Source organism: Brevundimonas sp. LF-1 (assembly GCF_037055305.1).
Taxonomy (GTDB): domain Bacteria; phylum Pseudomonadota; class Alphaproteobacteria; order Caulobacterales; family Caulobacteraceae; genus Brevundimonas; species Brevundimonas sanguinis.
The window spans coordinates 2900533-2955337 of the sequence record NZ_CP146349.1 but is presented as its reverse complement, the minus strand read 5'-3'; the positions used below and the strand labels follow the sequence as shown (position 1 = coordinate 2955337).

55 protein-coding genes, 1 tRNA gene and 7 pseudogenes (2 of these 63 running past the window's edge) are annotated in these 54805 nt (G+C 67.9%); 39 read left to right on the top strand and 24 right to left on the bottom strand.

From position 1 onward, the window contains the following. From V8F63_RS16330 to V8F63_RS16310, 5 genes and pseudogenes are all read left to right on the top strand, one after another. Nucleotides 1-965, top strand: a pseudogene (locus V8F63_RS16330) (AMP-binding protein); its annotated part reaches 247 nt to the left of the window's first position; the annotation flags it as partial. A 110-nt stretch (nt 966-1075) separates the two neighbouring features. Further along, nucleotides 1076-2320: an amino acid adenylation domain-containing protein gene (locus V8F63_RS16325; RefSeq protein WP_392355119.1), complete on the top strand. Its 1245-nt coding sequence runs from the start codon at nt 1076-1078 to the stop codon at nt 2318-2320. Beyond that, complete coding sequence (locus tag V8F63_RS16320) at nt 2320-2601, top strand: hypothetical protein (RefSeq protein ID WP_392354107.1); 282 nt, start codon at nt 2320-2322, stop codon at nt 2599-2601. The genes V8F63_RS16325 and V8F63_RS16320 overlap by 1 nt, the downstream gene beginning before the upstream one ends. Next, the gene (locus V8F63_RS16315) at nt 2564-3154 is read left to right on the top strand and encodes a thioesterase domain-containing protein (protein WP_392354106.1); all 591 of its coding nucleotides are present in this window, start codon (nt 2564-2566) and stop codon (nt 3152-3154) included. Before V8F63_RS16320 ends, V8F63_RS16315 begins: the two co-directional genes overlap by 38 nt. 73 nt (nt 3155-3227) lie before the next feature. Continuing rightward, nucleotides 3228-3998: a 2,3-dihydro-2,3-dihydroxybenzoate dehydrogenase gene (locus tag V8F63_RS16310; RefSeq protein WP_392354105.1), complete on the top strand. Its 771-nt coding sequence runs from the start codon at nt 3228-3230 to the stop codon at nt 3996-3998. A gap of 17 nt (nt 3999-4015) precedes the next feature. Here V8F63_RS16310 and V8F63_RS16305 read toward each other — a convergent pair whose 3' ends face one another. Beyond that, complete coding sequence (locus tag V8F63_RS16305) at nt 4016-4912, bottom strand: pirin family protein (protein ID WP_392354104.1); 897 nt, start codon at nt 4910-4912, stop codon at nt 4016-4018. A 59-nt stretch (nt 4913-4971) separates the two neighbouring features. Next, nucleotides 4972-5844 (bottom strand): pirin family protein, encoded by an 873-nt coding sequence (locus V8F63_RS16300; protein WP_392354103.1) that lies wholly within the window; start codon nt 5842-5844, stop codon nt 4972-4974. Between the two features lie 126 nt (nt 5845-5970). Here V8F63_RS16300 and V8F63_RS16295 point away from each other — a divergent pair, with 126 nt between their 5' ends. From V8F63_RS16295 to V8F63_RS16285, 3 genes and pseudogenes are all read left to right on the top strand, one after another. Then, nucleotides 5971-6927, top strand: a complete 957-nt coding sequence (locus tag V8F63_RS16295; RefSeq protein WP_392354102.1) for a LysR substrate-binding domain-containing protein — start codon at nt 5971-5973, stop codon at nt 6925-6927. 1 nt (nt 6928) lies between these two features. Next, nucleotides 6929-7318 (top strand): annotated as a pseudogene (locus V8F63_RS16290) (NADPH-dependent FMN reductase); the annotation flags it as partial. Nucleotides 7319-7481: 163 nt separating this feature from the next. Beyond that, the gene (locus tag V8F63_RS16285; RefSeq protein ID WP_392354101.1) at nt 7482-7967 is read left to right on the top strand and encodes a GNAT family N-acetyltransferase; all 486 of its coding nucleotides are present in this window, start codon (nt 7482-7484) and stop codon (nt 7965-7967) included. Between the two features lie 117 nt (nt 7968-8084). Here the strand turns inward: V8F63_RS16285 and V8F63_RS16280 are convergent, their stop codons facing one another. The 3 genes and pseudogenes from V8F63_RS16280 to V8F63_RS16270 all read right to left on the bottom strand — a co-directional run bounded on the left by V8F63_RS16280 (nt 8085) and on the right by V8F63_RS16270 (nt 9854). Then, nucleotides 8085-8267 carry a hypothetical protein gene (locus V8F63_RS16280; protein ID WP_392354100.1) on the bottom strand — a complete coding sequence of 61 codons (183 nt, stop codon included), beginning with the start codon at nt 8265-8267 and terminating at the stop codon, nt 8085-8087. Beyond that, complete coding sequence (locus V8F63_RS16275; protein WP_392354099.1) at nt 8231-8947, bottom strand: hypothetical protein; 717 nt, start codon at nt 8945-8947, stop codon at nt 8231-8233. The genes V8F63_RS16280 and V8F63_RS16275 overlap by 37 nt, the downstream gene beginning before the upstream one ends. Continuing rightward, nucleotides 8944-9854 (bottom strand): annotated as a pseudogene (locus tag V8F63_RS16270) (ABC transporter ATP-binding protein). Before V8F63_RS16270 ends, V8F63_RS16275 begins: the two are co-directional and overlap by 4 nt. A 104-nt stretch (nt 9855-9958) precedes the next feature. Here V8F63_RS16270 and V8F63_RS16265 point away from each other — a divergent pair. Further along, a complete protein-coding gene (locus V8F63_RS16265) occupies nt 9959-11194 on the top strand; it encodes an ectonucleotide pyrophosphatase/phosphodiesterase (RefSeq protein ID WP_392354098.1) in 1236 nt (411 codons plus the stop codon). A 148-nt stretch (nt 11195-11342) separates the two neighbouring features. Continuing rightward, on the top strand, nt 11343-12731 hold the full coding sequence (locus tag V8F63_RS16260) for a Do family serine endopeptidase (protein ID WP_392354097.1): 1389 nt from the start codon (nt 11343-11345) through the stop codon (nt 12729-12731). A gap of 200 nt (nt 12732-12931) precedes the next feature. Here V8F63_RS16260 and V8F63_RS16255 read toward each other — a convergent pair whose 3' ends face one another. Beyond that, nucleotides 12932-13351 carry a glyoxalase/bleomycin resistance/extradiol dioxygenase family protein gene (locus V8F63_RS16255; protein WP_024353942.1) on the bottom strand — a complete coding sequence of 140 codons (420 nt, stop codon included), beginning with the start codon at nt 13349-13351 and terminating at the stop codon, nt 12932-12934. 67 nt (nt 13352-13418) lie between these two features. Between V8F63_RS16255 and V8F63_RS16250 the strand changes: the two are divergent. From V8F63_RS16250 to V8F63_RS16200, 11 genes and pseudogenes are all read left to right on the top strand, one after another. After that, nucleotides 13419-14728 (top strand): annotated as a pseudogene (locus tag V8F63_RS16250) (replication-associated recombination protein A). A 132-nt stretch (nt 14729-14860) separates the two neighbouring features. After that, the gene (locus tag V8F63_RS16245) at nt 14861-15301 is read left to right on the top strand and encodes a hypothetical protein (RefSeq protein WP_392354096.1); all 441 of its coding nucleotides are present in this window, start codon (nt 14861-14863) and stop codon (nt 15299-15301) included. Between the two features lie 43 nt (nt 15302-15344). After that, the gene (locus V8F63_RS16240; RefSeq protein WP_392354095.1) at nt 15345-16070 is read left to right on the top strand and encodes an RluA family pseudouridine synthase; all 726 of its coding nucleotides are present in this window, start codon (nt 15345-15347) and stop codon (nt 16068-16070) included. A gap of 157 nt (nt 16071-16227) precedes the next feature. Continuing rightward, nucleotides 16228-16722 (top strand): CC0125/CC1285 family lipoprotein, encoded by a 495-nt coding sequence (locus tag V8F63_RS16235; protein ID WP_278069368.1) that lies wholly within the window; start codon nt 16228-16230, stop codon nt 16720-16722. Nucleotides 16723-16802: 80 nt separating this feature from the next. Beyond that, nucleotides 16803-17201 carry a fluoride efflux transporter CrcB gene (gene crcB / locus V8F63_RS16230; protein WP_392354094.1) on the top strand — a complete coding sequence of 133 codons (399 nt, stop codon included), beginning with the start codon at nt 16803-16805 and terminating at the stop codon, nt 17199-17201. Continuing rightward, nucleotides 17198-18193: an RluA family pseudouridine synthase gene (locus V8F63_RS16225; RefSeq protein ID WP_025977619.1), complete on the top strand. Its 996-nt coding sequence runs from the start codon at nt 17198-17200 to the stop codon at nt 18191-18193. The genes crcB and V8F63_RS16225 overlap by 4 nt, the downstream gene beginning before the upstream one ends. Then, a complete protein-coding gene (locus tag V8F63_RS16220) occupies nt 18190-19695 on the top strand; it encodes a putative 2OG-Fe(II) oxygenase (protein WP_392354093.1) in 1506 nt (501 codons plus the stop codon). The genes V8F63_RS16225 and V8F63_RS16220 overlap by 4 nt, the downstream gene beginning before the upstream one ends. A gap of 1 nt (nt 19696) precedes the next feature. Next, a complete protein-coding gene (locus V8F63_RS16215) occupies nt 19697-20383 on the top strand; it encodes an HAD-IA family hydrolase (RefSeq protein ID WP_392354092.1) in 687 nt (228 codons plus the stop codon). Between the two features lie 9 nt (nt 20384-20392). After that, a complete protein-coding gene (locus V8F63_RS16210) occupies nt 20393-21154 on the top strand; it encodes an ATP12 family protein (RefSeq protein ID WP_392354091.1) in 762 nt (253 codons plus the stop codon). An 80-nt stretch (nt 21155-21234) separates the two neighbouring features. Next, nucleotides 21235-21684: a hypothetical protein gene (locus V8F63_RS16205; protein WP_025977615.1), complete on the top strand. Its 450-nt coding sequence runs from the start codon at nt 21235-21237 to the stop codon at nt 21682-21684. Continuing rightward, nucleotides 21681-21980, top strand: a complete 300-nt coding sequence (locus V8F63_RS16200) for a transcriptional regulator (protein ID WP_392354090.1) — start codon at nt 21681-21683, stop codon at nt 21978-21980. The genes V8F63_RS16205 and V8F63_RS16200 overlap by 4 nt, the downstream gene beginning before the upstream one ends. Here V8F63_RS16200 and V8F63_RS16195 read toward each other — a convergent pair. Continuing rightward, the gene (locus V8F63_RS16195) at nt 21970-22728 is read right to left on the bottom strand and encodes a pseudouridine synthase (RefSeq protein ID WP_392354089.1); all 759 of its coding nucleotides are present in this window, start codon (nt 22726-22728) and stop codon (nt 21970-21972) included. The genes V8F63_RS16200 and V8F63_RS16195 overlap by 11 nt on opposite strands. 307 nt (nt 22729-23035) lie before the next feature. Here V8F63_RS16195 and V8F63_RS16190 point away from each other — a divergent pair, with 307 nt between their 5' ends. Next, nucleotides 23036-23527 (top strand): hypothetical protein, encoded by a 492-nt coding sequence (locus V8F63_RS16190; RefSeq protein ID WP_244093376.1) that lies wholly within the window; start codon nt 23036-23038, stop codon nt 23525-23527. Here the strand turns inward: V8F63_RS16190 and V8F63_RS16185 are convergent. Continuing rightward, entirely contained in the window at nt 23524-24159 is a 636-nt protein-coding gene (locus tag V8F63_RS16185; protein ID WP_392354088.1) for a DUF938 domain-containing protein, read from the bottom strand. The two genes, V8F63_RS16190 and V8F63_RS16185, sit on opposite strands and share 4 nt — an antisense overlap. Before the next feature lie 209 nt (nt 24160-24368). On the opposite strand from V8F63_RS16185, the gene V8F63_RS16180 reads away from it, so the two are divergent. Both V8F63_RS16180 and V8F63_RS16175 read left to right on the top strand, forming a co-directional pair. Next, nucleotides 24369-26213 (top strand): phosphoenolpyruvate carboxykinase (GTP), encoded by a 1845-nt coding sequence (locus V8F63_RS16180; protein ID WP_392354087.1) that lies wholly within the window; start codon nt 24369-24371, stop codon nt 26211-26213. Nucleotides 26214-26303: 90 nt separating this feature from the next. Then, nucleotides 26304-27287, top strand: a complete 984-nt coding sequence (locus V8F63_RS16175; RefSeq protein WP_392354086.1) for an FAD-dependent oxidoreductase — start codon at nt 26304-26306, stop codon at nt 27285-27287. On the opposite strand, the gene V8F63_RS16170 is transcribed toward V8F63_RS16175, so the two are convergent. Continuing rightward, nucleotides 27284-27934, bottom strand: coding sequence for a TonB family protein (locus tag V8F63_RS16170; protein ID WP_392354085.1), 651 nt, complete (start codon nt 27932-27934; stop codon nt 27284-27286). The genes V8F63_RS16175 and V8F63_RS16170 overlap by 4 nt on opposite strands. Before the next feature lie 238 nt (nt 27935-28172). Between V8F63_RS16170 and V8F63_RS16165 the strand changes: the two are divergent. Both V8F63_RS16165 and V8F63_RS16160 read left to right on the top strand, forming a co-directional pair. Next, nucleotides 28173-28969: pseudogene (locus tag V8F63_RS16165) on the top strand (transglycosylase SLT domain-containing protein). 90 nt (nt 28970-29059) lie between these two features. Next, the gene (locus V8F63_RS16160) at nt 29060-30199 is read left to right on the top strand and encodes a DUF2336 domain-containing protein (RefSeq protein ID WP_392354084.1); all 1140 of its coding nucleotides are present in this window, start codon (nt 29060-29062) and stop codon (nt 30197-30199) included. A gap of 51 nt (nt 30200-30250) precedes the next feature. Here the strand turns inward: V8F63_RS16160 and V8F63_RS16155 are convergent, their stop codons facing one another. From V8F63_RS16155 to V8F63_RS16145, 3 genes are read right to left on the bottom strand one after another with little or no spacing between them, the layout of a single operon-like run. Further along, nucleotides 30251-30727: an Hpt domain-containing protein gene (locus V8F63_RS16155; protein WP_134581334.1), complete on the bottom strand. Its 477-nt coding sequence runs from the start codon at nt 30725-30727 to the stop codon at nt 30251-30253. A gap of 59 nt (nt 30728-30786) precedes the next feature. After that, complete coding sequence (locus V8F63_RS16150; RefSeq protein WP_025977604.1) at nt 30787-31566, bottom strand: NAD kinase; 780 nt, start codon at nt 31564-31566, stop codon at nt 30787-30789. Between the two features lie 31 nt (nt 31567-31597). After that, nucleotides 31598-32701, bottom strand: a complete 1104-nt coding sequence (locus V8F63_RS16145) for a DUF2336 domain-containing protein (protein WP_025977603.1) — start codon at nt 32699-32701, stop codon at nt 31598-31600. A gap of 160 nt (nt 32702-32861) precedes the next feature. On the opposite strand from V8F63_RS16145, the gene V8F63_RS16140 reads away from it, so the two are divergent. The 4 genes from V8F63_RS16140 to V8F63_RS16125 all read left to right on the top strand — a co-directional run bounded on the left by V8F63_RS16140 (nt 32862) and on the right by V8F63_RS16125 (nt 38908). Next, entirely contained in the window at nt 32862-33632 is a 771-nt protein-coding gene (locus V8F63_RS16140; protein WP_025977602.1) for a class II aldolase/adducin family protein, read from the top strand. Between the two features lie 259 nt (nt 33633-33891). Then, nucleotides 33892-34416, top strand: a complete 525-nt coding sequence (locus V8F63_RS16135; protein ID WP_392354083.1) for a hypothetical protein — start codon at nt 33892-33894, stop codon at nt 34414-34416. A gap of 110 nt (nt 34417-34526) precedes the next feature. Beyond that, nucleotides 34527-35672 carry an efflux RND transporter periplasmic adaptor subunit gene (locus V8F63_RS16130; protein WP_025977600.1) on the top strand — a complete coding sequence of 382 codons (1146 nt, stop codon included), beginning with the start codon at nt 34527-34529 and terminating at the stop codon, nt 35670-35672. After that, nucleotides 35672-38908, top strand: a complete 3237-nt coding sequence (locus V8F63_RS16125) for an efflux RND transporter permease subunit (RefSeq protein ID WP_392355118.1) — start codon at nt 35672-35674, stop codon at nt 38906-38908. The genes V8F63_RS16130 and V8F63_RS16125 overlap by 1 nt, the downstream gene beginning before the upstream one ends. 79 nt (nt 38909-38987) lie before the next feature. On the opposite strand, the gene V8F63_RS16120 is transcribed toward V8F63_RS16125, so the two are convergent. The 3 genes from V8F63_RS16120 to V8F63_RS16110 all read right to left on the bottom strand — a co-directional run bounded on the left by V8F63_RS16120 (nt 38988) and on the right by V8F63_RS16110 (nt 40316). Beyond that, complete coding sequence (locus tag V8F63_RS16120; RefSeq protein WP_313633150.1) at nt 38988-39515, bottom strand: cytochrome c family protein; 528 nt, start codon at nt 39513-39515, stop codon at nt 38988-38990. An 82-nt stretch (nt 39516-39597) separates the two neighbouring features. Further along, complete coding sequence (locus tag V8F63_RS16115; protein ID WP_392354082.1) at nt 39598-40089, bottom strand: TetR/AcrR family transcriptional regulator; 492 nt, start codon at nt 40087-40089, stop codon at nt 39598-39600. A 151-nt stretch (nt 40090-40240) separates the two neighbouring features. Continuing rightward, nucleotides 40241-40316 (bottom strand) — tRNA-Thr (locus tag V8F63_RS16110). Between the two features lie 51 nt (nt 40317-40367). Here V8F63_RS16110 and V8F63_RS16105 point away from each other — a divergent pair. Further along, a pseudogene (locus tag V8F63_RS16105) lies at nt 40368-40716 on the top strand (DMT family protein). A 7-nt stretch (nt 40717-40723) separates the two neighbouring features. On the opposite strand, the gene V8F63_RS16100 reads toward V8F63_RS16105, so the two are convergent. Continuing rightward, nucleotides 40724-41161 (bottom strand): HIT family protein, encoded by a 438-nt coding sequence (locus V8F63_RS16100; RefSeq protein ID WP_392354081.1) that lies wholly within the window; start codon nt 41159-41161, stop codon nt 40724-40726. 113 nt (nt 41162-41274) lie between these two features. Here V8F63_RS16100 and V8F63_RS16095 point away from each other — a divergent pair, with 113 nt between their 5' ends. Then, nucleotides 41275-41631, top strand: a complete 357-nt coding sequence (locus V8F63_RS16095) for a phage holin family protein (protein WP_025977594.1) — start codon at nt 41275-41277, stop codon at nt 41629-41631. Between the two features lie 72 nt (nt 41632-41703). Then, nucleotides 41704-42276: a DUF2239 family protein gene (locus tag V8F63_RS16090; RefSeq protein WP_392354080.1), complete on the top strand. Its 573-nt coding sequence runs from the start codon at nt 41704-41706 to the stop codon at nt 42274-42276. Nucleotides 42277-42287: 11 nt separating this feature from the next. On the opposite strand, the gene V8F63_RS16085 is transcribed toward V8F63_RS16090, so the two are convergent. Further along, a complete protein-coding gene (locus V8F63_RS16085) occupies nt 42288-43568 on the bottom strand; it encodes a D-alanyl-D-alanine carboxypeptidase (RefSeq protein ID WP_392354079.1) in 1281 nt (426 codons plus the stop codon). Nucleotides 43569-43960: 392 nt separating this feature from the next. Here V8F63_RS16085 and phaP point away from each other — a divergent pair, with 392 nt between their 5' ends. From phaP to clpA, 3 genes are all read left to right on the top strand, one after another. Further along, nucleotides 43961-44431 carry a TIGR01841 family phasin gene (gene phaP, locus V8F63_RS16080; protein ID WP_392354078.1) on the top strand — a complete coding sequence of 157 codons (471 nt, stop codon included), beginning with the start codon at nt 43961-43963 and terminating at the stop codon, nt 44429-44431. 170 nt (nt 44432-44601) lie between these two features. After that, nucleotides 44602-44931 carry an ATP-dependent Clp protease adapter ClpS gene (gene clpS / locus V8F63_RS16075; RefSeq protein WP_003164443.1) on the top strand — a complete coding sequence of 110 codons (330 nt, stop codon included), beginning with the start codon at nt 44602-44604 and terminating at the stop codon, nt 44929-44931. A gap of 12 nt (nt 44932-44943) precedes the next feature. Continuing rightward, nucleotides 44944-47247, top strand: coding sequence for an ATP-dependent Clp protease ATP-binding subunit ClpA (gene clpA, locus V8F63_RS16070; RefSeq protein WP_134581328.1), 2304 nt, complete (start codon nt 44944-44946; stop codon nt 47245-47247). 204 nt (nt 47248-47451) lie between these two features. Here the strand turns inward: clpA and V8F63_RS16065 are convergent, their stop codons facing one another. From V8F63_RS16065 to V8F63_RS16050, 4 genes and pseudogenes are all read right to left on the bottom strand, one after another. Next, entirely contained in the window at nt 47452-47757 is a 306-nt protein-coding gene (locus tag V8F63_RS16065; protein ID WP_025977590.1) for a CsbD family protein, read from the bottom strand. A gap of 87 nt (nt 47758-47844) precedes the next feature. Next, nucleotides 47845-48989: pseudogene (locus V8F63_RS16060) on the bottom strand (GNAT family N-acetyltransferase). Further along, a complete protein-coding gene (locus V8F63_RS16055) occupies nt 48986-49444 on the bottom strand; it encodes a RidA family protein (RefSeq protein ID WP_025977588.1) in 459 nt (152 codons plus the stop codon). Before V8F63_RS16055 ends, V8F63_RS16060 begins: the two are co-directional and overlap by 4 nt. 53 nt (nt 49445-49497) lie before the next feature. Continuing rightward, a complete protein-coding gene (locus V8F63_RS16050; RefSeq protein WP_392354077.1) occupies nt 49498-50772 on the bottom strand; it encodes a DNA polymerase IV in 1275 nt (424 codons plus the stop codon). A gap of 123 nt (nt 50773-50895) precedes the next feature. Between V8F63_RS16050 and V8F63_RS16045 the strand changes: the two genes are divergently transcribed. Then, nucleotides 50896-51258 carry a response regulator gene (locus V8F63_RS16045; protein WP_392354076.1) on the top strand — a complete coding sequence of 121 codons (363 nt, stop codon included), beginning with the start codon at nt 50896-50898 and terminating at the stop codon, nt 51256-51258. A 3-nt stretch (nt 51259-51261) separates the two neighbouring features. After that, the gene (locus V8F63_RS16040; RefSeq protein WP_025977586.1) at nt 51262-52623 is read left to right on the top strand and encodes a PleD family two-component system response regulator; all 1362 of its coding nucleotides are present in this window, start codon (nt 51262-51264) and stop codon (nt 52621-52623) included. A gap of 93 nt (nt 52624-52716) precedes the next feature. Here V8F63_RS16040 and rpmG read toward each other — a convergent pair whose 3' ends face one another. Next, a complete protein-coding gene (gene rpmG / locus V8F63_RS16035; protein ID WP_003164451.1) occupies nt 52717-52884 on the bottom strand; it encodes a 50S ribosomal protein L33 in 168 nt (55 codons plus the stop codon). Between the two features lie 127 nt (nt 52885-53011). Here rpmG and V8F63_RS16030 point away from each other — a divergent pair, with 127 nt between their 5' ends. Beyond that, on the top strand, nt 53012-53626 hold the full coding sequence (locus V8F63_RS16030) for a hypothetical protein (RefSeq protein ID WP_392354075.1): 615 nt from the start codon (nt 53012-53014) through the stop codon (nt 53624-53626). Between the two features lie 18 nt (nt 53627-53644). On the opposite strand, the gene V8F63_RS16025 is transcribed toward V8F63_RS16030, so the two are convergent. Both V8F63_RS16025 and rnr read right to left on the bottom strand, forming a co-directional pair. Next, nucleotides 53645-54352, bottom strand: coding sequence for an NUDIX hydrolase (locus V8F63_RS16025; RefSeq protein ID WP_025977584.1), 708 nt, complete (start codon nt 54350-54352; stop codon nt 53645-53647). 197 nt (nt 54353-54549) lie between these two features. Then, on the bottom strand, nt 54550-54805 hold the final stretch of the coding sequence (rnr, locus tag V8F63_RS16020; protein WP_392354074.1) for a ribonuclease R. It continues 1787 nt past the right edge of the window; 256 of the gene's 2043 nt are visible here — the last part of the coding sequence; its start codon lies beyond the right edge, outside the window; its stop codon occupies nt 54550-54552.

Here is a 54805-nt window from a genome sequence, read left to right as displayed (position 1 = left end):
CGACGACCGCCCACCGCTTCCACCGCATCGAACGCGCCCTGACGCCTGAGGTCACGGCCCGCCTGCGCGCCCGCGCCGACGCCGGGCGCCTGTCCTGGCCTGACGTTCTGACCGCCATCGGCGCCGCCTATGTCCGCCGCTTTTCGGGCGCTGAGGAGGCTGTGATCGGCGTGCCGTGGATGGGGCGCATGGGCAGCGCCTCGGCGCGCACGCCCGCCATGATCATGAACGTCCCGCCGCTGCGCCTGACGCTGGACGAGGACGCGCCGCTGGACGAGCAGCTGATCCTCGCCTCCAAGGCGCTGATCAAGACCCGCCGCCACGGCCGTTACCGCAGCGAGCAGCTGCGGCGCGACCTGGGGCTGATCGGCGGGGCGCGGCGCCTGTATGGGCCGCTGGTCAACGTCCTGCCCTTCGATCTGCCGCCGCGCTTTACGGGGTTGGACACGACGCTGAAGGTGCTGGGCACGGGCCCGGTGGACGACATCAGCTTCACCTTCCGCGGCGACGCCGCCCCGGCCCTGACGCTGGAGGTCGACGCCAATCCCGATCTCTACACGCTGGAGGAGGCCGCCGCCCACGCAGAGCGTCTGGCCGCCTTCCTGACCAACGCGCTGGACGCCGAGACGCTGGGCGAAGTCCCTATCGCCACGCCGAGCGAGGCCGTGCGCGAACTGGAAGCCTTCAACGCCACCGCCCATCCGGTCCCCGACACGACGCTGACCGCCCTGCTGCAGGCGGCCATGCAGGCGACGCCGGACGCCCCGGCGCTGACCTTCGGCGAGCAGACCCTGACCTACGCCGAGCTGGACCGCCGCACGGCGGCGCTGGCCTCGGCGCTGGCGGCGCGCGGCGTGGGGCGCGAGAGCCTCGTGGCTGTAGCCCTGCCGCGTTCGCTGGAGCTGGTGATCGCGCTGGTCGCGACGTTACGCGCAGGCGGCGCCTATCTGCCGCTGGACCTGGAGCATCCGGCCGAGCGCATCGCCGCCATCGTCCGCGCCGCCGGACCGAGCGTCGTCCTGGCCCATGAAGACATCGGCGGCGCGTTCGGCGAGGCTCTGCTGGCGCCCGCTGACTGGCCGCTGGACGGGATTGCGCCCGTCGTCGCGCAAGGGGCGAGGACGCCGCCTATGTCATCTACACCTCGGGGTCGACCGGCGATCCCAAGGGGGTGCTGGTCGAGCATCGCGCCATCGTCAATCGCCTGCTGTGGATGCAGGCCGAATACGGTGTCGGCGCCCAGACCCGCATCCTGCAGAAGACGCCCGCCACCTTCGACGTGTCGGTGTGGGAGTTCTTCCTGGCGCTGATTTCGGGCGGCGAACTGGTCGTGGCCCCGCCCGGCGCGCACCGCGATCCGGCGGCCATCGCCGGGCTGATCCGTCGCCATGCGATCACCGACCTGCACTTCGTCCCCTCCATGCTGTCGGCCTTTCTGGCCGATCCGGCGGCGAAGGGCATCGCGGTCGCCCACGTCTTCTGCAGCGGCGAGGAGCTTCCCGCCGAGCTGCGCGACCGTTTCCACCAGACGGTGACGGCGGAACTGCACAACCTCTACGGCCCGACCGAGGCGGCGGTGGACGTCAGCTATTGGGCCGCCGGGCCGGACGATACGTCCCGCCCCATGCCGATCGGCTGGCCGGTGTGGAACACGCGGCTGGTCATTCTGGACGAGCGGCTGCGCCCGGTAGCGCCCGGCATGGGCGGCCATCTGCATCTGGGCGGCGTGCAGCTGGCGCGCGGCTATCTGAACCGGCCCGACCTGACCGAGGACCGCTTCATCCCCGACACCCACCATCCGGGCCAGCGGTTGTATCGCACCGGCGACGTGGCGCGCAGGCGGGCAGACGGCGCGGTGGTCTATCTGGGCCGCAGCGACCATCAGGTGAAGATCCGCGGTCTGCGCATCGAACTGGGCGAGATCGAAGCCGCCGTCATCGCCAGCGGCCTGGCGCGCGAAACGGTGGTGCTGGCGCGCGAAGACCGTCCCGGCGAGCGCCGTCTGGTCGCCTATCTGGTCCCGGCCGAGGGCTATGACCCCGCCGCCCTGAAGGCGAAGCTGGCTGCGCGCCTGCCTGACTATATGGTGCCGGCCGCCATGGTGGCGCTGGACGCCCTGCCGACGACCTCCAACGGCAAGCTGGACCGCAAGGCGCTGCCCGCCCCGGTGTTCGAGGCCGCAGCGGGTCGGGCGGCCGAGACGCCGACCGAGAAAGTCATCGCCGAACTTTTCGCCGAGACGCTGGGCCGGGCCGAACCGGCGGGCGCCGACGACGACTTCTTCACCCTGGGCGGCGACTCCTGCTGGCCGTGCACCTGATGATGCTGATCCGCGAGCGGTTGGGGCGCGATCCGGGCCTGGGCGCCCTGTTCGACCGGCCGCGCGTGGCCGAACTGGCCGCCCTGATCGACGCCGAGGCGCTGGACTTCGACAACGGGCTGGGCGTGCTGATCCGTCTGGCCGAGGGCGATGCGGCCCTGGCGCCGCTGTTCCTGATCCACCCGGCGGGGGCTGTCGTGGGGCTATCGCACCCTGGCGCGCGCCCTGTCGCCGCGCCGCACGGTGTGGGGCGTGCAGTCGCCCGCGCTGGACCCCGATAACGCCTTGCCGGACGGGATCGACGCCCTGGCGTCGGTGTATGTCGATCATATTCTGGCCTTGGGCGCGCCCGGCCCGGTCCATATCGCCGGCTGGTCCGTGGGCGGCATCATCGCCCAGGCGGCGGCGGTCGAGCTGGAGCGGCGCGGGGTCAAGGTCGGCCTGATGGCCATGCTGGATTCCTATCCGGCCGAGTGCTGGCGCGCCGAGCCTGAGCCCGACCCGGTGGACGCCCTGCGCGCGCTTCTGGCCATCGCCGGCTACGACCCGACCCAGTATCCTGAACTGCGCAGCCGCGCGGCCATCCTCGCCTTTTTGAAGGCGGGCGACAGCGCCCTGGGCGGCCTGCCCGAGGCGGCTCTGGACGGGGTCATCCGCGTGGTGATGGACACCAATCGGCTGGTGCGCGAACACCATCACAAGCCTTTCGGAGGCCGCACCACCCACGTCCGCGCGGCTCTGGATCACACGGAGCGCGACCTGACGCCGGGCCTATGGCGCCCTACGCCGCCGATCTGGACGTGGTCGAGGTTCCCTTCCTGCACCCGCAACTGACCGGCCCGGCGGCGACGGCCCTGATCGCCCCGGCGTTGGACGCCCGCATGACCGCGGCAGAGGATACGACACGATGAGAGACAGCGGACTGTCCGGCCGTCTGGCCCTGGTCACGGGCGCGGGCGGCGGCATAGGCGCGGCCGTGGTGCGCCGGCTGGTCGAGGAGGGCGCGCGCGTGGTCGCCACCGACCTGCCGTCCACGGCGCTGTCGGGGCTGGCCTTCCTGAAGGGCGTCCGCATCGAGCCGCTGGACGTATCCGACGGCGCGGCGGTCGAGGCCCTGTTCGAGCGCATCGAGGCCGAGGACGGCCCCATCGACCTGGTGGCCAGCGTGGCGGGCGTCCTGTCCAATGTGACGGTGGATCAGACCTCGGACGCCGAATGGCGCCGAGTCTTCGCGGTCAATACGGATGGGCCTTTCCACCTGGGCCGTGAAGTTTCGCGCCGGATGGGCGAAAGAGGCAAGGGGGCCTTCGTCACCGTCAGCTCCAATGCTGCGGGCGTGCCGCGTCATGCGATGGCGGCCTATGCCGCGTCCAAGGCGGCGGCGACCATGTTCACCCGCTGTCTGGGGCTGGAGTTGGGGCCCAAGGGCGTCCGCTGCAACATCGTCGCTCCCGGCTCGACCCTGACGCCGATGCAGACGGGCATGTGGGCGGATGAAGACGGCGCCGCCCGCGTCATCGCCGGCTCGCCCGAGACGTTCAAGGCGGGCATCCCGCTGCAGAAGCTGGCGACGCCGGAAGACATCGCCGAGGCGGTGGTCTTCCTGCTGTCCGACCGCGCCGCCCACATCACCATGACGGACCTCTATGTCGACGGCGGGGCCACGCTGCGGGCCTGAACTGCAGCGGAGCCGTTTCAGGACATGGGCGGGGGAGGCGGCGTGCGGTCGGGCGGCAGGGGGATGAACTCCTGATCGTCCATGTCGGGCAGCTTCATGCGCCCGGCGCGCCAGTCGGCCTTGGCCTGTTCGATCCGGTCCTGGGACGAGGAAACGAAGTTCCACTCGATGAAACGCTCGCCCACCGGCTCGCCGCCCAGCACCATGACGGTGGTTGGCTGCAGGGCGTGGAGGACCGATGGCGATCCCTTGGACAGCACCGCCATCTGGCCGTGGCCTACGGGCCTGCCGTCGTCGATCTCGACCAGCCCCTGAACGACGTAGACGGCGCTTTCGGAATGGTCGGTCGGGGTCTGGAACCGGGCGCCGGGCTCAAGCTCCAGGTGCAAATAGTGCAGGGGCGAAAAGCTGCTGACGCCGGCCTTCATGCCCATGGTCTCGCCCGCGACCAGACGGCCTTTGACGCCGTTCTCGATCCAGGTCGGCAGGTCGCCGGGGACGACGTGCTGGAAGGACGGATCGATCTCTTCTTGACCGTTCGGCAGGGCGACCCAGGCCTGGATGCCTTCGAGACGCAGACCTTCCATCCGCGCCCGCTCGAAGCGTTCGGAGTGGGTGACGCCGCTGCCCGCCGTCATCCAGTTGACCTCGGCCGGGCGGATGTCCTGCTGGACGCCCAGACTGTCGCGGTGGGTGATCTCGCCGTCGAACAGATAGGTCAGGGTCGAGATGCCGATGTGCGGGTGCGGACGCACGTCGACGGTCTTGGGAATGCCTGCGGGCATGTCGACCGGACCCATGTGGTCGAAGAAGACAAACGGGCCGACCATGCGGCGTTTGGCGTAGGGCAGGACGCGGCCGACTTCAAAGCCGCCGAGGTCTTTGCGGCGCTGGTCGATGACGAGTTCGATCATGGGGCTTCCTCGAAAGGGCGGCGGCCCGGCGATGGCGGGGCCGCCTGTTGCTCAGTCTGTCACGCTGCGGCGGGGATGTCGCCGAAGCGGCCGCTGTTGAAGTCCGTGATGGCGGTGCGGATTTCGTCCTCGCTGTTCATCACGAAGGGGCCATAGCCGACGATGGGCTCGTCGATCGGCTCTCCGGTCAGGATGAGCAGGGTCGTGTCCGCATCGGCGCTCAGGGTCACGCTGTCGCCCTGACGGTCCAGCAGCAGGGCCTCTGCGGCTCCGGCCGGCTGGTCGCCGTTGACCGTGACATGGCCCGACAGAACCACCGCCATGGCCGTGTGGCCTTCGGGCAGATCCAGCGTCGTCTCGGCGTCCCGGTTCAACCGCACGTCCCACACATTGATGGGGGTGAAGGTCGTGGCCGGGCCTTTGGAGCCCTCCATCGCGCCGGCGATGATCCGCGTGGTCCCTGCATTGTCAGGCAGGGCGACGGACGGAATGTCGGCGTTTAGGATCGACTGGTAGCCGGGACGGGTCATCTTGTCCTTGGCGGGCAGGTTGACCCACAGCTGAACCATGCGGAACGGGCCGCCGGTGCGCGAGAAGGCCGGGGAGTGGAACTCCTCGTGCAGGATGCCGCCGCCCGCCGTCATCCACTGGACGTCGCCGGGGCCGATGATCCCGCCCTGGCCGGTCGAGTCGCGATGCTCGACCTCGCCGTCATAGACGATGGTCACGGTCTCGAAGCCGCGGTGCGGATGCTGGCCCACGCCCCGCCGCTCGGTCGTTGGCTCGAAGTTGTACGGACCGGCGTAGTCGAGCAGCAGGAAGGGGCTGATCTGTTTGCCTGCGGCGTTATAGGAAAACAGCGAACGGACGGGGAAGCCGTCGCCGACCCAGTGGCCGCGCTCGTTGCCGTAACGGCCCAGAACCTTCTTCATGGTCTAGTCTCCATTCGTTGAATCGGCCGCTGGGGCCAGGGCCGATCGCGTTGAAGACTTTATGGCGCTGGAACGCCGGACTGGACAGATTGCGAAATTGCCTCGCTGCGTCCTATCAATAGGACGATGAGAGACCTCAACGACCTCTATTATTTCGTACAGGTGGTGGATCACCTCGGCTTCGCCCCGGCGGCGCGGGCGCTGGGGATGCAGAAATCCAAGCTCAGCCGCCGCATCGCCGCGCTGGAAGACCAACTGGGCACGCGGCTGATCCAGCGCTCGTCGCGCAAGTTTTCCGTCACCGAGATCGGTCAGGCCTATTACCAGCACTGCCTCGCCATGCTGGTCGAGGCCGAGGCGGCGCAGGCCCTGATCGACGGCACCCGGTCCGAGCCGTGCGGCACGATCCGCGTGGCCTGCGCGCCCGGCCTGCTGACCTATCAGATGAGCGGGCTGATCGTGCGCTTCATGGCCCTGTATCCCGAGCTTGAGGTGCAGCTTCACAGCACCAGCCGCCGGGTGGATGTCATAGGCGACGGATTCGACCTAGCCATTCGCGTGCGCGAGCCGCCGCTGGAGCAGACAGACTTGGTCATGCGCAAGCTGGACGAGAGCGTGCATCGCCTCGTCGCCAGTCCCGACCTGATCGCCCGCATGGGAGCGCCGACCGGCCCGGCCGATCTGGCGGGCTGGCCCAGTGTGGATTTCGGTCCGGCGCATCGTGATCATGTGTGGGCGCTGAACCACAAGGACGGCATGACGGCGTCGGTGCGCCATGCGCCGCGTCTGGTCACCGACGACCTGCACATGCTGCACGAAGGCGCTCTGAACGGCTTGGGCGTGGGTCTGCTGCCCAGCGTGGCGGTGATGCGCGACCTTGAGACGGGGCGGCTGATCGACCTGCTGCCGGACTGGCGGCCCAAGAAGTGGATCGTCCACGCGGTCTTCCCGTCGCGGCGGGGGCTGCTGCCTTCGATGCGCATGCTGCTGGATTTTCTGGTCGAGGGTTGCGCCGAGCAGCAAATTCACGGCGAAAGGCTGTCGCCGCCTGATATGGCGGCGCTCGCGGAGACGAAGGACTGAAATGCGTCTGGTCGGATTGTCGGGCAGCCTGAGGGCGGCCTCCTACAACAGCGCCCTGTTGCGCGCGGCGCAGGAGACGGCGCCGCCGGACGTGGAGCTGATCGCCGCGACCATCTATGGCATCCCTCTTTATGACGGCGATCTGGAGGCCGAGCAGGGTCTGCCCGACGCCGTGGTCGCGCTGAAGGATCTGATCGCCGACAGCGACGGACTGATGCTGTTCACGCCCGAATACAACAACTCCATCCCCGGCCCGTTCAAGAACGCCATCGACTGGCTCAGCCGGCCCAGTTCAGACATCGCACGGGTGTTCGGCGGGCGGCCGGTGGCGGTGCTGGGCGCCTCGCCCGGACCGTTCGGGACGCTGATGAGCCAGGCGGCCTGGCTGCCGGTGCTGCGCACCCTGGGCGCGGCGCCCTGGTTCGGGGCAAGGGTGATGGTCACACGCGCGGGCGACGCCTTCGACGCCGAAGGCCGCCTGATCGACGCAGATACGCGTCGTCGCCTGACCGCCTTCGTCGCCGGTTTCGCGGATCACTGCCGGGGGCGCCGGCATGAGCGGGGAAGCCTTCGCCATCGTCGCCTATCGGCCGGAGCATCGCGACGCCTGGCTCACCCTGAACGAAGCCTGGCTGGCCGAGGGCGGCTTCGCCATCGAAGCCAAGGACCGCAAGGTGCTCAGCGACCCCGAGGGGCAGATCCTGACGCCGGGCGGCCGCATCTTCTTCGTCGAGCAGGCGGGTCAGGCCGTCGGCTGCTGCGCCCTGATGGCGATGGACGACGGCGGCTATGAGGTCGCCAAGATGACTATTGCGCCGTTCGCGCGCGGTCAGGGGCTGTCGCGCCGACTGCTGGACGCCTGCGAGGCGGCCGCCCGTGAGGCGGGCGCGCATCGCCTCTATCTGGAGACCAGTTCGACGCTCGGCCCCGCGCTGGCGCTTTATGACAGCTTCGGCTTTGTCCGCCTGCCGCCGCGCGACACGCCCTATGTTCGGGCCGACGTCTTCATGGAGAAGGCGCTGGGTTTCTCCTCCCCATGACATGGAGAGGTGGATCGGCGGCGTAGCCGTCAAGACGGAGGGGCCGCTTGGTTCCGCAGCATTAAGCCCCTCCACCGCTAAGCGGTCCCCCTCCCCACGCAGTGGGGAGGAAAGGCTCTACTCCTTCGACAGGTCCTGTCTCTGGAACCACGCCAGGGTCAGAAGGAAGGGGCCGAAGCTCCACAGAGCCAGTCCTGCGATGGCGCGCCAGGCGGCGCCTGAGGGGACAAGGGCGGCTTCCATGCCGCCGTTGACCAGGGCTTTCAGCACTTCATAGGCGTCGCCGGGCAACAGCAGCATCGTCGCCCAGTCGCCCATCTGCCAGCCGAACAGGGGCTCAGCTTGGCCAGGAAGAACTGGCCGACCCCGATGACCAGAGGCACGAACAGCGCCGCCAGCAGGGACCGCGTCACTGTCGCCGCCAGCAGGCCGAGCAGCAGGAACTGCACCACCCGCACATAGGATAGAAGCGCCAGCAGGCCGAAGGCCTGCGCCTGTTCGCCGCCGAAGCCGAAGGTGAAGCTGCGCCCGAAGATCACGCCCTTGGCGACATCGGCGCCGAGGCTGGCGAGCAGCAGCAGGAACAGCCCGGCCAGGGTCATCAGCTTGACCGCGCCGACCTTGCCCATGATCAGGTTCGGCCGGGTGTTGCGCGCCGTGATCAACCGCCAGGTCTCCCAGCGGTAGTCGCCGGCGAAGACGGTGGCCGCGCCGATCAACAGGAAGGCCAGCGCGCCCGGATTGGCCAGCCCGCCGGCCGCATCGACCAGCGACTGGCCCAGATCGACGGCGCTGGCGGTCAGTTTCAGTTCAACCGGCAGGGTCTGCATCGCCCCATCCATCTTGGACCGAATAAACAGGAAGCTTGCGGTCGCCAGAACCAGCGAGATCAGGGGCACGAAAACGACGCTCCAGAACATCGCCGTGCGGTTCTGCAGCAGGCGCCAGGTTTCGGCGCGGATGGCGTCGGCCAGCATCATGTGCGGCCTCCCTCGACGGAAGAGGTTTCGGTCATGAAGACGCTTTCCAGATCGGCGCCGACCCAGCGGGCCTCGTCGATGTCCACGCCCTGTTCGATCAGGGCGCGCAGCAGGGCAGGGGCCTCGGCGCGGGAAATGGCGGCCATGACGGCGTCGTCCTGAACGCTGCCCCGCTCGCCCAGCACGGCCATGACCTTGGCCAGCGGCGTGGCGGACAGGCGCAGGCGCTCGCCCGAGGCGGTCAGGTCGCTGACCTTGCCCTCGGCCGCCAGCTTGCCCCGGTTCAGAATGGCGACGCGGTCGCACACGCGCTGGACCTCCAGCAGCTGGTGGCTGGCCAGAACGACGGTGACGCCGTCGTCGTCGGCCAGGCTGCGGATCAAGGCGCGCATCTCCTGAATGCCGGGGGATCCATGCCGCTGGTCGGTTCATCCAGGATGACCAGATCGGGCCGGGTCATCAGGGCGGCGGCGACGCCGAGCCGTTGCATCATCCCGACCGAGAAGCCGCGCACCTTGCGGTCGGCCGCCTCGGCCAGGCCGACCCGATCCAGCCAGCGGTCGGTCTCAGCGTCAGCGCTCGCGCCACGTCCTTGGCCATGCGCCAGCGCCAGCCAGCGCAGGGCCTGACGCGCGGTCAGATAGGGCGGATAGCGCGGCGTCTCGATCATCGAGCCCATGCGACGGGTTACGGCCGGATCGCCGGCGTGCTGGCCCATCACCCCCACCTCGCCCGCCGTGGGCCGGATCAGGCCCAGCAGGATGCGGAACAGGGTCGACTTGCCCGCGCCGTTGGGCCCCAGCACCCCATAGACCCCGCCGCGCGGTATGCTGAGACTGAGGCCGTCAAGGGCGCGCACCGCGCCATAGGTCTTGGTCAGGCCGTTCGTTTCGATAACGCTGGTCATGAAGGGGAACGTGGCCCGCGGTTGAAAAACCGGCAAGCCGTCTTCTGTCTGTCGCGGATTAAGCTTAGGCAATGTTCGCGAAAGTCGGTTTGTCGGAGTTCCTCATGTTTGATCGTCTGTTCGGGCTGGCGCGCGCCGCCGTCCTGACGCTGGCCGTCGCCGCCTGCGCCGCCACGCCGCCCGTCGCGCCGGTCGAAACGGCTCAGGCGCCGAACGTCATCATGATCTCCATCGACGGCTTCCGTGCGGACTATCTGGAACGCGGGGCGACGCCGGTGCTGGCGCAACTGGCGGCCGACGGGGCGTCGGGGCCGATGAAGCCGTCCTTCCCCAGCGTGACCTTTCCCAATCACTATACGCTCGTCACCGGCCTGCATCCCGATCACCACGGCATCGTCGGCAACAATATGGTCGACGCTGAACTGGGCCGGTTCTCGCTTGGCAACAAGCAGGCGGTCACCGATCGCCGCTGGTGGGATCAGGGCGAGCCGATCTGGGTCTCGGCCGAGCGGCAGGGCGTGAAGACGGCCACCATGTTCTGGCCGGGCTCCGAGGCCGACATTCGCGGCGTGCGTCCCACCTATTGGACGCCTTTCGACCAGTCGATGCCGGGCGACGCCCGCGTTGATCAGGTGCTGGCCTGGATGGACCTTCCCGCCGCCCAGCGCCCGGCCCTGACGACCCTCTATTTCGACATCGTCGACACCATGGGCCACAACCACGGCCCCGACGCGCCGCAGACGTTGGAAGCGTTGCGTTCGGTCGACGCCTCCGTCGGGCGTCTGGTCGAGGGGCTGAAGGCTCGGGGCCTGTATGACAACACCATGGTGGTGGTGGTGTCGGACCACGGCATGGCGGCGACTTCGCCCGACCGCGTCACCGTGCTGGACGACATTATCGATCCCGAGGCGGTGCAGATCGTCTATTCGGGCGCGGTCGCCTTCCTGAACCCCGTCGCAGGCCGCGAGGCCGAGGTCGAGCAGGCCCTACTGGGCTCGCGCCCTCACCTGGACTGCTGGCGCAAGAGCGAGATTCCGGCGCGCTTCGTCCTTGGCTCCAACCCGCGCGTCTCGGCTATCGTCTGCGCGTCCGAGCCCGGCTGGCTGCTGGCGACCAAGGCGCGGCCGGTGACCAAGCCCGGCGGCGCCCACGGGTATGACAACGCTGCGCCCGAGATGCAGGCCGTCTTCATAGCCCACGGTCCCGGCGTGATCGCGGGGCGGCGGTTGCAGAACCTGGACAGCGTCGACGTCCAGCCCTTCCTGGCGCGCCTGCTGGGCGTGACCGCGCCGCGCGGCGACGGCGATCCGAACGACACCCTGCCAGTCACGGTGCGCTGATCGGCGATCTCTCGGCACGCGGCGGAACGGGACGGGGTCACGTCCGTTTGATCGCCGCCGCGCCTTTGAGCGAACGAGGGCCTTGATCCTGTCGAAAAGCCGAGGCGGAATGAACGAAACGCCCAAGCTTGATAAAAATCGGGACGAGATGAATACTTCCAGACTGGCCATCGCCGCCGCCCTGATCCTGTCCGCCTGCGGCCAGCCGCAGCCCACCAAGGCGCAGGAAGGCGTCTTCGCCGAACAGCCCCGCGTCGCCCCGCGCGACGCCGGGGCGCTGAAGACCAGCTTCGCCCCCGTGGTGCGAGAGGCCGCCCCCGCCGTGGTGAACATCTCGGCGCGCGGCATCCAGCAGGTGCGTGATCCCTTTTTCGAACTGTTCGGCGGCGGGCCGCAGTCGCGCGTCACCGGCTCCATCGGTTCGGGCGTGATTGTGCGCCCCGACGGGATCGTGGTGACCAACAACCACGTCATCCAAAACATGCAGCAGATCCGCGTCACTCTGAACGACCGGCGCGAATATCCGGCCAAGGTGCTGCTGGCGGACGAGCGGTCCGACATCGCCGTGCTGCAACTGGAGAATCTGGACGGCGACCTGCCGGTGCTGCGCATCGACGATCAGGAGCAGCAGCAGGTCGGTGACCTGGTCCTGGCCATCGGCAACCCGTTCGGCGTCGGCCAGACTGTGACCAACGGGATCATCTCGGCCCTGAATCGCACCGAGACGGGCATCAGCGATTCCGGCTCCTTCATCCAGACCGACGCGCCGATCAATCCGGGCAACTCGGGCGGCGCCCTGGTGGACATGGACGGCGAACTGATCGGCATCAATACGGCGATCTTCTCGCGCTCGGGTTCGTCCAGCGGCGTTGGCTTCGCCGTGCCTGCGGCTATGGTCAAGCGGGTGGTGGACTCGGCGGTCGGCGGGGCCAAGGCGGTCGAGCGCGCCTGGCTGGGCGTCAAGGGCGACACCGTCAGCGCCGACATCGCCCGCAGCCTGGGCCTTGAGCGGCCGCAGGGATTGATGGTCACCGACGTCTACCCCGGCGGCCCGGGCGCGCGCGCGGGCATCCAGCAGGGCGACGTGATCACCGCCATCGACGGCGCCGAGGTCAATGATCAGGGCGGCCTGAACTTCCGCGTCGGCACCAAGTCGCCGAACTCGACCGTCGCCGTCACCGTGCTGCGCGACGGTCGGACCCAGACGCTGAACGCCCGCGTCTCGACCCTGCCGGGCGATGCCGATCCGGGGCAGGGAACGGTCGTGGGGCAGGGGGCTCTGGCGGGTCTTCAGGGCGTGGCGCTCAACCCGGCGCTGGCCGACCGTCTGGGCGGCGATCCCTTCACCAGCGGCGTGGTGGTGACGGGCTTGCAGCGCAACAGCATCCCGGCCCGCATCGGCCTGCGTCCCAATGACCTGGTGGTGCAGATCGACGGCCGCGCCGTCACGACGGTCGCCGCCCTGGGCAGGGCGCAGCGGGGCTCGGAACTGGTGATCGTGCGCGGCGGCCGCCGTCTGACCGGGCGCCTGCCGTAGGAAAACAGGCCACGCGTTTCTCCCTCCCCGTCTCGGGGAGGGTGGTCGCGCAGCGACCGGGTGGGGAGGGCCGGGTGATCCGAGTGCGGCGCTTGAATAGCCTCGCCGCCCCCACCCGGCTTCGGCTTCGCCTCAGCCACCCTCCCCATGAAGGGGAGGGAGAGGGTTGCGCTTTTTTGGATGCGACGGCAGCGGGGCCCTTACCCCTTCACCGGCCCGCCGATGCTCCATAGGTGGCCGAAGGGGTCGCGAACCTGGCCGTAGCGGTCGCCCCAGAACTGGTCCTCCAGCGGCATGACCGGGATGGCGCCGTTGACCAGGGCGCGGCCCCACCATTCATCGGCGTCGTCGACCTGAAGATGCAGGCTGACGCCGACCGGCTTGATGTCGGCCTCGCCGGTCCATTCGGGGAATTCGTCGGCCAGCATGAGGCTGCCGCCGTTGATGCGCAGATGGGCGTGCATCAGGCGCTCGCCGTCCTCGGCGGGCATCCGCATGACTTCCTCGGCTCCGAAGGCGCGGGCGTAGAATTCGATCGCTGCGGCCGCGCCGCGCGAGGGAATGGTCAGATGGGGCGTCACCCCGCCGCGCGGTCCCTGATCGGGCTTGGGTTCTGTCATGCGATTCCTCCTTGGAGGCGTTGTAGCGGGTGCAGTCGCCCGAACGAACGCCTATCTAGAGCGTTCCATGACTGATTTGTTCGAAGCCTCCGGCATTCATCCTCCCGACGCGCCGCTCGCCGACCGTCTGCGCCCGCAGGCGCTGGACCAGGTGGTGGGCCAGGATCACCTGCTGGGCGAAGGCGGTCCGATCCGCCGCATGATCGAGGCCGGACGCCTCGGCTCCATGATCCTGTGGGGGCCGCCTGGGACGGGAAAGACCACCATCGCCCGCCTGCTGGCCAAAGCGGCGGGCTATGAATATCAATCCATTAGCGCCGTCTTCTCGGGCGTGGCCGACCTGAAGAAGGCGTTCGAGGCCGCGCGGATGCGCCGGGCGGCGGGGCAGAAGACCCTGCTGTTCGTCGACGAGATCCACCGCTTCAACCGCGCCCAGCAGGACGGCTTCCTGCCCTTCGTGGAGGAGGGGATCGTCACCCTGGTCGGCGCCACGACGGAGAACCCCAGCTTCGAGTTGAACGGCGCCCTGCTGTCGCGCAGCCAGGTCTATGTGCTGAAGCGGCTGGACGACGCCTCTCTGGACCTGCTGCTGGAGCGTGCCGAGGCGCTGATGGGCAAGCCTCTACCGCTGACGCCGGAAGCGCGGCAGGCCATGCTGGCCCTGGCTGACGGCGACGGGCGCTATCTGCTGACCATGTCCGAGGTGCTGTTCGATCTGACGGATGTCGAGCCGCTGGACGTTCAGGCCTTGGCGGGCGTGCTGCAGAAGCGCGCCCCCGCCTACGACAAGTCGCGTGAGGAGCATTACAACCTCATCTCCGCCCTGCATAAGTCGGTGCGCGGGTCGGACCCGGACGCGGCGCTCTACTGGCTGGCGCGGATGCTGAACGGGGGCGAGGACCCGCTCTATCTGGCTCGGCGGATCGTCCGCATGGCGGTCGAGGACATCGGTCAGGCCGACCCTCTGTCCATCCTGGTCGCCAATGCGGCCAAGGATACCTACGACTTCCTCGGCTCGCCCGAGGGGAGCTGGCTCTGGCCCAGGCGGTCGTCCACCTGGCAACGGCGCCGAAGTCGGTCGGGGTCTACGAAGCCTTCAAGGCGGCGAAGAAGGCGGCGCACGAGACCGGCTCCCTTATACCCCCGGCCCACATTCGCAACGCCCCGACCAAGCTGATGAAGTCGCTGGGCTACGGCAAGGGCTATCAATACGATCCCGACACCCCCGAGGGCTTCTCCGGCGCCGACTTCTTCCCCGACGAAATGGAGCGCCGCACCTTCTATAAGCCCAAGGGCGAGGGCCATGAGGAGAAGGTCAAGGCGCGCCTGGAACGCTGGGCGGCGATGCGGGCGCGGATGCAGGCGGATAAGACTTAGGCCTGGCCGCTTTAGCGGGTTCTGTTCGCCGGGCGCACGACTGAGCCATGGGGCGTAAGATTCACCCGAAACCCTTGTTGCGGCGACCTATTTCGGCGTAGCTATTGGCGCTCAGGCTGTGGGGGAAGAATGATGGTCGATATTTCGAAGCGCCCGACGGCGCCGTGGCATCTGTGGGCCATCGCCGCCGCCTCAGTGCTCTGGAACGGCGCCGGCGTTTGGCAATGGTACCAGAAGGTGACCGGCGCGCAGGCCTATTGGAGCGCCCTGACGATGGAGCAGGTCTTCTATCTGCGCTCGGCCCCGATGTGGACGGATGTGGCCTTCGGCGTGGCGGTATGGTGCGGCCTGCTGGGCGCGCTGATGCTGTTGCTGCGGCGCAAGCTGGCCTTCAACGCCTTCGTCGCGGGCCTCATCGCCATGCTGGCGCACGCTGTCTACGTGCTGGCGCTGAGCAATGGGCGCGAGGTGTTGGGCGCCGCGGGGCTGGCCTCTGTCGGGGCGGTCGCCGCCGTTTTCGTCATCCAGATCGCCTATGCCCACTGGGCGCGCCGCAAGGGTCTGATCCGCTGAGAAGCATGGCGAACCGGGCCTTGCTCGGCTAAAGGCTCGGCGGGTGAAGACTCGCCAGCCTGTTTCCCTGACCGAAGAAGAGATCGCCGCCGTCCGTTCCTGGGTGGTGCATGAAGACGCGCATCTGATCGCCTTCAACAAGCCGTCGGGCCTGTCCAGCCAGGGCGGCCGCATTCAGGCGCATACGCTGGACGACCTGCTGTGGGCCTTCGCTCGCTCGAACGGCAAGCGGCCGGAGTTGGTCCATCGGCTGGATCGAGACACCTCGGGCGTCATCCTGGCCGCAAAGACCAAGCCCGCCGCCGGTTTCTTCGGCAAGGCGATGCAGATGCGCAAGTTCCAGAAAACCTATCTGGCGCTTGTCGCAGAGGCGCCGGAGCCCAAGGCTGGCCGCATCACCTCGGCCCTGCGCCGCGAAGAGATCGGCCGTGAAAGCTATATGCGGGTCGTGGCGTTCGATGCGCCGGGCGCGCAAGGGGCCGCCAGCAGCTACCGCACTCTGGTCTCCGGTCAGGACGGGGCGGTGGTCGAACTCTCGCCCGAGACGGGGCGGATGCACCAACTTCGCGTCCACATGGCTTCCATCGGTCGCCCGCTGGTCGGCGATGTCCGCTATGGCGGGGCCCTGACCTTCGCCGGGCGCGCGGCGCCGCGGCTGATGCTGCACGCGGCGAAGCTGAGTTTTCCCCACCCCGACGGCGGCCGCGTGACTGTCGAGGCGCCGGAGCCTGAAGATTTCCAGTCCCTGCGCGAGGCCGCCGGCCTTTAGCAGATGCGGTGCGCCGCGCGGACGCTCGACCCTCGAGTCAACGCCGAGGATGACGGTGGAACTGCGAGAGACGCCGGCGCCGCTTCATCCCCTATTCAGCTTCACAGCGGAACAATCCGGCCCGCCCGTGCGCTGTTCGGGCGTGGGAGACACGCGCATGAAACGCCTCGCCATCGTCACGATCGCCGCTTCGGCCTTGGCCCTGACCGCCTGCGCCAGCCTGGCGCCCTATGGCCAGCAGATGGGACCGAACGGGCAGGGCTATTCCGACCAGCAGATCGAACGCGACCGTTTCCGCGTGACCTACAGAGGCGTCGGCGCGCCCGGCCCGGTGGCCGACATGGCCCTGTTCCGCGCCGCCCAACTGACGGTCGAGCAGGGCTACGACTGGTTCGAGGTGACGCAGCGCTGGATCGACGGTCGTCCCGAAAGCGCCGGTGGCGTGCGTCCCAGCGTATCGGTGGGCGCCAGCTCGGGCCGTTACGGCGGATGGTCGACCTCGGGCGTCGGCGTCGGCCTCGGCTTCGACCTCAGCGGGCCGCAGCCGACATCGACGACACTGGAGATCGTCATGGGGCGCGGCCAGCGCCCGGACCGTCGGGAAGCCTATGACGCGCGAGGGGTCCAGGACGCCATTCGTCCGCGCCTATAAGGGCCTGGAACAGCCCAGCGCGGGATCGCCGCAACCTGGCGGCCTTCGCAAATGACGTCGGAACAGTATAAGCCGCCAGCATGACACGTTTCTTGCTGGTGGCGATCGGCGGCGGCCTGGGGGCTATGGCCCGCTATGGGCTGGGTCTGGCGGCGGGCCGCCTGGCGCCGGGCGCGGCCTGGCCATGGGCGACCCTGACCGCCAATGTCATCGGCGGCCTGCTGATGGGACTGCTGACCGGCTGGCTGACGTTGAAGGCGGGGGCGGGGCAGGAGAACATCCGCCTGTTCGCCGCCGTCGGCGTGCTGGGCGGGTTCACGACCTTTTCCGCCTTCTCGCTGGAAACGGCCCTGATGATCGAACGCCGTGAAATCGTCTCGGCTTTGGTTTATGCGGCGGGTTCGGTGGTTCTCGCCATCGCCGCCCTGTTCGTCGGCCTGATGATCGCGCGCAAACTGTTTACCGGAGTGGGCGCATGAGCCGCGAAGTCCAGACCCTCTATGTCGCCGAGGATGAAGACGACATCCGCTTGGATCGCTGGTTCAAGCGACGCTGGCCGCACCTGACCCATATCCAGGTCGAGAAGATGGCCCGCAGCGGCCAGATCCGCGTCGACGGCTCGCGCGTCAAACCGCAGGATCGCCTGACCGCCGGCGCCGCCGTGCGCGTGCCGCCGCTGCCCGAGGCCAATCCGCGCAAGCCCGGCGACCTGCATGAACTGACCGAGCGCGACATCGCCTACGCCAAGTCGCTGGTGCTGTACGAAGATCACATGGTCATCGCCCTGAACAAGCCGCACGGCCTGGCCGTGCAGGGCGGGACCAAGACGACCAAGCACGTCGACCGCCTGTTGTCGGCCTGGGGCGAGGGGATGGACCGGCCGCGGCTGGTTCACCGCCTGGACCGCGACACCTCGGGCGTGCTGCTGCTGGGCAAGGGGCCTGAAGCGGCCAAGCGTCTGGCCGGCGCCTTCGCCCGTCGTCAGGCCAAGAAGACCTATTGGGCCATCGTCATCGGCAACCCCAAGCCTTCGGCGGGCCAGATCGACATGGCGTTGAAGAAGACCGGCATCAACGACTTCGAGATGATGCGCCCGGCCGAGCCCAAGGACCCCAAGGCCGAACCGGCCGAGACCGCCTTCGCCACCATCAGCCGGGCCGCCCACCGCGCGGCCTGGATGGCGCTGCGCCCCTTCACCGGCCGGACGCACCAGTTGCGCGCCCACATGGCGGCCATCGGCCACCCGATCCTGGGCGACCCCAAATACGGCGACGACAAGTCCCGCGAACTGTCCGGCCCGCTGAAGCTGCAGCTTCACGCCCGCCGCATCGAGCTGGACCACCCCGGCGGGGGCAAGCTGATCGTCGAGGCGCCGTTGAGCCCTGAGATGAAGGCCGGTTTCAACCACTTCGGCTTCTCCGAGGACGAGGCCGACGAGGATCCCTTCGAGGGCGTGCGGCGGATGCGATGAGTACCGCGCCGGGGGTTCATATGAGGCTCCAGCGGGCTCAGGCCCTGGCTCAGCAAGGCGACTTGACGGGGGCGCTGGCGGAGCTGGAGCAGGCGCCGCCGGCCGATCGCGCGGGCGTCCTGTCGTTTCAGGTCGATCTGCTGAAGGCGATGGAGCGTTTCGAGGACGCGCTGGCCATCCGGCGTGAGCAGGTCAAGGCGGCGCCGAACAGCGTCACCGCACGGCACAATCTGGCCGCCCTGCTGGGCGACATGGGCCGCAATGCCGAGGCGGTCGAGACGGCGCATCAGGCATTCGCCAACGGTGGCGATGCGCCCGAGACCTGGCTTGTTCTGGCGCGCGCCCTATCCGGCTGCGCCCGGCTGGATGAGGCCGAGGACGCCTATCGCCGCGCCGTAGAACGCCGCCCGGCCTATGGCGAGGCGGTTCGCGAACTGGCCCAGCTGATCTGGATGCGCGGCGGCGATGTAGAGGCCGCCAGAGCGCCGGTGCTGAACGCGCTGGCGACGGCGCCGGGCGACGGCGATCTGCTGACCTGTCTGGCCTTGGTGCTGATGTATGGCGGCGGCGATCCGCGCGAGGCGTGGGCCGAACTGACGCAGCGGGCCAAGGCGGGCGGCGCCCGTTCCGCGTCGGTCGAACTGGCGGCCGGACAACTGGCCCTGACCTTTGACCCGGCGCTCGCGATCGGACATGCGCGCAGGGCGACCGAGCTGGCGCCGCAGACGATCGATTCCTGGATCAGCCTGGCCGAAGCCCTTGTCGCCACGGGCGACGCCGACGGCGCCCTCGAAATACTGGACCAGCTTTCCGGCGCGCCGGTCGTCCATCAGAAGGTTCTGGCCCTGCACGCCACGGCCAGCCGGGTGAAGGGACAGGCCGATGCGCTGGGCCTCGATGATATGGACGGTCTTGTCAGCGCACAGACCATCGACACCCCGCCGGGCTGGAACGATCTGGGCGCCTATCTGGCGGACCTGCAGGCGGCCCTGCTGGCGCAGCACGCCTATCAGAACCATCCGCTGGGTCAGAGCCTGCGTCATGGGACGCAGACCCCGGTAGATCTGACCCTGGTCGATGATCCGGCCATCCGCGCCTTCTTCACCGCCATCGACGGGCCGATCCGTCGTCATCTGGCGCGGCTAGGGCAGGGCGGCGACCCGGTTCGGCGTCGCAACAGCGGCGATTACAGGCTGAACGGCTGCTGGTCCGTGCGGCTGGCGCCGGGCGGCTTTCACGAACACCACATCCACCCCAAGGGCTGGTATTCCTCCGCCTGCTACATCGACGTGCCGCCGGTGGTCGAGGCGGGCGGTCGCGAGGGCTGGCTGGCCTTGGGTCAGCCGCCGTTCCCGACGCCGCAGCCCCTGGAGCCGCTGCGGTATGAAAAGCCGCAGCCGGGCAAGCTGGCGCTGTTCCCGTCCTGCCTGTGGCACGGCACCGTGCCCTTTACCGGCGACCAGCCCCGTCTGTCCGTCGCCTTTGACATCGTGCCTGTCTGACATGATCACTTCCGACGCTCCTCTCGCCGTCTTCGACATCGACGGCACCCTGGTCGACAGCCGCGCCTCGATCCATCGCGCGGCCTGCGAGGCGGCGCTGGTGCTTGGCCTGCCGGAACCGGAATACGACCGAGTGCGCCAGATTGTCGGTCTGAGCCTGCCTCACGCCCTGCATGTGCTGGAGCCGTCGCTGACCGACGCCGAACTGGCGGACTTCGTCGCGGCTTTCCAGGCCAGCTTCCGCGCCATGTATGAGGCGGGGCATGAGGAGCCCCTCTATCCCGGCGTCATGGACACCCTGCGGCGGCTGAAGCGCGACGGTTGGCGTCTGTCGCTGGCGACGGGGCAGAACCGGCGCGGGGTGGCTCGCAACCTGGCGCGGCCCGAGTGGAACGATCTCTTCCTGTCCAGCCACTGCGCCGAGGATGGACCCGGAAAGCCGGACCCGGCCATGCTGCGCGCCGCCATGCACGCTTGCGGCGCCGACGCCGCCTCGACCGTCATGATCGGGGACACCAGCCACGACATCACAATGGCCGTAGCGGCTGGGGTGCATCCGCTGGGGGTCGGCTGGGGCTTTCACACGGTGGAGGAGCAGGCCGCTGCGGGCGCGCTGCACATCGCCGCCGATTTTCCTGACCTGGAGGCGGCGCTCGATCGTTTCGCCTCGACCAAGCTGTTCGCCTAGAAGTTCATCATGTCCCACATTCCTCCGCTTGATCCCAACGTCGCCGCCCAGAAGGGCTTCCGTGAATCCGAGGAGCGCATCAAGCGCTTCTGGAAGGCCGCCGGGGTCGAAGCCCGCGAGAGCGGCTGGATCGTCCTGCTGGACGGCCGCGCGCCCAAGACGCCCGCCGGAAACGCCATCGTCCTGCCGACCGAGACCGCCGCGGGACTGGTGGCCGAGGAGTGGAACGATCAGGGCGAGCACCTGTTGCCGGCCACCATGCCCGCCACCCGACTGGCCTCGACCGCCATCGACCGGGTCAGCCAGACGCGCGCGCCTGTTGCCGAAGAGATCGCCCGCTACGCCGGGTCGGACGTGCTCTGCTACCTGGCCGAGACGCCGTCGGGGCTGATCGAGCGCCAGCAGGCGGAGTGGGGGCCGTGGCGCGACTGGGCCGCGCGCGAACTGGGGGTCGAACTGCAACCGGTCGAGGGCATCATTCATCGGCCGCAGGCGCCGCAGGCTCTGGCGCGGGTCGAGGCCCTGGCCCTCGAGATGGACGACTTCGCCCTGACCGGGCTGGCGACGGCCGTGCCTCTGTTCGGCTCGGCGGTGCTGGGGCTGGCGGTGCAGCGCGGCGCGCTGTCGGGCGAGACGGCGCTGGACCTGTCGCGGCTGGACGAAGCCTTCACCGAGGAGCGCTGGGGCGTGGACGAAGAGGCGGCTGCCCGAACCGCTGCTCACCGCGCCGAAGCTGCATTGCTGCAGCGGTGGTTCGAGGCGCTCAGATAACTTTCCCTCCTGGAAAGTTATGACTTGACGAAGTGGAAAGTCATCGTCATTTTCCGCTCTGGAAAGTGAGGGATTCATCCATGTCAGATACGCAAGACGCGAAGGCCGCTCTGGAGCAGATTCGCCAGACGCGCGAACAGGCGCTCGGAAAAATGAACTATTGGCCGTGGTGGTATGACGCCGGCTACGCCCTGGCGTGCGGGCTTCTCGTGGCGGGGCAGGGCTTCCCGACCGCGATCGCGATGGCCTGCGTGGTTGTCGCCATCGCCATTCTGGCGACGATCATGCGGGTTTGGCAGGATCGCACAGGCGTTTGGGTGAACGGATACGCCCCGCGTCGCGCCCGCTGGGCCGCCTTTGGCCTGGCGGCGATCCTGATGGGATTGATGGGCGTCAGCATCTGGTTCGGCCGGGTGCAGGGCGTCGTCTGGGTTCCCTTCGCCAACGGTTTGGCGGCCGCCGCTCTGGGCGTCGTCGGCATGAGGGTCTGGATGCGCCTGTACCGCATCGACGTGCGGAGCCTGTCGTGAAGCCGCCGGTTTTCGATCCTGTGATCCATGCGCCGGGCAGGCTGCAGATCTGCGCCATCCTGTCCGCCGCCGAAGCCGAGTTCGCGGTGGTGCGCGACGCCATTCAGGTGTCGGACTCCGTCCTGTCGAAACACGTGAAGACGCTGGAGGAGGCCGGTTACCTTGCTGTCCGCAAGGCGGCGCAGGGCGGGCGGCAGCGCACCTGGCTCAGCCTCACCGGGGGCAAGGCGGCCTTCGCCTCCCATGTCGCCGAACTGAGCCGCCTGGCGGCCATGACGGCGCCGATCAGCCCTTGATCAGCGCCGCCCGCTCGTCGGCCGTCAGCATCCGCCAGCGGCCTTCGGGCAGGTCGCCCAGCTTCACCGGGCCGATGCGGATGCGATAGAGGTCGACGACCTCCAGCCCGACCAGTTCGCACATGCGGCGGATCTGGCGGTTGCGGCCCTCGCGCAGCAGAAAGCGCAGGCGCTGGGGCTCCATCTGGGTGACGCGGGCGGGCTTCAGCTGGCGGCCGTCCAGCTCCAGCCCGTGGCGCAGTTGGGACAGTTTGGCCTCCGTCACCTGACCGGCGACCCGGACCAGGTATTCCTTGTCGAGATCGGACTGTGGCCCGATCACCGCCTTGGCCACCACCCCGTCCGACGACAGCAGCAGCAGGCCGCGCAGATCTTCGTCCAGCCGGCCGACCGGGGGCAGGGAGGCGTCGCGCGCCGGGACTTCGCCTTCACCGACCTTGTTGGCGGCGGTCAGCAGGCGCACGGCGGGGATCTTGCCGGGTTCCGGCTGGCCCGAGACGTATCCGACCGGCTTGTGCAGCAAGATGGCGACGCCCGCCGCCAGCGCCGCCTCGCCCTTGTCGTTGAGGGTCAACGTCTGGCCCGGTTCGATCTTGCGGCCCGCGTCGCGCACCACCTCGCCGTCGATGCTGACCAGGCCCTCGGCGATCAGCCCCTCGGCCTCGCGGCGCGAGCAGACGCCGGTCTGGCCCAGCCATTTGTTGATGCGGACGGGTTCTGCGCCGTCATAGGTGCGGACGAAGGCCATGAGCTGACTGACTCTCTGCGATGCGATCGGCTGTGTAGGGCGGGGTTGTGGGCTCAGGCAAGGCTGGCCGCCGCTCGCCAGGGTCCAGATTTTCCGCCTTTGTGTTTCAGGTCACGTTTTCGTCGCCAAGTTGACCTTGAGCATCATAAGCCTATATCAGCAGTCACCCTGATGATTTTGACACGTTCGCCTCCGATCGATTCGGATCGCGACGTTTGCCGTGTCTGACCGAATTTCGACACGCAGGGCGCAACGGTTTTTAGGAACTGTCCGCGAATATTGATCGATAACCTTTGAAGGAGACGTTTTGTACGCTCAACGCAAGACCGCGACCGGCCCTCGTTCCCGCCAATACGGCAACCGCCCCGCACCGACCCGCCTGCGCTTCGGCCTGATCATGCGCAAGGGCATGGATTTCGGCGAATTGGGGGACATGGAGACCGCTCTGCGCTTTGAAGGCGTGTCGCTGGCTCCGATCTCGTCGGGCGAGGGCAGCTTGAATTCCGGCGGGTTGACGGTTCTGGCCACGGCTACGGCCGACGACATCACCGGCGGCCGTGTTCAGGGCGTGGTGGTTCCGGGCGGCGACTCGGACGAAGCCGGCCTGGTTCAGGTCAAGGCGCTGGTGAGCCTGGCCAAGGCGCAGGGACTGCCGGTTCTGGCTTTCGCCGACGGCGTGGCGCTGACGGCCGAAATCTTTGGCCAAGCGGCCGATGCGCCGGGCGCGGCCTTCCGCGACGGCAAGGTCGCCCTGCTGAACGACCGCGCCGAACTGACGGCCGTCGTCGCCGCCATCTAAATCCGGCGGAAGATCAGGCTCAGGTTGTTGGCGGGCATGGCTCGCCGCAGCGTCAGGGCCAGGCCATGCGACCGGGCGAGCGTTTCGACCTCGCCCCGGTCGCGCAGGCCCCAGGCCGGATCGCGCGCCTTCAGGCTCTCGTCGAAGGCCGCGTTGGACGGCGCCAGCGGAACCTCAGTCTCGCGATAGGGGCCATAGAGGTAAAGCAAACCGCCGGGACGCGTCAGCGACCGCTCGGCCAGTTGCATCAGGCCTTCGGCCGCCGTCCACGGGCTGATGTGGATCATGTTGATGCAGACGATGGCGTTCAGCGGCTCCGACGGCCAGCTGGCGTCGTCCAGCATGTCAACGGCCTGTGCAGGGTGCAGGTTTGCGACGCCTGTATGCGCCCGCCACGCCTCGATGCTGGCGCGGGCCTGAGGGCTGGGGTCGCTGGGAATCCAGTCCAGGCCGGGCAGGGCGGCGGCGAAAGCGGCGGCGTGCTGACCCGATCCGGCGGCGATCTCCAGCACCCGGCCCTGGGCGGGCAGATGGGCGCGCAGAACCTGAAGTATCGCCGCGCTGTTGCGTTCGGCTGCCGGCGAAATCAGCGCGTCAGGGGCGCCGGCCGATGTCGATATTGCAGAATCCATCGTCTTCACGCCGAAGGAGATAGCCCTTGGGGCGCGCTCTGACGATTTAATTGTGCGCGTGGGCGGCCTGGCCCGGATAACGGGGGAATGAAACGTGCAGCGGTTGACCTTACGTCCCGTCGGGTTCATTGCCCGCGTAACACAGCGTGATCAGCTTATTGCGTGACGGCGACGACAGATCGGCGCGCGCAGCTTCAGGAGAGCAAGACGTGACGCAATCGATTCCCGGACTCCATCCGGCGCCCACCGAACACAAGGGCCTTGTCGCCTGGGTGGAGCAGATCGCCGCCCTGACCAAGCCGGACCGTGTTCACTGGTGCGACGGCTCGGACGCCGAGAAGTCGGCCATCGTGGCCGACCTGATCGGCAAGGGCACGCTGAAGGAACTGGATCAGGCCAAGCGCCCCGGCTGCTATTACGCCGCCTCTGACCCCAAGGACGTGGCCCGCGTCGAGAGCCGCACCTTCATCTGCTCGCAGGACGAGGCCGACGCCGGCCCGACCAACAACTGGTCCGACCCGGTCGAGATGCGCGCCCGTCTGGACGGCCTGTTCGAAGGCTGCATGAAGGGCCGGACGATGTATGTCGTTCCGTTCTGCATGGGGCCGCTGGGCTCCAAGATCTCCGCCCTGGGCGTCGAGATCACCGACAGCGGCTATGTCGCCGTGTCGATGGGCATCATGACCCGCATGGGCAAGGGCGCGCTGGACATGCTGGGCGCCGACGGCGTCTTCGTCCCGGCCGTGCACACCCTGGGCGCGCCGCTGGCCGAGGGCCAGGCCGACGTGCCGTGGCCCTGCAACGACGACAAGTGGATCGTCCACTTCCCCGAGACGCGCGAAATCTGGTCCTACGGCTCGGGCTACGGCGGCAACGCCCTGCTGGGCAAGAAGTGCTACGCCCTGCGCATCGCCTCGATCATGGCCCGCGACGAGGGGTGGCTGGCCGAGCACATGCTGATCCTCAAGCTGACCAGCCCCGAGGGCGTGTCGAAGTATGTGGCGGCCGCCTTCCCGAGCGCTTGCGGCAAGACCAACCTGGCCATGCTGCAGCCGTCGCTGGACGGCTGGAAGGCCGAGACGGTCGGCGACGACATCGCCTGGATGCGCTTCGGCGACGACGGCCGCCTGTACGCTGTGAACCCGGAAGCGGGCTTCTTCGGCGTGGCCCCGGGCACCAGCCGCAACACCAACAAGAACGCGCTGGAGACGCTGGCCAAGGACACCGTCTTCACCAACGTCGCCCTGACCGCCGACGGCGACGTCTGGTGGGAAGGCCTGACCAAGGAAGCGCCCGAAGGCCTGACGAACTGGAAGGGCCAGCCGCACGACCCGGCCTCGGGCGAGCCCGCCGCCCACCCGAACGCGCGTTTCGCGGTCTGGGCCGGTCAGTGCCCGTCCATCGCGCCTGAGTGGGAAGACCCGGCGGGCGTGCCGATCGACGCCATCCTGTTCGGCGGCCGCCGCGCCTCGGCCGTGCCGCTGGTGACGGAAGCCTTCGACTGGGAGCACGGCGTCTTCCTGGGGTCGACCGTGGCCTCGGAAGGCACCGCCGCGGCTGAGAACAAGGTCGGCGAACTGCGCCGCGACCCCTTCGCCATGCTGCCCTTCTGCGGCTACAACATGGGCGACTACTTCGGCCACTGGCTGAAGATGGGTCAGAAGACCGACGCCGCGAAGCTGCCGCGCCTGTTCTTCGTCAACTGGTTCCGCAAGAACGACGAAGGCAAGTTCGTGTGGCCGGGCTTCGGCGATAACGCCCGCGTGCTCAAGTGGATCGTCGAGCGTCTGGACGGCCAGGCCGAGGCCGTGGACACCCCGGTCGGCCGCGTGCCGTCCAAGGATGCCCTGGACCTGTCGGGCCTGACGCTGTCAGACGCCGATCTGAAGATCCTGCTGGATGTCGACGCCGACGTCTGGACCGAGGAAGCGGCGCTGATCCCCGCCTTCTACGAGAAGTTCGGCGATCGCCTGCCGAAGGCCCTGTGGGACCAGCACGCCGCCCTGACCAAGCGTCTGGAAGAGGCGCGTGCGGCCAAGCTGGCTGCTGAATAAAAGACCGCCATCGACGGTTGAAATCGGGGCGCGGGAGGTCGAAGGACATCCCGTGCCCCTTTCTATTCTCCCGAACCTTCCTTCGACGCCGTGGTCATTGGCGCGGGCGCTCTGGGCCTGTGCGTGGCGGCGGAGCTAAGGCGACGCGGACGCCGCGTGGCGGTGGTCGACCCCGGCGGCGTCAACGCCTCGGCGGTGGCGGCGGGCATGATCGCGCCCGCGATGGAATGCGCCATCGACGATCTGTCGCCGGAAACGGCGCAGGTGCTGCGGCGAGCGCGCGACCTTTGGCCAGCCTTCGCTAAGGCGACCGGCGTGCGCCTGTATGGCGATGTGGCTGAATGGCGCGGCGGGAACGTCGCTGAACTGGCGGCGCGGATCGCGGCGCTGGGTTTTCAGCATGACTACGACGAAGCCTATGCGCGCCTGACCACGCACGAGGACGCCAAGGTCGATCCCCCTCAGGCCCTAGCCGCCCTGGCGCAGGGGCTGACTCTGGTCGAGGCGCGGGCGCAGCGCGTGGCGCGAGACGACAAGGGCTGGCGCGTCGAAACTCCGGCGGGCGCCTTCCGCGCCGATCATCTGGTGTTGGCGACCGGGGCCGAACCGTCGCTGGCGGGCCTGCCGCCCGAGGCGCAGGCGCTCGTGGCGCTCGTCACGCCCGTTCGCGGGCAGATCGGCGTGGTTTCGGAGGCTCTGGTCGAGCACGTGGTGCGCGGGCCGGGCGCCTATGTCGCGCCTATGGGCGAGGGCAGCGTGATCGGGGCGACGATGGAGCCGGGCGAGCGGTCCCTGACCCCTGACGCCGCGCGCTGCGAGGCCATGCTGGCGGCGGCATGGCAGGTGCTGGGGCAGACGCCGCGCCCGCTGACGATCCACTGGCGCGCAGGGGTGCGGGGGACGACGCCGGACGGCCTGCCGATGGCCGGGCAGGTCGCGCCGGGTCTTCATGTTGCGCTGGGGCCGCGTCGCAACGGCTGGCTGCTGGGTCCGCTGATCGGCGCCGTCATCGCCGATGCGACAGAGGGCCGGCCCGTCGCCGAGCCGACCCTCCATCCCTCGCGGTTTCTTTAGCCTTTGGGCGGGTCGAAGCGGATGGCCATGGTGACGCGGGCGCCGTCGACCGCCTGGCCGTCCACCGTGCGCGGGCTGAGGCGGAAGTAGCGGCTCAGGCTGACCGCCGCCCGGCCGAATCCCTGATCGCCCGGCGTCTCTGACGTGACCGAACAGCCGGTCAGGCTGCCGTCCACGCGCACCAGACAGGACAGTTCCGCCACCCCGCCGACGCCGCGCGCCTCGGCGGCAGACGGATAGGCGCGCATCAACTGATCCGCCGTGGGCCTGCGCACCCAGTCAGGCTGGGTGATGACCGGCGCGGGCTTGGGCGGTTCGGGCGTGGCCGCCGTTCCGGTCGAAGGTTCGGCCGCAGGCGCGGTGATGTTGATGGCCGGCCCGGCGTCAGGGCTGACGACCGGGGCGACCGGGACCTCCAGAGGCGCGACATCGCTGGGCGTGACCTGCGTCGGCCGATGGATCGGCGGCGTCGGCGCAGGCGAGGCCAGAGGCGTCGTCTGCGGCTTGGGCGGCAAGGGCGGACGGATCAGATCGATGATGGTGGGCGGCGGCTCTGCCGGCGCGGGCGGGGCTTCGGCCAGTTCAAACCGTTGCTGATACAGCCAGACTCCGGCGCCGACGTGGACCAGGGCCGAGGCGCCGATCATCGCCCACATCAAGGGGGACAGCGGCTTTCGGCGTTGTTGGAAGTCGAGGGGCTGACCACGCCGTGGCCGCCCGCGATACGCATCATCATGACTTACGCGCCTCCTGTCGCGGGCCCTCCCCAGCGCCCCACGGAACGAAGTTCGCGCTTGGCTTGCGGCCTTATTGTGGCGCTTCGAATTGTTAACGGCGACGCTGCTGCGTTGGGTTTGGTTTACCTAGGTTAGCGACCGTTCACACATGAGCGTGAAAGCGATTCCATCATCCGGCGGCGTGGAGGCGGCCATTCGGCGCGCCTCGACCTCGACCGGCGTGGACTTCGACTTTCTGATGAAGACCGCGCGTCGCGAAAGCGCGATGAACCCCAATGCGCGGGCGCCGACCTCCTCGGCCTCAGGCCTGTTCCAGTTCATCGAGCAGACTTGGCTGGGCACGGTGAAGCAGCACGGCGCCAAGCATGGCTACGGCCAGTATGCGGACCTGATCTATCAGGGCGGCGACGGGCGCTGGCAAGTGCGGGGCTCGGCCCGCAATGTCGTGCTGGACCTGCGCTTCGACCCCCACGCCGCCTCGACCATGGCCGGCGAACTGACGGCCTCCAACGCCGCCTATCTGCGCGGCCGCACGGGGCGCGAGCCGAACGGGGGCGAGCTTTACGCCGCGCATTTCCTCGGCCCGGCGGGCGCGGCCAAGCTGATGGAAGCGATGCAGACGCGGCCCCAGTCCAGCGCCGCGGCCCTGTTTCCGGAAGCGGCATCGGCCAACCGATCGATCTTCTATCGCAACGGGCGGGCCGTATCGGTGGCCGAGGTGCACGCCAATCTGCAGCGCACGGCGGGCGAGGTCGCGCCTGCCGCAGGCGTCGGCGCCGTCAAGGCTGGTCCCGATTAGGCGACAAGGAGCGCGCGCTGGCCGCGCGACTGGATCGTCTGAAGCAGGATCAAGGCCTGCTGGCCCTGCTGCTGGGTCAGGACGGGCAGGGTACGGGCGGAGGCTTCGGCGGCGCCTACGGACCGCCGCCGGACAGGTCGGTCTGAAGACCTTTGTTCGGCCGTTATTCCTAACGAGGCTTTAACTATGTAACGCTATGGGTGACGATTGATTCTTCGCCGCCCTGAGCCTCATCCATGACCGCCTACCGGGCCCGCCTGACGGAAAGCGACATCCGGCGCCTGATCAAGTCCGACGTCGAGGACGAACAGGCGGCGGCGGCGCACAAGCTGTTGCGCAGCATCGATCGCATGACGCTGGACGAGGCCGAACGGGCCGCGGCGCAGAAGATTCTCACAGTGCTGGCCGTCGATGCGGCTGAACTGGTGCGCCGCGCCCTGGCGGTGACGCTGAAGGCCTCCAGCCTGATGCCGCGCGACGTGGCGCGCCGCCTGGCGGCCGATGTGGACAGCGTGGCCCTGCCGGTCATCAACTGCTCGCCTGTCTTTTCCGACGATGATCTGATCGAGATCGTCCGCGCCGGGTGCGCGCTGCGTCAGGCCGCCGTGGCCTCCCGTCCAAAGGTGCCGCGCGATGTGGCGACCGTCCTGGCCGCCGAGGGGCGACAGGAGGCAGTGCTGGCCCTGGCGGCCAACGACAACGCCGACCTGTCCGAGGAAGCGCTGGGCGTGGTGGTCGATCGCTTCGGTCATGCGCCGGAGATCGTATCGGCTCTGGCCTATCGCCAGGTTCTGCCGCTGTCGGTGACCCAGCGTTTGGTGGACCTCGCCGCCGACGCCGCGCGCGAGCATCTGATCACCCGCCACGCCCTGGCGCCTGAAACCGCCATTCGGTTCGCCGATTTCGCGCGGGAGCGGGCGACCGTGGACCTGATCGATCAGGCGCGGACGGCGACCGACCTGCCTGCCTTCGTCGCACGCCTGTATGGGCGAAAGGCGCTGACGCCGTCGCTGCTGCTGAGGGCGCTGGCGCGCGGGCAGATGAGTTTGCTGGAGCACGCCCTGGCCGAACTGGCCGGCACGCCGCATCACCGCGCCTGGCTGATGGTGCACGATGCGGGGCCGCTGGGGTTCAAGGCCCTTTATGACCGGGCGGGGATGCCGCCGCGACTGTTTCAGGCGTTCCGCGCGGGCGTGGACACCTGGCGCGCGCTTCAGGCCGAGGGCGGCGACACTTCGGGCGAGCGCTTCCGTCAGCGCATGCTGGAACGCTTCCTCAGCCAGCGTCCCGACGCCGCGCGCGAAGACCTGGCCTATCTGATGGAGCGTCTGGATCGCCCGACGCCCGAGATGCAGGCAGCGGCCGGCGCGGCATAGAAAAAGGGGCGTCCGACCGAACGCCCCTTCGTTATCTACGAGACTAAGATCTCAGCCGAGATGCTCGGCCACCCGCGCTTCCAGCGTCTCGGCCAGATCGCGTCCCACCGGGTGTTCGTCGGTTTGAATCTCATCGCGCACCACGGCCTTGATGGCGTCGATATGGGCGTCAACGAGGGGCAGGGGCGCCTGCAGCCGCTTGTCCGCGTCGTCCAGTATCCGGCACAGGGAGCCGGCGATGCGCGTCACCAACGGATATTGATAGGTCGCGCCGAGGCCTTTCAGATCATGGGCGCGGAAATACAGCGCCTCGGCCGTTTCGGCCGTATAGCCCTTTGCGCGGATGTCGGCCTGGGCCTGATCAAGCTTGGTCAGTTCGTCCTGCAGCCACTGGCCGAACTGGGACGACATCGCCTTCAGCGCCTCTTCCGCCTTGGCGATGGCGTTGGCGTCAATACCGCCGAAGCCGCCGCCCACCTTGGCGCGCAGGGCGTTGGGCGGGCGAAAGACGTTGGACGAATTGCTCACGGGCGGACTCCTGAACTGTAAAATCCAATCTGCCGCGAGAGTTCTAAAAATCGTGACGTTCAGGAGGCGAACTGCTCGGCCATCACGCGCTCCTCATAGGACCGGCCGGCGTCGAACAGCATGGTCAGGGCGATGTCGCGACGCTCGCGCACCTCGACGCGCGTGACGCGCCGCACTTCGAAGTTGTCGGCGGTGGCGCTGACGGGGCGCTTGTCGGCCTCCAGCACCTCGAAGCGGACGCGGGCCGTGTGCGACAGCAGCGCCCCGCGCCAGCGCCGGGGACGGAAGGCGCTGATGGGGGTCAGAGCCAGGCTGGGCGCATCGAGGGGAATGATGGGCCCGTGCGCCGATAGATTATAGGCGGTCGATCCCGCCGGCGTCGCCACCAGACAGCCGTCGCAGGTCAGTTCTTCCAACCGCACCTTGTCGTTGATGCTGATGCGCAGCTTGGCGCTCTGGCGCGTCTGGCGCAGCAGGGAGACCTCATTGATCGCCAGGCCGCTGTGGACCTGACCGCTCTCGGTCCAGGCGTCCATCTGCAGCGGATGCAGCACGGTGCGATCCGCCTGGATCAGGCGATCCAGCAGGTCGTCTTCCTCATAGTCGTTCATCAGGAAGCCGACCGAGCCGCGGTTCATCCCGTAAACCGGCGTTTGCAGTTGTAGGTTGTTGTGCAGGGTTTCCAGCATGAAGCCGTCGCCGCCCAGGGCCACGATCACCTCAGCCTCGGCGACGGGAACGGAGCCATATCGTTCGGTCAGCCGCAGGCGCGCTTCTTCGGCCTCGGGCCGGTCGCTGGCGAGGAAGGTGACGGCGGTGGGGCGGAAGGGCTGGCTCACCAGCCTAGGCAAGCGGAGCCGGGGCCGCCTGTCAAACGGGATGACTGTCTTCAGGCGCCATCAGCAACTGGAATTCATAGGCCGCCTGCGCCGCCGAACGATGCGCCAGGCGCCAGTCGCCGCCATCGGGATCATGCGGGAAGCCGTTGTTCATCCGCCGCACCTCGTTCAGGACTGCAGGGAAGGCCGCGCGATCGAGGCCCGCAGCGGTGCAGGCCAGAAACAGCGGGCGGGCGGTGTCGGCCCGCAAGGCGCGACGCACCTGATCCAGATCCAGCCGGGCCAGGCGGCTCAGGGCGTGGATGAAGACCTCCAGTCGGTCTTCGCGCAGGGCGCGGATCAGGGTGGCGGGCCGAAGCTGGTCCGAGGCCTGAAGCTTGGCCGTCAGGCGGGCTGCGGCGACGTCCGCGGGCGCGGTCTCCTGTGCGGCGGCGTGCGCCGCCTCGGCCAGCCGCGCTGGATCGAGGGTGAAGCGGTCCATGATGGCCTGGCGCAGGGCCTCGCCCACCCACTGATACAGGCGCGCGCCCAGTTCAGGCGTCATCTGCGGGTGGCGGGCCAGGGGCGCGCGCAGGGCGGCCAGTTCCCGCGACCGGCTGACCAGTCGGCTCATGCCTTCGGCGCCCAGGGCCGCCGTGCGGTTCGAGGCCAGGGCCGTCAGCACGGTCGGATCGTCGGCGCTGATGATGGCGCGGGCGACGGCGGCGCCGAGGCCGGGTCTCAACGCGACCTGGATGCGGTGATCCAGCGACGCCTCGGCCAGCAGGGTCAAAAGGTCGTCGTCCTGCAGCAGGGGGCTGGCCGCGATGACCGGGCGGGCGATTTCTATGGCGTCGGCGGCCAGCATCCGCACCAGGGCGACGGGAACCCAATCCGCATCCGCCAGTCGTTCCGACAGGGCCTGGCGAATATCCGCCTCAACCACGCGGACAAGAGCGATGAAGGCGTCGCCGAGCGCCTGGGGCGCGCGATCGCGCCCTCCGGTCGAGCGATACAGATCCGCCACGCCGATCAGCAGGCCGTGCTGACGCTCCGGCGGCTGTCCCTTCGCCAGGTCGACCAGCTGTTCAAGACTGTTCAGAGGCAGGGCGCCGTGCGTCTGCGGTCCGTTGCGCGTCACATTGGTGGGTTCCACGTCGCCCTCGCGGAAGAACTGCCTGCCCCTGAGGCGAAGGCACCTTGAGGCGGGGCTGTGAAAACAGGGTTAACGAAGTCTTGGGAAAGCGCGGCCTTGCGTCTTGACGCCGACGCCTGCCGGGGGGACGTTCACCTGAACGCTGATCAGGGGAGTGGTCATGGCGGATGGGATAAGCGGGGCGCCCTCGTTGCAGGGGCGGGTTTCGGAAGACGAATGGCGCACGCGCGTCGAACTGGCGGCCCTTTATCGGCTGGTGGCGTTGCACGGGTGGGACGACATGATCTTCACCCACATCTCGGCCCGCGTCCCGGGGCCCGAGACGCATTTTCTGATCAACCCCTACGGCTGGTATTTCGACGAGATTACAGCGTCGTCGTTGGTAAAGGTCGATCTGGACGGCAACATTGTCCAAGAGACCGACAGCTTCATCAATCCGGCGGGTTTCACCATCCACTCGGCCGTCCATGCGGCGCGCGAGGACGCGCATTTCGTCATCCACCTGCACACGGTGAACGGCGTCGGGGTGGCGGCCCAGAAGGACGGCCTGCTGCCCATCAGCCAGAACGCCTGCCTGTTGCAGCATCAGGTCGCCTACCACGGCTACGAGGGTCTGGCGCTGAACCATGACGAGCGCGAGCGTCTGGTCGCGGACCTAGGCGACCGGTCGCTGATGCTGCTGCGCAATCACGGCACGATGGCGGTCGGCAACACGGCGGCGCAGGCCTGGGTCGGCATCTTCTTCCTGGAACGCGCCTGCGCCCAGCAGGTCGCCGCCCTGTCGGCCGGGCGCGACAATGTCCTGATCGCCCCGGACGCGGCTCAGGCCGAGACCAAGGAACAGGGGCGCGGCATCGGCTTCGTCTCGTCCCTGGCCTGGCCCGGCGCTCTGCGTCAGCTCCAGCGAAAATCGCCCGGCTACGACGCGTGAGACCGCTGGGGGCGGATCAAGGCGCAGCCCGATCGGCCTTCTGGCCGGTCTGGCGTGCATCGCTGTCGGCTGCCCGGCCCATGCGGGCGCCTGGAACCTGCCCAAGGGCGAAGGGCAGGCGATCGTCAAATATGAGACCATCCGCGCGGACCAGGCCTTCACCTCCGATGGCGAACGGGTTGACCTGTCGCACGACCGGCTGGACCGCTCCCTCTCCATCTTTGCCGAGTATGGGCTGGACGACCGATTCACCCTGCAGATGAAGGGCGAGTGGCAACAGGGGCGCGACGCCTTCGTCGACTATCGGGGACGCGGCCCGATTGAGATCGGCGTGCGCTGGCAGGCCTATCGCGATACGCGCAACGCCGCCGCCGTCTATGTCGGCTACGCTCAGGGCGGCGAGGGGCGCAACGCCGGCTATGCGCCGCCCGGGGCCGGCGATCACGACTGGGAGGCGCGGGTGATGGCGGGGCGCAGCCTGGGCGCCGACGGGCAGGGCGGCTTCATCGAGGCGCAGGCGGCGCGGCTATGGCGCGCGGGGCTGAATGACGAGACGCGGCTGGACGTGACGGCGGGCCTGTATCTCGCGCCGGACTGGCTGCTGCTGGGCCAGGCCTATGCCGGAGCGGCGGATAAAGACGGGCCGCGCTGGCTTTCGCTGGAAACATCAGTCGTGCGACGACTCGGCGATTGGAGCCTGCAGGCCGGCTGGCGAACGGCGGTCGCAGGGCGCGAAACTCCTGCGGGGCAGGGGCCCGTTATCGGAATTTGGCGACGCTTTTGAAGCAAATTTACGCGACGGAATCAGAGAGGACCCTCGTTACAGATACGTTATTTGCGTAACGGCGATGACCCGTTAAGCGATAGCGCTTGTTGTCGGGGAGACTGCGTCGCGTGTTCAAACGCCATTTTTTCATTATCGGCGCGGCCTGTCTGTTAGGGCTGATGATCGTCGCGGCGGTCTTGAAGATCGCCTTCAGCGACGGCGGCGCAGGCGATCGCAAGGGTCCGCGCGGGCCCGGTGCCGGGCGCGGCCAGGTGGTCGCCGAGGTCGTGGCCCAACGTCGTGAGTTTGCGGACCAGATTCGCGTTCTGGGCGTGGCGCGGGGGCGTCGCTCGGTCAACATCACCTCCAACACCACCCAGTTGGTGACCCAGGTCATGTTCTCTGATGGGCAGGCCGTGGCGGCGGGCACGCCCCTGGTCGAGTTGCAGGCGCGTGAGGAAGACGCAGACCTGATCCGCACCCGGGCCCAGCTGGAGAACGCCCAGCGCGAGTACGACCGCTACCGCATTCTTGCCGAGCGCGGCGTAGCGCCGCGCGTCATGGCCGAGACGGCGGAAACGGCTCTGAAGACGGCGCAGGCCGCCGTGGCGGCGGCGGAAGCCCGTCGCGGCGACCGGATCCTGCGCGCGCCTTTCGCCGGCGTGCTGGGGCTGACCTCGGTGACGCCGGGGACCCTGATCTCGCCGGGTTCGGTCATCACCACTCTGGACGACATCAGCGGCGTGCGCGTCGATTTCCCGCTGCCGGAGCGCTATCTGGGCGTGCTGCCGGTGGGTGCGCCGCTGACGGCGACGACGGACGCCTTCCCTGGCGAAGAGTTCAACGGGCGCATCGCCTTGTTGGACACGCGCGTCAACGAACAGACCCGCGCGATCATCGCCCGCGCTGAATTCACCAATCCTGGCAATCGCATCCGCCCCGGCATGATGATGCGCGTCGCCGTTCAGCAGGGCCGCCGCCAGAGCCTGGCCGTGCCTGAGGCCGCCGTTCAGTATGAGGGGCAGGGCGCCTTCGTCTATCGCATCGCGCGCGGCGAAAAGGGCTCTACCGCCCAGCGGGTCGAGGTCCAGACGGGCGCCGTCGAGGGCGGCTATGTCGAGATTGTTTCGGGGCTGGCCAACAACGACCACATCGTCGCCTCGGGCCTGAACCGCATTCAGCCCGGCGCTCCTGTCACCGTCGAGGGTGAAGCCGCTCAAGGGCGTGCTCCGAGCAAGGGCGGCGCCCGCGCGACGCAGGCGGCCCGCCCATGATGCTGTCCGATGTTTCGGTTCGGCGCCCCGTCTTTGCGGCGGTGGCGGCGATCGTCCTGTGCGTCATCGGCCTGGCGGCCTTCTTCTTCCTGCCGGTGCGCGAACTGCCGGACGTGGACCCGCCGATCGTTTCGGTCAGCACCGGCTACGCCGGGGCCTCCGCCGAGGTGATCGAAAGTCGGATCACCGAGCCGATCGAGCAGCAGATCGCCGGGATCCAAGGCGTCCAGCGTATCAACTCGACCAGTCGCGACGGCCGGTCCAACGTCAACATCGAGTTTTCGCTGGATCGCAACATCGACGATGCGGCCAACGACGTGCGCGACCGCATCTCGCGCGTGCTGGGCCGTCTGCCGGACCAGGCGGATCCGCCCGAGGTGGCCAAGGCCGACTCCGACAGCCAGCCCATCCTGATCATGTTCCTGCGTTCCACGACGATGGATCGTCTGGAGCTCACCGATTACGCCCGCCGCTATCTGGTTGACCGCTTCGCCACCGTGCCGGGCGTGGCCCAGGTCAATATCTTCGGCGAGCAGCGCTACGCCATGCGCATCTGGCTGGACGCCGGGGCGATGGCCGCGCGCGGCCTGACCGTCACCGACGTCGAGACCGCCCTCAACAACCAGAACGTCGAACTGCCCGCCGGCTCGCTGGAGTCGGCGCAGAAGGACTATACCGTCCGCGTGGCGCGCAACTACGCCGACCCGGCGGATTTCGCTCAACTGCCGATCGGCACGCGCGGCTCTGCCTCGACCGCCACCGGCGCGCAGGCGTCCGGTACGCTGGGCGCGGCGTCGGCGGCCATGACCAATGGCGTCACCGGCGCCCTGATCGGCAACGCCGCCTATGTCACCCGGCTGGGCGACATCGCCCGTATCGAGGAAGCGCCCGCCGAAGCGCGCCGCCTGTTCCGCGGCAACGGCATCGACCAGATCGGCCTGGCCATCACCCGTCAGGCCCAGTCCAACGACCTGCAGATTTCTGAAGGCGTGCGTAAGCTGATGGAGGAGGTGGGCCCCAGCCTGCCGCCGGGCACGACGCTGGAGATCGGTTCGGACAACTCGGTCTTCACCTCCCACGCCATCGACGAGGTGTGGGTGACGATCGGCATCTCCATGGCCCTGGTGGCTCTGGTCAACTTCATCTTCCTGGGCAGCCTGCGCGCCGCGATCATTCCGTCGGTCGTAGCGCCCATCTGCCTGCTGGCGACCTTCATCGTCCTGGCGCCGCTGGGCTTCTCGCTGAACCTGCTGACCCTGTTGGCTCTGGTTCTGGCGATCGGCCTGGTCGTCGACGACGCCATCGTCGTGGTCGAAAACATTCAGCGCCGCCTTGACGGCGGCGAGCCGCCGCTGGTCGCGGCTGAGCGCGGGGCGCGCCAGGTCTTCTTCGCCGTGGTGGCGACGACCGTCGTCCTGCTGTCCGTGTTCGCGCCTCTACTGTTCCTCCCGGGCTACGTCGGACGGCTGTTCGTCGAGCTGGCGGCGGCGATTGCGGCGGCCGTGGCCTTCTCGGCCTTCCTGGCGCTGAGCCTGTCGCCGATGCTGGCGTCAAAAATCCTGAAGCCGGCGCAGACCGGCGGCTGGGTCGCGCGACGCGTGGATGCAGGCATGGAAGCGCTGAAGCGGTCCTACGCCGCTTCGCTGGACGCCTTGCTGGGCCGCCGGGTCGCTGTCGGCGGGGTGGCCGCTTTGATCGTCCTGGTGGCGGCGGGCGCGACCGGCATCTTCCTGCATCTGCCCAACGAACTGGTGCCGAACGAGGACCGCGGCCGCGTCACCGTGCGGATCGCCGGGCCGGAAGGCACGGGCTTCGACTATACGCGCGAGATCATGCTGGGGCTCGAGCCCCTGCTGGCCGAGTATCGCGAGAACGGCGAGGCGGCCAACTACATGATTTCCTCGCCAGGGTTCGGCGGCTCCGGCTTCAGTTCGGGCAGCGCCGTGCTGAACCTGGCTGACTGGTCCGAGCGCGACCGCTCGGCGGACGAGATCGCCCAGGAGCTGAACGGCAAGCTGCGCAGCCAGACCGGCGCACAGGTCAACGCCTCTACGCCCGGCGCCTTCCAGCGCGGCGGGGGCAACTCCAACTCGATCGACATGATCGTCACGGGTTCGGAGTATTCCGCCATCTATAACTGGCTGCAGCCGATCCTGGCGGCGGCGCAGGACAACCCCGGCTTCTCGCGTCCGCGCCTGAACTATGAGCCGAACGCGCCGCGCCTGCTGGTCGACGTCGATCCGCAGAAGGCCGCGGCGCTCGGCGTCTCGTCACAGCAGATCGGCCGCACGCTGGAGACCATGTTCGGTTCGCGCCGCGCCACGACCTACATCAAGGGCGGCCAGGAATATGACGTCATCCTGCAGACCGACCGCGACAGCCGCCGCGAGGTTTCGGACCTAGAGGCGCTCTATGTGTCGACCGGCACGGCGCAGCTGGTGCCGCTGTCGGCGGTGGTCACGACCAAGACCTCGGGCGACACGCCGGATCGTCGCCGTCTGGATCGCCAGCGCGCCATCACCCTGCAGGCCGACCTGAACCCCGGCACGACCATCGACGACGCCGTTCAGTTCTTGATGGCCGAGGCCGCCAAGCAGCCGCAGGGCGTGACGAACATCCGCTGGGGCGGCGCCGCCCGCGACCAGCAGGAGGCGGGCAGCGCGGTGGGCTGGGCCTTCGCCCTGGCTCTGCTGCTGGTCTTCCTGGTGCTGGCGGCCCAGTTCGAGAGCTGGATCACCCCGGCGGTCATCATGCTGACGGTGCCGCTGGCGGCGGCGGGCGGGCTGTTCGGCCTGCTGATGGCGGGCTCCAGCCTGAACATCTACAGCCAGATCGGCCTGATCATCCTGATCGGCGTCGCGGCCAAGAACGGCATCCTGATCGTGGAGTTCGCCAACCAGCTGCGCGACCAGGGCCGGAGCATCCGCGAGGCCATCATCGAGTCCTCCAGCTTGCGTCTGCGCCCGATCATCATGACCTCGATCGCCACCGCCTTCGGCGCCCTGCCGCTGGTGCTGTGGCAAGGCGCGGGGGCGGGCAGTCGTCAGACCATCGGCGTGGTGATCTTCACCGGCGCCATGTTCGCCACCGTGCTGACCCTGTTCGTGGTGCCGGTGATCTATGGCGTGCTGGCGCGCTTCACCAAGTCGCCGGAATACACCGCCCGCAAGATCGAGGAGTGGGAAGCGCAAGAGAAGCGCCAGGGCGTCCAGCCGGACATGAGCCCGGCGGAATAGGCCGCTCTGGTCCTTGTATATGCGAAGGGCGGCGGACCTCCATGATCCGCCGCCCTTTTGCTTGTCTGGCTGTCTCGGCTCACTCGGCCTGGGGTTTGAACCCCGTCTCGACCTTCAGGAAGGCGATGACGTCGCGGCGGTCCGTGGCGTCGGGCAGGCCGGCGAAGCTCATCTTGTTGCCGGGCAGGAAGGTGCGGGGGTTCTGCAGCCAGTGGTCCAACGTCTCGGCGTCCCAGGTGAAGCCCGCCGTGCGCATAGCGTGGGAATAGCTGTACTTTTCCTTCGCCCCGGCCTTGCTGCCGAACACGCCGTAGAGGTTGGGCCCCGTCATGTTCGGCCCGCCCGGCGTGATGGTGTGGCACGACCGGCAGCGCGCGAAGGCGCGGCGGCCGTTGTCCAGGTCGGCCTCGTTATAAGGCGCGGGCAGGGCGGCGAGCAGGGCCAGCTTTTCGGCTTCGCTGGGCGACGGCGCCTTGGGCGCTTGTGGCGCGCTGTCGGCGGGCGCGGCGTCGTTCGGGCCGCAGGCGGCCAGCGTCAGCACGGCGCTCAGGGCGACAGCTGGGGCCGCGATGTTGCGGATCGAAGGAAAGGACGAAAGACGAGACATGACGCACTCCTAAGCCAACGATCATGCTTACCCCATGAAGGCGCCGCCGCAATGGACAGCTTGTCCAAGCCAGCCAGGAGCGTCAGCGCCCGGTGGTCAGCTTCACAACGACATGGGCGGTGGTTTCGATGATGGCTTCGGGCGTGTCGGCGCGGCGCATCAGGTCGAAACCGGCGGCGACGGACTCCACCAGGTTCGCGGTCTCATAGGAGGCCAGGCGGGGATTCAGGCCTTCGGGGTGCAGGCCGTTGGCGTGGGCCTGGGCGATGCGGCGCTCCAGCGCCAGGTGAAGGCGACGCAGGCGCCGGATGCGGCTTTCGGCGAAGGCGGGCTCGCCCATGTCGGCCAGCATCTGTTCGACGCGCAGCACCGGCCCGTGGTCGTTCCAGAGGTTCAGCACCTCCAGCACATACGCCCGCGCGGCCTCGAACGCCCGGTCGCCCGACCAGTCCGCGTGGATATGGGCGGCCAGCCGCTGAAAGTCCTCGCCCGCCTCTTCGCACAGCAGTTGCAGGCCTTCCTCGACCGAGGCGAAGTAGGTGTAGAAGGTCGGCGCCGATACGCCCGCCGCCATGGCCACGTCGGCGGCGCGATCTCGCCCAGATGTTTGGTGTTCAGCAGGGCGCGCAGGGCGTCCAGCAGGGCGCGGCGGGTGCGCGCGCCGCGCGTTCGGATCCTGTGACCCAGTTTGTTGGTCGTCTCGGACATGGGGGAGGCCGCGAGAGTGGTGCCGGTTGCAGGAATCGAACCCGCGACCTTCGGTTTACAAAACCGCTGCTCTACCAGCTGAGCTAAACCGGCGTGGCCCGCCTTATGCTGGCGGAATCTCTTTGACGCAAGCACACTGATCGAATGCCCACGCTGCCCTATCTCGCGCCCATCGTCATGCTGGCCCTGTCGAACGTCTTCATGACCTTCGCCTGGTACGGCCATCTGAAATTCGGGGCCAAGCCGCTGTGGATCGTGGTCCTGATCAGCTGGGGCATCGCCTTCTTCGAATACTGGCTGGCCGTGCCCGCCAACCGCATCGGCCATCAGGTCTATTCGGCGGCCGAGTTGAAGACCATGCAGGAGGTTATCACCCTGCTGGTCTTCGCGATCTTCTCGGTGCTCTATCTGGGCGAGAAGCTGACGGTGAATCACCTGATCGGCTTCGCCCTGATCGCCGGGGGCCTTCTTCATCTTCAAAGGGCCGCTGTAGTAGACGCTCAGTCGAGCGCGGCGGCGATCTTCCGGGCCAGAATTTTCAGCTGTTCGGCGTCGGCCATCGGGGCGTGGCCGTGGCCCTTCATGGGGCGGTCGGACCAGCGCGGCACGATGTGAAAATGCAGGTGGAAGACCGTCTGGCCGCCTGCGTCGCCGTTGAACTGCATCAGGCTGAGGCCTTCGGGCTTCAGCGCCTTCTCGACCGCGCGGGCGGTGCGCTGCACGGCGGCCGTCAGCTTGGCCAGCGCCTCGGGTTCGATCTCCAGGATGTTGCGGGCGGTCGAGGTCTTGGACACGATCAGGACGTGGCCCTCGGACTGGGGGAACACGTCCATGAAGGCCAGGACGTCGTCGTCCTCCCACACCTTCACGCTGGGCATGTCGCCGCGCAGGATCTTGGCGAAGATGTTGTCCGGGTCGTAGGCGCCGTGAAGGCTCATGGAAGTCTCCTTCGGGATAGGGCGGCCAGCCTAGCAGGCGATCCGGCCCGACGCACGGAGCGGAACGCCGCGATATGCGCTTATATGGTCAAGGTTCAACCGACGGAGGCGTCATGCTGGGTTTCATCGTTCAGGCCGTGGTTACGGCGATCGGCCTGTGGGCTTCGGCCAAGCTGGTGCCGGGAGTAGAGTTCACCTCGACCGGCTCGCTGGTCGCGGCGGCGATCATTCTGGGCCTGGTCAACGCCTTCGTGCGGCCGTTGATGGTGATCCTGACTTTGCCGCTGACCATCGTCACCTTCGGCCTGTTTCTGCTGGTGGTGAACGCGGCCATGATCGGGCTGACGGCCATGTTCCTGGGCGGCTTTGTCGTCGACGGTCTGTGGGCGGGGATCGGGGCGGCCATCGTCACCGGCGTAGTCAGCTGGATCGCCGGCGCCCTGTTCGGCGGCATGGCTGATCGGGCGTGATAATTTATCCGGGTGATATTGACGGCATAATATTATCCGGGTAAATTTGACCTCAGCGAGTGAGGACGGATCATGACTCTATGCACGGCCTTTGATGGCCACACGATGATTGCGGCAGGGCCCCTGGCGCAGGTCGCCGCAGCGGCCAAAGCCGCACATGACGCTGGACGGACAGTTCTCGTTATCAGAGACGAGGACGCCCGGCCGATTGATCTGGATCTGCGCGGAGACCTGCCGGCCGTGTTGGCGCGGCTGCCGCAGGAGCAGACGCAGCCTGAGCCTGAGAAGCGCGGACCGGGGCGGCCCAAGTTGGGCGTCACAGCACGTGAAGTGACGCTGTTGCCGCGTCATTGGGACTGGCTGGCGTCTCAGCCCGGCGGGGCGTCGGTGGCTCTGCGCAAGCTGGTCGAAGCCGCCCTGCGCGAGGCGGAGGGGCCGGACCGGATGCGTCGCAGCCGCGAGGCGGCCTATCGCTTCATGACAGCCGTGGCGGGCGACCTGCCAGACTATGAAGAGGCCGTGCGGATGCTGTTCTCGGGCGACTGGACGGCGTTCGACGCTCGAACAGAGACGTGGCCTGTCGACGTGCGCGACTACGCCCGGCGTCTGGCGGAGCCGGGGTGGCGCAATGGGCAGGGACGCTAGCTCCGCCTCGCTTAGCTGGGACGCACCACCATGCAGGTGACCCGGCGTTCCGACAGGGCTTCGCACGCCGCCTCGGCCGCCTGCTGGGTCATGCCGGTGAAGCGCGAGCGATACCAGCCGTTGGCCGTCTGCACGTCTCTCTGGGCGTTCGAGAATTGGCCGGAGAAGCGGCGGCTGATGTTGTTCAGCCAGTCGCGGGCCACGGCTTCTTCGCGGAAGGCGCCGACCTGGACGGTCCAGCGACCCGCCGGGGTCGCAGCGGCGGCGCGCGCCGGGGTGTTGCGGGCCGCACGGGCAGGGGCCGCCGACGTCGCAGCCGATCCGCCGTTCAGCGCGGCGGTGAGGTTTTCGGGCGGGCGGTTCTCGGCGCGGCGAGCCGACGGCGGCGGCGTCACCTCGGTCGGCAGGCTGCGCGGCGGCGGACCGGAGACATAGGCCACTTCGGTCGAGCCGCTGACGCCTTCGCCGTCCTCGTCGGATAGGGAGGCGTAGGCGACCGTGGCGGCAGGCTCGCTGCCGATCCCATAGCCGCGTTGTTCGAAGAAGGCCTGAGCCAGTTGGATGGTCTCGCCCTGACTGCGGCGACGTTGGACCTCGAAGCCGGTGTCCATCAACTCTGCGACGTGAGCGTTGCGGCTGGCGGTCGAGCGCCCGCCCATGACGATGGTGATCAGCCGCTTGCCGTCACGCACCGAAGACGCCGCCAGATTATAGCCCGAGGCGTTGGTGAAGCCGGTCTTGATGCCGTCATAGCCGCGCCCGGTGGCCAGCAGGCCGTTGGTGTTGCGGTAGTCGCGGCCTTTGTAGAACCAGTCGTGCAGGCCGAGGTAGCGATAGTATTGCGGATAGTCGCGCATCACCGCGCGGCTGAGGATCGACAGGTCGCGCGCCGTGGTCGCCTGGCGCGTGTCGGGCAGGCCGTTGGCGGTGGTGAAGCGGGTGTGCTCCATCCCCAGCTCCCGCGCCTTCTCCGTCATCATCTGGGTGAAGCGGCCCTCGGAGCCGCCGATGTGTTCGGCGATGACCACGGCCATGTCGTTGGCGCTGCGGACGGCCGTGGCGCGCATGGCGTCGTCCAGACTGATAGTCTGACCGGCCGCCAGGCCCAGCTTGGACGGCGGCTGAGAGGCCGCCCGAGGCGAGACGGTCAGGTTGTCGTCCAGCTTGACCTTGCCCGACTCCAGCGCCTCGAACGCCAGATACAGGGTCATGACCTTGGTGATGGAGGCGGGATATCGGCGGGCGTCGGCAAAGCGTGAGAACATCACCTCGCCCGAGGCGGCGTCCACCACAATGGCCGCGTATCGGCTGTCCGAGGACTGGGCTTCCGGAGGAGCGACGCCGACCGTCGGCGTCAGGACGATGCCCCCAGGACCAGGGCGGCCAGGAAGCGACGGCGGAAGAGGGCGTTCATGGGCAAGCTACTAGCCTCGTCACTGTGGCGCGAAGACGGCTGCGATCACGCACGTTACAAACGCTAACATCGGCTCGCCCGGTTTCGAGAGGGTTAACGGCGCGTCAACAGACTTGTGATCGCTCCTGCGAAGTCGGCGGGAAGGTTATCAATGATAATATTGTGCAGCGCACAATTTTCACTTGAAGTCTTTTCGCAGGTGCACCATATCGCCGTTGTCGCGATGGGCTCCGCCTGTCGCAAGAAACCTTTCGCTTCAGGAGACTCCCCATGGCTGACGCCGCTGAGACCGTGAAGAAGACCGTCGAACAAACCACCGCCAAGGCCAAGGCCCAGGCTGAATCCATCCAGGCCGCCGGTGCCCAGGCGTTCCGGGAAGGCGTGGACAAGTCCGTCGCCTCGCTGAGCGAGCTGAATGCGCACGGCAAGAAGAACCTGGAAGCCGTGGTCGAATCCGCCGCCGCCGCCCAGAAGGGCGCCGAGGCCCTGTCGCAACAGGCTATGGCATACAGCAAGAAGTCCTGGGAAGACGGCGTCGCCGCCGCCCAGTCCTTCTCGCAGGCCCGCTCGATGCAGGAACTGTTCGAACTGCAGACCAACTGGGCCAAGTCGGCCGCCGAGGCCTATCTGGCCGAGTTCGGCAAGGCGACCGAGACCATGACCGCCTCGGTCAAGGACAGCTTCAAGCCGATCAACGAGCGCGTTTCGGCCGCTGTCGAGCAGTTCCAGGGCGCCCGCTAAGCCGCGCCTCCGTAACTCAGACTTTCGGAAAGGCCCCGGTGGAAACGCCGGGGCTTTTTCACGTTTAGCTATCAACTGGGCGTGCGTGAGCGTCTGCAGGCTGGACGCCTCTACAAATCAGGCCATCATTCCCTATCTGATCCTCGACACTCCCCGCTTACGGACCACGAATGCCTAACAGACGGCCAGGTGAACAAGGCGGAGGCGCAGGCGCCGCCGTCGTCACCGAGACAAAGCCGAAACTTCAGCGCCCCTCGCTTTATCGGGTGCTGATCCTGAATGACGACTACACCCCCATGGAGTTCGTCATCTACGTGCTGGAGCGGTTCTTCCAGAAGAGCCGCGAGGACGCGACCCGCATCATGCTGCACGTGCACCAGCATGGCGTCGGGGTCTGCGGCGTCTTCACCTACGAAGTGGCCGAAACCAAGGTCGCCCAGGTGGTCGAGACGGCGCGGCGCCACCAGCACCCCCTGCAATGCACGATGGAAAAGGACTGAGAGGAACCTGCCATGCCTTCGTTTTCCCGTCCTCTCGAAGAGACCCTGCACCGCGCGGTCCACTACGCCAACGAGCGCCGGCACGAATACGCCACGCTTGAACACCTGCTGCTGGCCCTGATCGACGATCCGGACGCCTCGGCCGTGATGACGGCCTGCAACGTCGATCTGGGCGCGCTGAAGGCTGCGCTCGGCTCCTATGTCGACACGGACCTGGCCGCCCTCGCCACGGCCGACGGCGACGACGCCAAGCCGACGGCGGGCTTCCAGCGCGTGATCCAGCGCGCGGTCATCCATGTCCAGTCGTCCGGCCGCGAGGAAGTGACCGGCGCCAACGTCCTGGTCGCCATCTTCTCCGAGCGCGAAAGCCACGCCGCCTATTTCCTGCAGGAGCAGGACATGACGCGCTACGACGCGGTCAACTTCATCGCCCACGGCATCGCCAAGAAGGCCGGCGCCAACGAAGCCCGATCGGTGCGCGGCGCCAGTCCTGAAGAAGCCGAGGACGGCTCGGTCGTCAAACAGGGCGGCGAGGCGCTGGAGGCCTATTGCGTCGACCTGAACGAGAAGGCCAAGAGCGGCAAGATCGACCCGCTGATCGGGCGTCAAGCCGAGGTCGAGCGCTCGATTCAGATCCTGTGCCGCCGCACCAAGAACAACCCGCTGTTGGTCGGCGACCCCGGCGTCGGCAAGACCGCCATCGCCGAAGGCCTGGCGCGCAAGATCGTCAACGGCGAGGTGCCGGAAGTCCTGAAGGACGCGACGATCTACAGCCTCGACATGGGCTCGCTGCTGGCGGGTACCCGCTATCGCGGCGACTTCGAGGAGCGGCTGAAGCAGGTCGTCAAGGAGTTGGAGAGCCACGACAACGCGGTCCTGTTCATCGACGAGATCCACACGGTGATCGGCGCGGGCGCGACCTCGGGCGGGGCGATGGATGCGTCCAACCTGCTGAAGCCGGCGCTGGCGTCGGGCAGCCTGCGCTGCATGGGGTCGACCACCTACAAGGAATATCGCCAGCACTTCGAGAAGGACCGCGCCCTGGTGCGTCGCTTCCAGAAGATCGACGTCAATGAGCCGACGATCGAGGACACGGTGAAGATCCTCAAGGGCCTGAAGACGACCTATGAGACGCACCACAAGCTGCGTTTCACCGACTCGGCCATTCGCACGGCGGTCGATCTGTCGGCGCGTTACATCACCGACCGCAAGCTGCCGGACAAGGCCATCGACGTGATCGACGAGGCGGGGGCGTCGCAGATGCTGCTGCCGGAATCGAAGCGCAAGAAGGTCATCGGCCAGAAGGAGGTCGAGGCCGTCATCGCCAAGATGGCCCGCATCCCGGCCAAGTCGGTGTCGAAGTCGGATACGGAATCCCTGCGTGAGCTGGAGACCGATCTGAAGCGCGCCGTCTTCGGTCAGGAGCAGGCGATTGACCAGGTGTCGTCGGCGATGAAGCTGGCGCGAGCGGGTCTGCGCGACCCGAACAAGCCCATCGGCGCCTTCCTGTTCAGCGGTCCGACCGGCGTCGGCAAGACCGAAGTCGCCAAGCAGCTCGCCGCCACCCTCGGCATCGAGATGCAGCGCTTCGACATGTCCGAATACATGGAGCGCCACACGGTCAGCCGCCTGATCGGCGCGCCTCCGGGCTATGTCGGCCATGACCAGGGCGGCCTGCTGACCGACGCCGTCGACCAGCATCCGCACTCCGTCGTGCTGCTGGACGAGATCGAGAAGGCGCACCCCGACGTCTACAACATCCTGCTGCAGGTGATGGACAACGGGACGCTGACCGACGCGGTGGGCAAGAAGGTCGATTTCAGGAACGTCATCCTGATCATGACGACCAACGCGGGCGCCGCCGACAACGCGCGCGCGGCCATCGGCTTCGGCCGGGGCAAGGTCGAGGGCGAGGACGAAAAGGCCATCCAGCGCCTGTTCGCCCCTGAGTTCCGCAACCGTCTGGACGCCATCGTGGCCTTCAAGCCGCTGGGCGCCGAGACGATCCGCTCGGTGGTCACCAAGTTCGTGCTGCAGCTGGAAGCCCAGCTGGCGGACCGCAACATCACCATCGAACTGACCGACGAGGCGGCCGACTGGCTGGCCAAGAACGGCTTCGACGAACTGTATGGCGCGCGTCCGCTGGCCCGCGTCATCCAGGAGCACATCAAGAAGCCGCTGGCCGACGACATCCTGTTCGGCCGCTTGACCCGCGGCGGCCACGTCAAGGTCGAGCTGAAGGACGGCAAGATCGCCTTCGACATCACCCCGGCCAAGGGCGCGGCGGTGAAGGAAGCGGAAGAAGAAACGGCCTGATCTCGATCAGGCGCAAAGAGAAAGGCCCGGGCATAACGCCTGGGCCTTTTTTCTGTCCTTCTCCCCTGGAGGGAGAACACGGCCCGTCCGGGCCTGGATGAGGGTCTCGCGACGCAAAAGGGGTTGCGAGACTTGGATGCCTCGCAACCCCTCATCCGTCACGCTTCGCGAGCCGCCTTCGCCCGCAAGAGGAGAGGGCTTTGTTTAACGGCGACGGCCCAGAGCGCCCAAGAGCATCGCCGCGCCGGCGATGATGCCGGTGGTCAGCAGGGGTTTGCGGCGGGCGAAGTCCAGGCCCTTGCGGGCCGGGTCGCGCAGGTCGACGGGGGCCTTGTCGACCATGCCGTCGAGGCCGTCGATGACGCGGCCATAGGCGTCGAGCGCCTTGCCCTTGACCTCGTTCAGCTTGCCTTCGACTTGGAGCTTGCTGTCGCCCGTCACGCGACCGAGGCCGTTCTGGGCCTTGCCTTGCAGTTCGGTCGCGACGCCTTCGATACGTTGATCGGTCATGGTGATTCCTGATGTGAGGAGGGTACTCACAGGGAAAGCGTATTGCGACGCAGCAAGTTCCGTAGAAATTCGCGATGCGACGCCCTGTCAGCGGGCGCGATAGGGCGACAGAGCCGCCGTCATCGCGTCCATCTCGGCCTCGACCGCCGGGCGCTCGTTGTCGAGGTAGCGGGCGACAGGATCGCGCAGCGCCGGATCGGCGATGAAATGGGCGGAATAGACGGGCGAGGGCAGGTAGCCGCGCGCGATCTTGTGCTCTCCTTGCGCCCCCGCCTCGACACGCGACAGGCCGCGCGAGATGGCGAAGTCGATGGCCTGATAATAGCAAAGCTCGAAATGGAGGAAGGGCCGGTCGACCAGCGTCCCCACTGGCGTCCGTAAAGCGCATCCCGTCCGATGAAATTCAGCGCCCCGGCTACCGGCGTCTCGCCTTCAAACGCCATCACCAGGGCGATGCGGTCAGCCATGGTCGCGCCGACGCGGGCGAAGAAGTCGCGCGTCAGATAGGGCCGTCCCCATTTTCGGTCGCCCGTGTCCATGTAGAAGGCGAAGAAGGCCTCCCAATGCGCCTCGGCGATCTGGGCGCCCGTCAGCACGCGGATGTCGAGGCCGGCTTGCGCCTCACGCCGCTCGCGCCGGATGGTCTTGCGCCGGTTGGAAGACAGGGCGGCCAGGAAGTCGTCGAAGCTCTGATAGCCGTCGTTGCGCCAGATGAACTGGATGTCGCGGCGCGGCAGCAGGCCCGCTTCGGCCATGGCGCGCCATTCGGCCTCTAGGGGAAAGTTGACGTGCAGGGACGACACGCCCAGCCGCTCGGTCAGCGTCAATGCGCCTTGCAGCAGCGCTTCACGCACCACGACGGCGTCCGTCCCCGGCGCATTCAGAAACCGTGGGCCCGTCGCGGGGGTGAAGGGCACAGCCCCCAGCAGCTTGGGATAGTAGCGCCCGCCTGCGCGCTGATAGGCGTCGGCCCAGCTGTGGTCGAAGACGTACTCGCCCTGGCTATGACCCTTCAGATAAAGGGGCATGACGCCGATCACGGCCCCGTCTTCATCGTGCAGGGACAGGTGGCGCGCCGCCCAGCCTTCAGACGGGACGGCGCTGCCGGACGCCTCGCAGGCGTCGAGGAAGTCGTAGGAGACGAAGGGATCGCCGGTCGGGGCCGCGCAGGCGTCCCACGCGTCCCGGCCTATCGCGGCGATCCCGTCGTGAACCTGAAGGGTGAAGCTCACTTCACCTCGATGACGGCGTCCACTTCGACGGCGAAGCCGAGCGGCAGCTTGTACACGCCGACGGCCGAGCGCGAGTGCTTGCCGGCGTCGCCGAAGACCTGGACCATCAGGTCCGAGCAGCCGTTGATGACCGCGGGGATGGCCTCGAAGTCCGGCCCGGCCTGGACGAAGCCGCCCAGCTTGACGATGCGGACCACGCGATCCAGGTCGCCGTCGACGGCGGCGTTGATCTGGGCCAGCAGGTTGACGCCGCACAGGCGGGCGGCCTCGGCGGCCTGCTCAGGGGTCACGTCCACGCCGACGGTGCCCTTGATGCCGCCATTGGCGTCGTTCGACAGCTGGCCCGAGATGAAGATCTGCTCGCCCGAGCGGACGTAGGAGACATAGCTGGCGACCGGCTTGGCGGGCTCGGGCAGGGTGATGCCGAGTTCAGCAATGCGGGCGTGAATGCTCATGGGGCGACTCCGTATGAAAGGGTGCAGGGGTTTAGCGCGGCGCGGCGGCCGCGTCATCCGGGGCGTTCGTTGGGACGTTTCAGCGCGCGCCCCGCGACGACGGCGCCCGCCCCAAACTTGTCGCGCAGGGCGTCGATGGCGGTCTCGGTCTTCAGGGCGCGGGTCTCGGCCGTGGCGAACAGGCTGGCCGGGGCGTCCTGGGCGTCGGCGATGTCGGCCATGCCGATGCCGATGAGCCTGTAGGGCACGCCGATTTCGGGTTTCAGCAGGTCGCGCCCGGCCGCGAACAGGGCGCGCGCCGTCTGCACCGGCTCGGCCAGGGTGATGCGGCGGGTGACGATCTTGAAGTCCGTCTTGCGCAGCTTCAGCACCAGCACGCGGCTGGCGACGCCGTCTCGGCGGGCCTTGGAGGCCAGCTTCTCGCACAGGGGCCACAGTTCAGCTTCCAGAGCCTCGGCGGTGGACAGATCTTCGTTAAACGTGGTCTCGGCGCTCATGCCGCGGCGGTCGTGGTCGGGGTTCACCGGGCGGCTGTCGCGGGCGTGGCTGAGGTCGTGCAGCCGCAGGCCCGTCTCGCCATACCGCCGGGCCAGATCCTTCACGTCGGCGGCGGCCAGATCGCCGATGGTGGCGAAGCCGTCCGAGCGCAGGGTGCGGCCGAACACCGGCCCGACGCCGGGCAGGGTGGTCACGGGGCGCGGCGCCAGCAGACTTTGCGCCTCCGCCCCGCCGATGACGGAAAAGCCGCGCGGCTTGTCCAGTTCAGACGCGATCTTGGCCAGGAAGCGGTTGGGCGCCAGGCCGATGGAGACGCTCAGCCCCGTCTCATCCTCGATCCATTTCTGCAGGCGCGCCAACTGGAAGGCGGGCGGCCCGCCGTTCAGCCGCTCGGTGCCCTTCAGATCGATCCACGCCTCGTCCAGCGACAGGGTCTGAACCAGCGGCGTCAGGCGCTGCACGGCGCCGAAGATGCGCGCGCTCTCCGCCTTGTATTTGGCGAAGTCGGGCTTGATGACCACGGCGTCGGGACAGGCTTTCAGCGCCTTGAACATCGGCATGGCCGAGCCGACGCCGTACAGCCGCGCCACATAGCAGGCGGTGGAGACGACCCCGCGCTTGCCGCCGCCGACGATCACGGGCCTGTCGCGCAGTTCGGGTCGGTCGCGCTTTTCGACCGAGGCGTAGAAGGCGTCGCAGTCCAGGTGGGCGATGTGCAGATCGCTCAGTTCGTCATGGGCGATCACCCGGCGCGAGGCGCACGACGGGCACCGCACGACCTTGCGGTCGCCGGTCCATAGACAGTCGCGGCAAAGGGCCGTGATGGCCAAACCCGAACTCCGTTTCCTCAGCTTCACGTCAACTTAAGACTGACGCGCCCACAGTGCACCCAAGAAGGCGTAACAGCCCGACGCGAAAGCGAATGAACCAGAGGCGCAACAGCCGGGTGGCGGATGTCCAAGAAGATCCTCATCGTCGAGGATAACGAGCTGAACATGAAGCTATTTCATGATCTGCTCGATTCTCAGGGGTACGAAGTGCTGCAGACCCGCGAAGGGCTGCAGGCGCTGGCGATTGCGCGCGAGCATCGCCCTGATCTGATCCTGATGGATATCCAGCTGCCGGAGATTTCGGGGCTGGAGGTGACCAAATGGCTCAAGGACGATGAAGAGCTGAACCATATACCCGTCATCGCCGTTACCGCCTTCGCCATGAAGGGTGATGAAGAACGATTCGTCAGGGGGTGCGAGGCCTACATCTCCAAGCCGATTTCGGTCATCTCCTTCCTGGAAACGGTGCGGAAGCACCTGGGGTAGGGGATGAGTGCGCGAATTCTCGTGGTCGACGACGTAGAGGCGAACGTCCGTCTGCTCGAAGCCAAGCTGACTCTTGAATACTATGACGTCCTGACCTGCGGCGACGGGACCTCGTGCCTGCGCATCGCCCAGGACGAACAGCCCGACCTGATCCTGCTGGACGTCATGATGCCCGGCATGGACGGGTTCGAGACCTGCCGCCGCCTCAAGGCCGCCGAGGAGACGCGTCATATCCCGGTGGTGCTGGTGACGGCCCTGGACGGGCGTCATGACCGCATCCGGGGACTGGAAGCAGGCGCTGACGACTTCCTGTCCAAGCCGCTGGACGATGTGATCCTGATGGCGCGGGTCAAGAGCCTGACGCGCCTGAAAATGGTCATGGATGAACTGCGTGAGCGCGAGGAAAGCAGCCGCCGCCTGGGCATGGACGCGGGCGGCGTCGGCCATCTGAAGGGCTCGGGCGGCCGGGTTCTGGTCGTCGACGACAATGAGCTTCAGGCCGAGATGATCGCGCGCGAGCTGTCGATCGAGCACCGTCCGATGATTGCGGACACTCTAGCCGACGGTCTGGATGCGGCGCGTGGATCGGTCGATCTGGTGATCGTCAATGTGTCGTCCGAAGGGTTCGACGGCCTTCGACTGATCGCCCAGCTGCGGTCGAAGGAGGCGATGCGCCGCATCCCCATCCTGGCGCTGATCGACACCCATGACCGGCCGCGTCTGCTGAAGGCGCTGGATCTGGGCGCGCACGACATCCTCGCCCGCCCCGTCGACCCCGAAGAGATGTCGGCCAGAGTGCGCACCCAGGTGAAGCGCAAACGGTACGGCGACTTCCTGCGCGATAAGCTGGATTACAGCCTGGAATTGGCGCTCACCGACCCCCTGACGGGTCTGCACAACCGCCGCTACATGACCGGCCAGCTTCAGGCTCTTGTCGCGCGCGCCGCGCGGGGCGGGGACCCGGTGGCGGTGCTGGTGCTGGACATCGACCACTTCAAGGCTGTGAACGACACCTTCGGGCATGACGTGGGCGACGAAGTGCTGCGCGAGTTCTCGGTGCGGCTGGCGACCAATGTGCGCGCGGTCGATCTGCCCTGTCGGTTCGGCGGCGAGGAGTTCGTGGTGGTCATGCCGGGCACGACGCTGGAAGACGCACATCGCATCGCCGAACGTATTCGCCGCGACGTAGGGGCGGCCCCCTTCCGTATCAGCGGCGGGGATGTGCTTGGCGTGACCGTTTCGGTCGGCGTGGCGGCCAGTCTGGGCATGGACGACACGCCCGAGGCGCTACTCAAACGGGCCGATGAGGGCGTCTATGAGGCGAAAGCTCAGGGGCGCGACCGCGTCGTAGCTCGGGCCGCCTGACGCAGCCTCGCTCTAACAAACGACCAAAGAAAAACGCCCGGTCGTGCGACCGGGCGTTTCGATTCCTGCAGATTCAAGCGGAGGGCGAAGCCCTTACTTGATCTTGCCTTCCTTGAACTCGACGTGCTTGCGGACGACCGGGTCGTACTTCTTGACAACCATCTTCTCGGTCATCGTACGGGCGTTCTTCTTGGTGACGTAGAAGAAGCCGGTGTCGGCGGTGGAGTTCAGGCGGATCTTGATGGAAGCCGGTTTGGCCATCGGAATTAACCTCTGCGACGGCGAAAGCCGCTTGAAATAAGAGGCGCGGAACATACTCAGGACAGGCTCAAAGTCAACGGCTTCGATGTCGCGTTGAGCCTGGCCCTACAGACGCTAGTGTTTCGCCATGAAAAAGCCCTGCTTCAAGCCCGCCCACGCCCTTTCCGCCGCCGTTCTCGCCGCCGGTCTGGCCCTTTCCGCCTGCTCGTCCGAGCCTGCCGCCCCGGCGGCTGCGACTGCTGAGGCCCCAGCCACGGCGCAGGACGCCTTCTTCGCCAATCTGACGGCCCTGTGCGGCCAGCGATTCGAGGGCAAGGTCGTCACGAACGAGGCCGCCGATTCCGATTTCGCCGGCAAGCGCCTGCTGATGCACGTGCGCGACTGTTCGGCGGACGAGATCCGCATCCCCTTCTGGGTCGGCGAAGACCGCTCGCGCACCTGGGTGGTGACCCGCACCGATTCGGGCCTGCGCCTGAAGCACGATCACCGCCAGCCGGACGGCAAGACCGATCCGCTACACTGGTACGGCGGCGACACCGCGAACGAAGGCACGGCCGAGCGTCAGGAGTTCCCGGTCGATCAGGAATCCATCGACCTGTTCAACGCCAACGACGCCTCGGTCTCGACGACCAACGTCTGGGCGATGGAGGTCCATCCCAACAAGACCTTCACCTATGAACTGCGCCGGCCGAACCGTCACTTCCAGGTCGATTTCGACCTGACCAAGCCGGTCGCCGAATAAGGCCTTGTGGCCGCCGCGTCAGTCCTGATGGTCGATGACGTGGCGGCCGCGCGCCATATGCACGAAGGGCAGGGGGCGCTGAGGCGTCTCCAGCCGCTCGGCCACCTCGCTGAGCACGAAGCGGGTAATGGCGGGCAGGTCCAGCCCTTGCGCCTCGTCCAGCGCAATCCAGGCGATCTCGTCCAGTTCGCCTGAGCCTTCGATGCGGTCCGGGTCGCGCAGGGCCTCGACCGGCGCCATGAAGAAACGGGCGTCGAAGCGGCGCGATCGCCCCGGCGGTGTAATGGCCCGCGCCACATAGGACAGCACCGACAGATCGGGCAGGGCGCCGGCCTGACGATACTCCCGCCACGGCCCGGCGACCGAGGCGGCCGGCGCGGGGCGCCCCAGGATCAGCCCCGTCTCTTCAAACGTCTCGCGTACGGCGGCCAGGGCCAGGGCGCGGGCGCGCCGGGCGGGCATTTCCGCCTCCAGCCGGCGTGCAGCGTCATGCGATAAGGGGCCGGCGTCCGCTGCGGTGAAATCCGCCCGCTCGATGCGCCCGCCCGGAAACACCCATTTCGACGCCATGAAGACATGGCCCGGCGCGCGGCGGCCCATCAGGACTTCGGGCCGTTTTGCCCCGCGCGTCAGGATCAGGGTGGCGGCGTCCTTGGGGCGCTGAGCGCCGCCGGTGCGGGGCGCGTCGGCCAGGTCTTGGGCCGCGTCGAAGGGGAGAGGTTTCATGGATGTCCTTCTCCCCTCGGGGGAGAAGGTGGCTCGCGGAGCGAGACGGATGAGGGGACGCTGGCTGCGTCGTCACCATCAGTCGTTCTGCTTGCGTATAGAGCCCCCTCATCCGACCTGCTTCGCAGGCCACCTTCTCCCCCGAGGGGAGAAGGGACATGAGATTATTCAACGCCGCTTGCCCTTTCTGACGCCCTTCAGGCCGCCGGAGGGCTTGGCGCCGTTGGGGGTTTGGGCCCGCCGGGGCGACCCTTCCCACGCTTGGGCGGGCCGTCGCCGCCTCTTCCGCGCATCCCGTAGCGCGGGGCCGGAGCGTTGGGGTCGCGCGGGTCAGGTTCGGACAGCATTTCCAGCACCAGACCGCCGGTGACGGGCGTGGCCTCCATCAGCCGCACCTCGACGCGGCGCCCCAGCGGGAAGCGCTTGCCGGTGCGCTCACCGACCAGGGCGTGG

Bases quoted from the DNA above. Each gene is read 5' to 3' on its own strand.
- V8F63_RS16320 (WP_392354107.1), top strand. From the start codon at position 2,320: ATGATGCTGATCCGCGAGCGGTTGGGGCGCGATCCGGGCCTGGGCGCC.
- V8F63_RS16310 (WP_392354105.1), top strand. From the start codon at position 3,228: ATGAGAGACAGCGGACTGTCCGGCCGTCTGGCCCTGGTCACGGGCGCG.
- V8F63_RS16305 (WP_392354104.1), bottom strand. From the start codon at position 4,912: ATGATCGAACTCGTCATCGACCAGCGCCGCAAAGACCTCGGCGGCTTT.
- V8F63_RS16300 (WP_392354103.1), bottom strand. From the start codon at position 5,844: ATGAAGAAGGTTCTGGGCCGTTACGGCAACGAGCGCGGCCACTGGGTC.
- V8F63_RS16295 (WP_392354102.1), top strand. From the start codon at position 5,971: ATGAGAGACCTCAACGACCTCTATTATTTCGTACAGGTGGTGGATCAC.
- V8F63_RS16285 (WP_392354101.1), top strand. From the start codon at position 7,482: ATGAGCGGGGAAGCCTTCGCCATCGTCGCCTATCGGCCGGAGCATCGC.
- V8F63_RS16280 (WP_392354100.1), bottom strand. From the start codon at position 8,267: ATGCTGCTGTTGCCCGGCGACGCCTATGAAGTGCTGAAAGCCCTGGTC.
- V8F63_RS16275 (WP_392354099.1), bottom strand. From the start codon at position 8,947: ATGATGCTGGCCGACGCCATCCGCGCCGAAACCTGGCGCCTGCTGCAG.
- V8F63_RS16265 (WP_392354098.1), top strand. From the start codon at position 9,959: ATGTTTGATCGTCTGTTCGGGCTGGCGCGCGCCGCCGTCCTGACGCTG.
- V8F63_RS16260 (WP_392354097.1), top strand. From the start codon at position 11,343: ATGAATACTTCCAGACTGGCCATCGCCGCCGCCCTGATCCTGTCCGCC.
- V8F63_RS16255 (WP_024353942.1), bottom strand. From the start codon at position 13,351: ATGACAGAACCCAAGCCCGATCAGGGACCGCGCGGCGGGGTGACGCCC.
- V8F63_RS16245 (WP_392354096.1), top strand. From the start codon at position 14,861: ATGGTCGATATTTCGAAGCGCCCGACGGCGCCGTGGCATCTGTGGGCC.
- V8F63_RS16235 (WP_278069368.1), top strand. From the start codon at position 16,228: ATGAAACGCCTCGCCATCGTCACGATCGCCGCTTCGGCCTTGGCCCTG.
- crcB (WP_392354094.1), top strand. From the start codon at position 16,803: ATGACACGTTTCTTGCTGGTGGCGATCGGCGGCGGCCTGGGGGCTATG.
- V8F63_RS16225 (WP_025977619.1), top strand. From the start codon at position 17,198: ATGAGCCGCGAAGTCCAGACCCTCTATGTCGCCGAGGATGAAGACGAC.
- V8F63_RS16220 (WP_392354093.1), top strand. From the start codon at position 18,190: ATGAGTACCGCGCCGGGGGTTCATATGAGGCTCCAGCGGGCTCAGGCC.
- V8F63_RS16215 (WP_392354092.1), top strand. From the start codon at position 19,697: ATGATCACTTCCGACGCTCCTCTCGCCGTCTTCGACATCGACGGCACC.
- V8F63_RS16210 (WP_392354091.1), top strand. From the start codon at position 20,393: ATGTCCCACATTCCTCCGCTTGATCCCAACGTCGCCGCCCAGAAGGGC.
- V8F63_RS16205 (WP_025977615.1), top strand. From the start codon at position 21,235: ATGTCAGATACGCAAGACGCGAAGGCCGCTCTGGAGCAGATTCGCCAG.
- V8F63_RS16195 (WP_392354089.1), bottom strand. From the start codon at position 22,728: ATGGCCTTCGTCCGCACCTATGACGGCGCAGAACCCGTCCGCATCAAC.
- V8F63_RS16185 (WP_392354088.1), bottom strand. From the start codon at position 24,159: ATGGATTCTGCAATATCGACATCGGCCGGCGCCCCTGACGCGCTGATT.
- V8F63_RS16170 (WP_392354085.1), bottom strand. From the start codon at position 27,934: ATGATCGGCGCCTCGGCCCTGGTCCACGTCGGCGCCGGAGTCTGGCTG.
- V8F63_RS16160 (WP_392354084.1), top strand. From the start codon at position 29,060: ATGACCGCCTACCGGGCCCGCCTGACGGAAAGCGACATCCGGCGCCTG.
- V8F63_RS16140 (WP_025977602.1), top strand. From the start codon at position 32,862: ATGGCGGATGGGATAAGCGGGGCGCCCTCGTTGCAGGGGCGGGTTTCG.
- V8F63_RS16135 (WP_392354083.1), top strand. From the start codon at position 33,892: ATGAAGGGCGAGTGGCAACAGGGGCGCGACGCCTTCGTCGACTATCGG.
- V8F63_RS16125 (WP_392355118.1), top strand. From the start codon at position 35,672: ATGCTGTCCGATGTTTCGGTTCGGCGCCCCGTCTTTGCGGCGGTGGCG.
- V8F63_RS16120 (WP_313633150.1), bottom strand. From the start codon at position 39,515: ATGTCTCGTCTTTCGTCCTTTCCTTCGATCCGCAACATCGCGGCCCCA.
- V8F63_RS16115 (WP_392354082.1), bottom strand. From the start codon at position 40,089: ATGGCGGCGGGCGTATCGGCGCCGACCTTCTACACCTACTTCGCCTCG.
- V8F63_RS16100 (WP_392354081.1), bottom strand. From the start codon at position 41,161: ATGAGCCTTCACGGCGCCTACGACCCGGACAACATCTTCGCCAAGATC.
- V8F63_RS16095 (WP_025977594.1), top strand. From the start codon at position 41,275: ATGCTGGGTTTCATCGTTCAGGCCGTGGTTACGGCGATCGGCCTGTGG.
- V8F63_RS16090 (WP_392354080.1), top strand. From the start codon at position 41,704: ATGACTCTATGCACGGCCTTTGATGGCCACACGATGATTGCGGCAGGG.
- phaP (WP_392354078.1), top strand. From the start codon at position 43,961: ATGGCTGACGCCGCTGAGACCGTGAAGAAGACCGTCGAACAAACCACC.
- clpS (WP_003164443.1), top strand. From the start codon at position 44,602: ATGCCTAACAGACGGCCAGGTGAACAAGGCGGAGGCGCAGGCGCCGCC.
- clpA (WP_134581328.1), top strand. From the start codon at position 44,944: ATGCCTTCGTTTTCCCGTCCTCTCGAAGAGACCCTGCACCGCGCGGTC.
- V8F63_RS16065 (WP_025977590.1), bottom strand. From the start codon at position 47,757: ATGACCGATCAACGTATCGAAGGCGTCGCGACCGAACTGCAAGGCAAG.
- V8F63_RS16055 (WP_025977588.1), bottom strand. From the start codon at position 49,444: ATGAGCATTCACGCCCGCATTGCTGAACTCGGCATCACCCTGCCCGAG.
- V8F63_RS16045 (WP_392354076.1), top strand. From the start codon at position 50,896: ATGTCCAAGAAGATCCTCATCGTCGAGGATAACGAGCTGAACATGAAG.
- V8F63_RS16040 (WP_025977586.1), top strand. From the start codon at position 51,262: ATGAGTGCGCGAATTCTCGTGGTCGACGACGTAGAGGCGAACGTCCGT.
- rpmG (WP_003164451.1), bottom strand. From the start codon at position 52,884: ATGGCCAAACCGGCTTCCATCAAGATCCGCCTGAACTCCACCGCCGAC.
- V8F63_RS16030 (WP_392354075.1), top strand. From the start codon at position 53,012: ATGAAAAAGCCCTGCTTCAAGCCCGCCCACGCCCTTTCCGCCGCCGTT.
- V8F63_RS16025 (WP_025977584.1), bottom strand. From the start codon at position 54,352: ATGAAACCTCTCCCCTTCGACGCGGCCCAAGACCTGGCCGACGCGCCC.